This window comes from Microbulbifer mangrovi (assembly GCF_002009015.1).
Classification (GTDB): Bacteria; Pseudomonadota; Gammaproteobacteria; order Pseudomonadales; family Cellvibrionaceae; genus Microbulbifer; species Microbulbifer mangrovi.
In genome coordinates this window covers 1-51762 of the sequence record NZ_LZDE01000334.1, presented here as the reverse complement: position 1 = coordinate 51762, position 51762 = coordinate 1, and the positions used below count along the sequence as shown (strand labels likewise).

Genomic DNA, 51762 nt, shown 5'->3' with positions numbered 1-51762 from the left:
CTCGTCGGACATCAAGAGAGCGGTAGCCTTTTTTAGTATCTCTTTCTCCCGCTCGAGGCGATTAATGCGGGCTTCAAGCTCCTGGATCTTTTGCTGCTCTGGGGTGAGAGCTTTGCTGGCCGGCGTCACACCACCACGTTCAGCCTCTAGTTGGTTCACCCAGCGGCGGATGGCAGTTGTGCCGACGTCCAAAGACCGGGCGGCATCTGATATCGAATACCCCTGGTCAATGACCAAGCTAGCGGCCTCAAGCTTGAACTCGGGAGAGAAGGATCGCCGTTGTCTACTCATTGAACACCTCTGAATCAGGCGGCAACCTTACCACCTAAGTTGGTGTCCGGGATTAGTAGACCACTACATACTGAACTACCAGCAGTTCGACAAAAATGCTTTCCTCGGGGCTGTACCGTTGTAGTGCGAGAGGAACCGACGCCAGGCAAGGCTCAGCGTTTTGTGGCGGGTTTTCAAGTGCGAGCTTTCGATGAGGAAAATTGGCCTGCGATCAATGAGTGGGTGGTGAAGACTTTGCAGCAGCTGATTGACGCAGCGGACCCTGGGCTACGGAAGCTCAATATCGTGCTTTCGCCGGAATAGCAGGGCACACTTTTTCTTGATCACTATAAAAAAATAATGAGGAAAAATGCGAGTGGATGCCGCAATAGAGACTGGCTGGGTCAAAACCCCGCAGCCGATTGGTGGATTGGATCATCTTGATGTATAGGCCCTTGTATCAAGATATATGGGCACTTACTACCAGGGGGCACCAATGTTTCCGATAGGGCTCGGTACTACAGCCCTATCCTTGGGTCTTTATAGCGTTTCATCGGCGCAGCTGGTGCAACGTCGAGGAGTGGATGCCCAGGTTAAGTCGGGCTGAGTGTTTATTCACCTTGATCGCGAACCATCATGGAATTATTGGGTCAGGTCAATATTTGGTCGGCTAGTTCTTCTAAAGAGGTGAGGGGTTTTGGGTTTCAGGTCACTGGACTTCTGTGCATGGAGTAGTTTATTGATCGTTGCTAGAGCCAGCGATTAAATGTGGTGTATTGCTGTGCCTGATCAATTTCACTCGTAACACTTGGGGGAGCGAATCGACTCTCCGCCCCAGTGTTCAACCTCATGCTACGCAGGGATCTCTTCCTCCGCGTTTGGCTCAGTATTCACATTCATACCGTGCTGTCGGGCAAAAGTACGCAGAGCCTGAAATTGCAAGTTTTCCACTGACTTGGGCGCGGCACCAGCGATTGCCGTCAGGCACCCCCCAAGCTCTAACGGTGCCCTATCGGTCTGGTCGGTGATGCGGGCTAGCAGCTGCAGGGCTTCTTCAGGGAAGCGTCCGCATAGCCCGGATTCCTGCAGGTGCATTACCACGCGGTCAGAATGACGGAAGGGCATCAGCCATTCCTGTAGCATTGCCATGGCCGCCGGGAACTGTTCACCGGCGGTGATCGCCAGCTCGGCCAGTTCCTCGGCTAGGCCGGTGGTTATCCTCGCCTGTTCCTTGGGCCACAGGGCCTGCCAGAAGGGTACGATTTTTTCTCGCCAGTAGGCCGGTTGGCGCTCCCCGGCACCCTGCAGCGCCTGGGTGAGTGTATCTGCTGCGCGACATAGTCCTTCATCGGGCAGTGCGGCGATGGCTTCCCGCATTTCGTCGCTGGTGAAGGTGTCAGCAGGGTCCAGCGCCGCGATGGTGAGCACGCTCGCATACTGGCGTGCGTAGTCGCCGAGCGCTTGATAGTGGCGGGCTGTTTCCAGGAAGGACCGCTTGTAGGCGCCGAGCAGGGGGCGGTACAGTCGGGCGCTCCAGAGATAGGCCTGCCACAAGCCGGCGGCCTCGGTGGCATCCCGCTGCCAGTCGAGCAGGGGTAGCAAGAAATTCTCCGCCCACTCCCGGTCGATACGAAAAAGCGCGATTTGGTGCGCCGATAGCAATAAGCGGGCGTGCCGAAAATCAGGTCGGCCCAGGTCACACAGGGCGGTGAAAAGTTGCCGCAGTGCATCCAGTAAGCCCTGGTTGTCTCCAGGCTTGCTAGCAAACAGGTAGTCCAGCAGTGCCTGGGTAACATGGCCGGAGGGGTGGTTGATGGCCCGGGTAACCGGCTCCTCGGTGGCAACCCCGTCTTCTAGCTGTGCTGCCACTTCCAGCAGACGCTCGCACAGTGGCAAAAGCTCTTCGTCTTGGTTGCCAATATGCCCCGCAATACTCCTCAGCCACCAGGTCAGGCTGTGGGCAATGTCTACCAGTAGGTTCTCTGGCATTGCCTGCAGTAGCTCGGCCAGGCTTTCCCAGGATGCGGTGGCAAATTGCTTATCGCTCCAGGCCTGCAATGCTTCGCGCCAGTAGCGTGCCGGCCAGATTCCTTCGCTGGCCAGCGAGCGCAGGGCATCGCTGCACAGGTCTAACTGTGTTCCACAGATTTCCTGCCAGTCATTATCGCCGGTGTGCTGCTCGCGCAGCCAGCCAGCCAGCTCTGGCATTGTGCGGGGCGCCGATTTGGCGTCTTGGTGGCCGCCCCAATCACCGCTGTCGGTCCCGTAGGACCAGATCATAAATTCGTCACTTTCATCGCTGGCGAGCTGCCATTGCTCGTGCGAGAGCTGCAACGCCGATAGCTCCTCGCGGGCATCCGAACCGAGCGTGCAGCCGGACGCGTGGAGTTTGGTCAGGCGCAGCCAAATTGCGCGCTCCACTAGTTGCTGGTGCTCCTCGTCGCCTTCGTCCTGCTGAACGTTCCATGCCGGCCCAGCCAGAATGGCATGCTCCAGTTTGCCTTGCTGCTCGGGGGGCAGGTTGGCTCCTTGCAAGACCAGCAGGCGCATGACCTCGCGTCGGCAGTTATCGGCCCAGAGCCATCTGTGATCACAGTCGAGTAGCCAGTCGACCCACTTGCCATTGGGGGCGATCTGCTCTTGGCTGGCGGCAAACAGCGCGAGCCGGTGGAAGATGGGGTGGGGCTGTGAACGCCAGCCGTATGTGGCGGTGCGCGCGCGCTCCGGATTTTGTTCCAGCACAGCCAGCCAGGCATCCCGTAGCAGCTGGATCAGCACAACCCAGTCATTATCTTCCCGCTCCCGCTCCCGGTTCTGTTCGTGGGGGCTGATAGAGGGGAGACGCCAGTAGCTGCTGTCGTGGTCGAGGGTATCGGGGTTCAGTTCGCCGCGCAGTGCTAGCGCGTCGCTAAGTAGCTGCTCAGCATCGTAGAGCAGGCCGGGAAGCAGCGTTTGCCAGTATGCCGATGTGCGCATCTCGCGCAATGTATGTTGTGCGTGGCTGGAGGAGACCTCCACTTTCCATTTCGTCAAATCTGTCAGTCCCTCCGGCCGGGCCTCAGTGCCGTAACGGTATTGCGTGGGCAGGGTGGCTTTTGGGGTCAGCAGGGTTCGGAGTTCCTGCCGCAGCGCAATTGATGGGCCGTCGCGCGACAGCCGCCGTTTCCAGAGGTAGAGATCCGAACTGCTCCGGGGTGACTTGATCGCGCCAGAGAGTAGCAGTCGCCAAAGGGTACGAAGGCTGGGGCTGGGAATTGCATTGGGGGCTTCTTTCCGGGTGCGCTGAAGCTCATCCAGCTTGTCCGGCATTTCAAGTGCTGCGACTTTGTCGAGCTGGTGTTCGATCTGCCAGGCGAAGTCGGTATGGAGTTGCGCGCCGTTCTTTACAAGCCACAGCAGCAGTTCCGGATCGCCGAGGTGGCGAGCCAGCCAGCGGCTCAGCTGAACCATGACCTTGTCATGGCGGACACGGTCAACACCATGACTTACGAGACGCATCCAGGGAGCATGGTCGAAGGGACTTGGACGTAGGGTGAGGCTGAAGGTGTCTTGGAGTGTACTGCCCGCGGCGATGGCGACACCGTAGCGTGGTAGATCTTCGAGCTGAAACTTGGGGGCTGCGAAGTCATACAGCCACTCCAGTGGGGGCACGGGGGTGTGCTCTGCAAACCGCCGCGCCGGCTCGCCAGACCTGTGAGAGATGGCCCAGAGCACGCGGCCGACATAGTCGTCCTGCCGGGTGCTGGGCATGGGTCTTGTCACCGCGTAGCGGGTCACGATTGCCTCGCGGCCGGCGATGCCCGTTCGGTAGGTCTCGGCCCAGGCTCGCAGGGTACCGTGCAGCTTTGAGTGCGACTGGTCGCCCGGTGGCTTTTCGTAAAGAATGGGCTGTACGCCTTTCTTCCGCCATTCGTCCTCTTGCTCGGTTTCTTCACCCGGCTTGCATTCACCAAACGCATAGGCTTTTTGCGTCTGGTTGCCCTGGCGGCGGTCTGCCGCGATGGCATCCATCATGTAGCGCAGGATTGGATCCCCGATACGGTACCCCACGAAGCACACAATATAGTTGCGCAGCAGTTCGCTCACGAAGCGGGCCGCCCAGCGTTCGACCAGATAGGCGAGCCCGAAGTCGCCGCTGGTCAGGACCAGGCGGTTGAGCGCTGCAGGGGCGGGTGAATCGGGCAGTAACCCGTGCAGGTAGGCGACCCCGTCCCAGTGGCTCTGTTTTGGTACGGGTAGCTGGGGGGCGGGGTATTCCCCCGCCTTGAGCTTGGCGCCCATGGCAGCGCGGATAAACATACGGTCGTAGTTGGTGGTGACGAGTCGCATGCGGCCCTTGGGGTCACGTCCTAGCTCTAGAAGGGCGCGATGAGTCTTGTATATGCCTGCCTTGGGCTTGAATTGCAGTGCGTCGTAGAGCTTGGGGCGTAAGAAAGCGTTCTGCCCTGGAAGGCGTTCTTCCAATTGGTCCAGCGCCGCGTCGTATTGTTCCGCGTCAATGAGCTCTTGTTCCTGCCGGCTCGGCCTTGTACCGCAGTGCCGGTAGAGGTCCTTAACCAGCCCGCCGAAGTCGGGCAGTGTCGGCCGGGATATGCCGGCACCGCAAAAGAACACCACGCGGCCTTCCTCGTGGGCCTCTATCAATGTATCCGGGATGTCGGGGCCGTCGGTAATGAGCTGCATGGCTGTGTTGGGTTGTCTGCTGGTCTCTGCCCGGACAAGAGCGGTGGTTGAACGATTCCCCGGGGGTGGCGTGAATGCGGGTGCAATACCTTGAACAGCCGAGTTTACTTGTGGAGGTGGACGCTTAAAAGTGAAATTTCGAGCCCCAGTGCCAGTCCGGGTATTAGAACGGTTTTTTAACAGTCATCTCGCATCAGAAAAGTGGCAGGCAAGGCCAGCGGGTTATTCACGCCTAAATTGAGTGATGTACCCATCCTGTGGATATAGGTTCGTCGTGCTGTATTGGTTTAGAGGAAGATTGTTGGTTTTTGTTGGTTTGAATTCGAGATTCGCAAGATTGGAAAATAAAGCCGTACATCCGGATCCGATGGTGATATATATAGATGCCCAAAATTTGTAGTTGTAGTTTTAGCTAGCCAGTAAAAACAGCCCCGAATATCGGGGCTGTCTCCTGGGGTGGGTTCAACCATTGGGGCTCACTGGTCTGGAAAATGTTACTGAGTGTTCATTTTCCAGGTCAGTAATTTTGCTAGGAAAGCTGCCGATATGAGTGTGGCGCAACGTTGGTCGGTGCCAAGTCATGCTTGCCGTCACAATCGTCAATGGGCCTCCAGCCTAATGCATAGAGAGCGCAATAGCTGTTCCGGTTATAAAACTGCCAATCGCGACTGGCGACAATCAAGCGTGCGCTGAGCAATTGCTTAAGGGCATTGGAAATTGTTCCTTTGCTGGCGAAGCCTCGGTGGCGGAGTTGGCTATATGGTGCGCTGATATCACCATTATTGATGCCGTTATAGCGCCGCACCAACTCCAGAAGCATCGCGCGAGCAGAGTAGTTGAGCCCAACATAGCCAGGGTAGTCGAGCACCGAGTGGGGAATAAGGCAAAAGCGCCCCGATTCCTGGCGATTTTTTACCTTTCTTCGATCACGCTGCATGGTCTAGCCTCCGTAAGTAGCGGCGATTTAACAGTTGTTCTCGAGCGAGCTTGCGGCCAATTGGACTCAGCCAATATCTCACTACGCGCGTTTTGCTCCCTCCGGGAGGATCAATGGTTTCTACTCGTGCTTTTACTGGGATGGCGAGGTAATCGCGGGCCCACTTAATGGCGTCGCGCAGGCGGGCGTCTCCAGTGACCTGCTCTGCCTCTAGGCGGTTGAGGCTGTGGCCAGCGGCGAGGTATAGGAGTACCAGTTCCGCATGGGTGAGTTTTTTGGGCAAATAGATGCTCACTTGGTCTCCTCCCGGTGTTCTTGGAAATTCTCGGTAAGGGTTTCTTGTAGTTGGCGGATGTAGCCTGCCCGCCAAACCGACGTCTTCGGGCCAAGCTTGATGGGACGCTCAACTTTTCCAAGCGCTACCCAAAGCCACCAGGTACTGAGCCCGATACCCAGATGTTGGGCGCACTCTCTGGCACGACAAAATGCGTCAGGATCTTGTGGAAGTGGTCTCTGATGAGGGAATGTAGCCATAGTTCTATCTCATTTAGCTTAATAGAGCGCAGACAAATCTATGGAAACCCGGCAGAGCAAAAACCCGGAAGAATTTTTAAATTTTCCCGGGTACAAAATTTGTACAGCTCAAGTCTGTATGGGCCGTGGCATAAGAGTGGTGGCGCTAGCGGGAAATCGAGGCGATAAAGCCCGCAGATAGCGCGAGGTTGGCTCTCGGTTTAAGTGTCTCGTCGATAAAACGCTGATGACGCGACTCCTCCAGTCGAGGTTCGGGAAATAGAACTCTCGCGAGCTGAGGGGAGGGGATGCGGGTGTGGTTGATCTTTGACCAGTGCAGCAGGTCAATATACTGGAGCACGCGATATTGATGTAATTTGGCCAGTGCTGCTTCAGATGCCGCCTGGTCGGGGCTTTGGGTTTCCTTCAGCATCCGCCAACGAGGCAACATTTGCTTTATTTGATTCAGGATGACTGTATCTGTCGCGCATAGGTCTATGGTGAGGCGAAGGCTTTGATCTTGTAGAAGTTCATCAAGGGCTCGGTACTCGTCTTCGGAGCTGGATTGTTGACCGTTGAGCTCTAGAGTGGCCATTAGCTCTGCCCACCAGGTCGGTATGACCGGTCCCATGTTGGGTGATTCACCATCGGCAGCTCTGAAGAACTCGGATTGTGCCGCCAAAGTCTTCGAGACGGTTTCAGGGGGCTGTAAATGAGGGGCACATCCCTTGGGAATCATTGCCTCTAAAGTGTCTTTGGGGAATATGGGGGTGTTACCATTAAATGCGAGTGCGCGATCAACTCTGTGGCGCAGTAGCAATTGGTCACTCCATTGTTGCGGAGTGAGATGTTTCGTCGCAGTGTAGTTATGCAGTTCAAACCATGCGGGGATCGTCACTGTTGTTTTTGTATAATGCATGTGGTCGAGTTGTGGTTAAGGTTGCGTTGGGAATTGGAGGGTGATGATGTTTCCCCTTAGCGTTTGCGCTCGAAGCTCATCAAGGTAGTCTGCCCACCTTTGCATCATTTCAGCTCGTTGGTGCAGATGTTTGGTTCGGTTGTAAGCGCGTCCATTGACGTCGCGTACTTGGTGCGCAAGCTGGTGTTCAATCCAGTCGACAGGAAACCCCAAAACTTCATCCAGGATTGTCCTGCCCATGGCCCTAAATCCATGCGGGGTCATTTGTTCCTTTTCATACCCGAGGCTGAGCAGGGCAACTCGGATAGCGTTCTCGCTCATAGGCCGTTTGGCGCCTCGATTGCTAGGGAAGACATATCCACTACGGTGCGCAGTGTATGGCTCGACCTGTCGCAGGATGCGGATAGCCTGCTGGCACAGTGGCACCATGTGGGGTTGCCGCATTTTCATCTTCTCTGCGGGGATTTCCCAAACAGCGTTGGCCCAGTCAATTTCACTCCATTCCATATGTCTGAGTTCACCCGGTCTGCAAAGAAAGAGGGGAGAGAGTTTGAGGGCGGCTTGCACTACCCGGGTGCCCTGGTAGTTGTGGATCCCTAACATCAGCGGTCCGACTTCTCGCGGATCGGTGATTGCGGCACGATGCTGGGTCTCCGGGGTCTTCAGCGCCCCGCGCAAATCTACTGTCGGGTCTCGCTCGGTACGGGCTGTGGCCACCGCATAGCGAAAGACACGACTGGCAAGCTGCTTGGTCCGGTGGGCTGTTTCAAGTAGCCCGGCTCGTTCGATGGGCCGTAAGGCATCTAGAACTTGGGCGGCGCTGATCGCACTAATGGGGGAGGAACCCAGTGACGGGAAGAGGCGTTTCTCCAGTAGAGTTTTGGCCCGCTGCTTTCCCCTGCCTTCTTTATTAGAGAATTCTTTGGTAACCCACTCGAGAGCAACGTGTTCGAAGCTATTGGCAGCGGCTATCTTTCGAGCAAGTTTCTCCGCCTTCTTCACCGCCGCCGGGTCGCGGCCTTCGGCTAGCTGACTTTGCGCCTCTAGATGGAGCTGTCTTGCCCGCTTGAGTGTAAGTGCGGGGTACTTTCCGATGGCGAGGGTCTTTCCTTTCTCCATATAGCGGTAATTGAACCGCCAGAGCTTTGAACCCGTGGGATTCACCAGAAGGTATAGGCCGCCTTGATCGGCTAACTTGTAGGGTTTTTCCTGTGCCTTGGCTTGCTTGATCTTGGTGTCACTTAACATGCTTGCCACATCTCCCATTGAGGGTATCAATCGGAGGGGGTCAGCAGAATACCCTCAAAGATACCCGAAAATACCCTTCGACGAGGGTAGAGAAGTTTGGATGAACTGGGACGATCATAGCGCGTCCAGCCCTGCAGTCCGCAGGAGCTGGTTGGATTGTACTGGATGGGGATAGATAGGAATGTGGTACCAGAGGCCGGACTCGAACCGGCACACCCGTTAAGGCGGGGGATTTTGAATCCCCTGTGTCTACCAATTTCACCACTCTGGCAGTTTCTCGAGCGAAGTTCGAACTAGGCTCGGAAAGGACGATGATTATAGCGATGGGCCAGTTGCGGTCAACCGGATTTGGCTGCGGGAGTGCTTTCCGTTAGGATTCGCGACCAATCAATAACCACCTAGACTGAATTCATGCAACGCCAGGATTTTTATTTCGATCTGCCGGAATCTTTGATCGCCAAGGCGCCAACCGAGGAGCGCCGGGGTAGTCGTCTTTTGTGCCTCAATGGTGAGACCGGTGAGCTGGCTCACCGCCGCTTTAGCGATCTCCTCGATCTGGTGGAACCCGGTGATCTGCTGGTATTCAACGACACCCGGGTGATTCCGGCGCGACTGTTTGCGCGTAAGGCCAGCGGGGGGCGGCTGGAGATCCTGATAGAGCGGGTGCTGGACGAGTATCGTGCCCTGGCACATATCCGTTCGAGCAAGTCGCCCAAGCCCGGCAGTGAAATTCTGCTGGAAGATGGCACCGTCCTGAAGATGGTAGATCGTCACGATGCGCTGTTTGAGCTGGAATTTCCGGAGGAAGGCGCGCTGTCAGTACTGGAACGTCTGGGTCACATGCCACTGCCGCCCTATATAGACCGTGCCGATACGGAATCTGACAAAGAGCGCTACCAGACGGTTTACAGTCGTAACGCCGGAGCGGTAGCTGCGCCCACCGCCGGACTACATTTCGACGACGAAATGATCGAATCGCTGCGGCGCAAGGGGGCGGATACGGCATTTGTTACCCTGCATGTGGGCGCCGGTACCTTCCAACCGGTACGTGTTGACGATATCCACACCCACAAGATGCATACCGAGATTCTGGACGTGCCGGAAGCGGTATGTGCGGCGGTTGCTGCGTGCAAAGCTCGCGGCGGACGGGTAATCGCGGTGGGCACAACCAGTGTTCGCGCGCTGGAGAGTGCGGCCGCATCTGGTGAACTGAAGCCGACTCAGGGCGAGACGGACATCTTTATTTACCCGGGGTACAGGTTCCGGGTGGTGGATCGCCTGATCACCAATTTCCATTTGCCGGAGTCAACACTACTGATGTTGGTGAGTGCCTTCGCAGGATATCGAAACACCATGAACGCTTACGCGGCAGCGGTAGAAAATGAGTACCGCTTTTTCAGCTATGGCGACGCGATGCTGATTGAGCGTAACGACGTGGTAGACCCCGCGGAAGTGGGCCAAAAGTAATATTTCGGCCTGAATTCAGCACTGAGACAACGACACAGATTTAGCGACAGATTGCGAGGAGAACGTCTTGAGCCGCGAGTGTTTTATGAAATTTGAAGTGGACACCACAGATGGAAAGGCCCGTCGTGGGCGGCTGCATTTCCCTCGCGGCGTGGTCGAGACTCCGGCGTTTATGCCGGTAGGCACCTACGGCACCGTAAAAGGTATGCTGCCGCGGGATGTGGAAGAGATCGGTGCACATATTATTCTCGGCAATACCTTTCACCTGATGTTGCGCCCCGGTACCGAGGTCATCAAGGAACACGGAGACCTGCACGATTTCATGCAGTGGCAGGGGCCGATCCTTACCGACTCTGGCGGTTTCCAGGTGTTTAGTCTCGGCAAGATGCGCAAGATCAGCGAAGAGGGGGTTTCCTTCAAATCGCCGGTGGACGGCAGCCCGGTATTCGTGGGGCCGGAAGAGTCCATGCAGGTGCAAAAGGACCTGGGTTCCGACGTAGTGATGATCTTTGACGAGTGCACACCTTATCCGGCGACGCCGGACGAGGCGCGTAAGTCCATGGAGTTGTCCCTGCGCTGGGCGAAGCGATCCAAAGACGCACACGGGGACAATCCTTCCGCGCTGTTCGGTATTGTACAGGGGGGGATGTATCCGGAGTTGCGGGATGTGTCTCTGGCCGGGCTGACCGAAATCGGGTTTGACGGCTACGCCATCGGCGGACTGTCCGTGGGGGAGCCCAAGGAAGAAATGATCAAGGTTTTGGATCATCTCGCCTACAAGATGCCCGAGGATAAGCCGCGCTACCTGATGGGGGTCGGCAAGCCTGAGGATCTGGTGGAGGGCGTTCGCCGCGGTGTGGATATGTTCGACTGCGTTATGCCCACCAGGAATGCGCGCAATGGCCACCTGTTTACCTTTGCCGGTGTCGTGAAGATTCGCAATGCCAAGCACCGTCACGATACCGGGCCACTTGAGGACGGGTGCGATTGCTACACCTGTGAAAACTTCTCCCGCAGCTATCTCCATCATTTGGACAAATGTGGAGAAATCCTTGGCTCCCAGCTCAATACCATCCACAACCTTCGCCATTACCAGCGGCTGATGCAGCGTCTGCGGGACGCCATCGCTGCAGGTGCGCTGGAGGAGTATGTGGCCTCGTTTTATGAGGGTTTGGGGCGAGAGGTACCGCCACTGGGGTGAGTGGCGGGGTGCTGATTTGTGCCACCTGCCTATCCCCGTATAATCAGCTCCCTATTTAGATTCGGGCGCCCGGTGGTTGTAATCACTGGCGCGCGTCCGCATATCGTGAGTTATCGAAAAAAATGTGCCCGTTGAACGGGCCACTCCAACAATGAGACCAGCATGAATCGCTTCCCCCTCTGGAAATATCTACTGATCCTGATCATTACCGGGTTGGGGCTGTTGTACGCAGCGCCGAATCTGTATCCCCCCGACCCTGCTGTACAGATATCCGGCCAATCCAGTGCGCTGCAAATTGATCAAAATGTGCTCAATGATGTGCAGGAAGCGCTGGACGAAGCGGGCATCGCCTATTTTGGTGGTGAGGTTCAGGACAAGTCGGTTCTGATTCGCCTGAAGTCCATCGAGGAGCAGTTGCCGGCCAAGCGTGCTATCCAGGAATCACTCGGTCACAGCGAATACGTAGTGGCTCTCAACCTGGCACCAACCACGCCTGAGTGGTTGCAAAGTATGGGTGCGAGCCCGATGAAGCTCGGCCTCGACCTCGCCGGTGGTGTGCACTTCCTGATGGAAGTGGATACCAACTCCATCGTCAAAACCAACATGGAAGGCTATGTCTCCGACGTCAAATCCAAGCTGCGTGGGGCCAAGGCGCGCTATCGCAGTGTAGATCTGGAAAACGACCGGGAAATCATTGCCAAATTTCGCTCGGAAGATCTGCGCGATCTGGGAATGCGCACCCTGCGTAAAGAGTTCCCGACTCTGCAGCTGACCGAAGCCGGTGGCGGCAGCAATCTGGAGATCCGTGCGACGCTCTCCGAGCAGGAGATCAAGCAGCTGGAAGACTACGCGGTAACCCAGAACCTCACCACCCTGAGAAACCGGGTGAATGAGCTGGGCGTGGCCGAGCCGATTGTCCAGCGTCAGGGACGCAACCGCATCGTGGTGGAGCTGCCCGGTGTACAGGATACTGCGGAAGCGAAGCGTATCATCGGTAAGACCGCCAACCTCGAATACCGTATGGAAGCCAAGTCCGATGCGCTGGTAACCAGTAAAGAATACTTCGAATACCGCGATGAGCAGGAGCGTGCCGCATACGGCGGTGCCTGGCTCGAGCGCAAGATCATCATCTCTGGTGAGCGGGTGACCGATGCGCGCGTTGGTTACGACGAGAGCGGTTTCCCGCAGGTGAACATCACCCTGGATTCCCGCGGTGGTGAAATGATGCACCGCGCGACCTGGAAGAATGTCGGCCGCCGTATGGGTACCCTGTTCGTAGAAAGCCGTTTCACCCCAGAAAAGCAGGTCGATGCAGAGGGCAATGAGGTTATTGTCCAGAAGCGTACGGACGATAAGAAAATCATCAGTCTGGCGACGGTACAGAGCCCGCTGGGACGTCAGTTCCGCACCACTGGCCTGGGCAGCCCGGCAGAAGCACAGGAACTAGCGCTGCTGCTGCGCTCCGGTGCCCTGGCCGCGCCGATGTATTTTGTCGAAGAGCGGGTTATTGGTCCGTCTCTGGGTGCAGACAACATTGACGTCGGTGTGACCTCGGTACAGATCGGCCTGCTGGCAGTCGTCATTTGTATGCTGCTGTTTTACCGGGTGTTTGGCCTTGCGGCCAACATCGCATTGGCCACCAACCTGGTTTTGCTGGTGGCGGTGATGTCTATTCTGGGCGCGACGCTGACCCTGCCGGGGATTGCCGGTATGGTGTTGACCATCGGTATGGCGGTGGATGCCAACGTGTTGATCTTCTCCCGTATCCGCGAGGAGTTGCGCAACGGGTTACCCCCCCAGTCGGCCATCAACGCCGGTTTCGACAACGCGTATAGCGCGATCGTGGATGCCAACATCACCACATTGATTGTGGCTGTGATCCTGTATGCCATCGGCTCCGGTCCGGTTCAGGGCTTCGCGGTGACACTGTCTATCGGCATTCTCACCTCCATGTTCAGTGCCATCATGGGTACTCGGGCGTTGATCAATTTGTTCTACGGCGGCCGCCGTGTTCAGAAACTGTGGATTTAAGGGGACGGTGATGAGCAATACCAAAGAAGAGAACGGCAAGATCACCGAATATATGGGCAAGCGCGTGTACGACTTCATGCGCTGGCGCAAACTTGCCGCGGCGATCTCGCTGCTGCTGGTGGTTGCCTCCATTGTGGCCCTGGCCACCAATGGCTTGAAGCTGGGCCTGGATTTTACTGGCGGTACCCAGATTGAGGTGGGTTACGAAAATGCGCCCAAGATTGAAGATGTCCGCAACCAGTTAACCGACGCCGGATTTGAAGGCGCCGCGGTGGTGCGGTTCGGCTCCGATAGTGAACTGCTGATCAAGCTGCCGCCGGAAGTCGCCGAGCAGCAGGCCCAGCAAAATGCGCGGGATGCAGATGCGACCAATTCCATCGGTGACAAGGTCGTCGGCGCCCTGCGTCAGCATACAGACGGCAAAATAGAACTGCGTCGTGTGGAAATGGTCGGCCCGCAGATCGGTGAAGAACTGCGTGATGATGGTGGCCTCGGCATGCTGTTCGCGCTTGCGGTGGTCATGGCTTACGTGGCGTTGCGCTTCCAGTACAAATTCGCCGTTGGTGCGGTAGTGGCCCTGATTCACGATGTGATCATCGTACTCGGCTTTTTTGCGATTCTTCGCCTGGACTTTGACCTCACCGTTCTGGCTGCGGTACTGGCGGTGATCGGTTACTCGATCAACGACACCATCGTGGTATATGACCGCGTGCGGGAGAATTTCCGCAAGGTGCGGCAGGCCGAGCCTGCGGAGGTGATCAACATCTCCATGAGCCAGACCCTGAGCCGGACGTTCATGACCTCCTTCACCACCTTGCTGGTGCTGTGGGCACTGCAGTTCTTCGGCGGGGAGCTGATCCACAACTTCTCACTGGCGCTGATCGTGGGTGTGATCATTGGTACCTTCTCTTCCGTGTACGTGGCAGCCAACATCCTGATGGCCATGAACACCACCAAGGAAGACCTGATGCCACCGGTGAAAGAGGGTGCGGAGCTGGACGAAATGCCCTGAGGCGAGAGTTCTTCAGGCACAAAAAAGGCGGGTTCTACCCGCCTTTTTTGTGCCTGCCGATTCAGAGAGCGGCGCCAAGTATGTTGCGCCAGTGCTGCCACGGGAGATTTACCGAATGGCTGGTGCTTCGGCGGGCGAAGAAGACTCTCAGGCGCGGGGTTTTTTACCCAGGGTGATGTGCTTGGGGCCGGAGGTGTTGGTCTGGCCGCTGACGCCTTTGGGTACCTGTTCGATCTTGCCGCCACTGGCGAGGAAGGCCTGAACCTGGGATTCGATAGCTTCGCGTGACTCGGTTGAAACCGTTTCCTTGCCGCGCTTGCTTGCGCTGGATGCTTTTTTAGCCACAGTTCTGTCCACTTTTATGTATGAACGGTAGATATTACCGCAATTTGTGCAAAAAATCACCCATTAACCCGCTGGTGGCCCTGATGGCCCCGACAGTGCCCTGCCGGGGAGCGAGCGAAACCGCGAAAAAGCGTGAAAATTCAAGCTGTTATCGACGTTATCAAGGGCGTGAGGCGCTGTCGCTGAGTGCCTTCCCGCCAGTGCGGTCGACGCGTTTGTTGTGTTTGATGAAGTACTGGCCCAGGTATTTGGCGTAGTTGATCCCGGTGCTGTTGATATAGCTACCACTGGCACCGTTGCCACCGGACCAGGAGTGATCCACACCATTCATCCACAGCATGGAGACTCTTCCGCCTTGCCAGAGGATCTCCTTAGCGTTGCTGTCTCCTTGTGAATAGGTGTTGCTTGCGGGCGCCTCCGCTACACCGTACACGCCCGCCATACCTTCCGCGTTCTGGGTGTTGTAGCAATCGTCGACGATGGTGTCGTCGGTACCGTGGGCAATGGAGGCGATCTGGGTTTCAAAGTGGCTGGAATGGCTGCCTGCATAGGTGTTGCAGCGGCTGACCACATCTGCGGCCTCACAATTGCGGATAGCGCCGCTGGCGCTGGTGCCGATACTCGGTCCGGCGCTGATCCCCATGCCGGCGAATACGTCTGGAGCGATACACGCCGTGGTATTGGCAAATACCGCGCCGGAGGAGAGCCCGGCGATGTAAACCTGGGCCGGGTCGATGTTGCGTTCACTGTCCCGGCTCATGGCATTTGCGAGATCAACCAGGTTTTTGTAGTCCCCGGCAGAGCGGGACCTGTCGCCTTCCCAGTATGACCAGCAGCCGTATCCGGCCTTGTTCATGGCATCGGGCACTGCGACGACCATGCCGTATTCTTCCGCAGCGCTTTCCAGATTGGCAGTCAGATAGGTATCGATGGACTGGGTACAGCCGTGCAGTACCACCAGCAGGGACTTGCCGTCGCCAATCGGCGAGACACTGTCCGGGGTATAGATATGTACCTTGTTGAAGCCGCCGATAGTGACATTTTGTTGCCAGCTGCCCGCGTGGGACATGCTGGCACCGAGAGACAGGCAGGCAGCCCCCGCTAACCCGAGACTGGCGCCCAGGAGTTTGCGCAGTTTTATCTTGTTCATCGCTCTCACCGTTATTCTTGTCGGAACTGGCCCCAGCCTAGCGGGGCGGAAATATGGTGGGTATGCGACCTAGGTAGTAGGAAGCCGTGGCGAGGTGTTTGGGGAAAAGTTTACCGGTGGAGGTTGCCGGGAGGCCCGACGCGATTGTCGGGCGTAGCGTTCAGCTCGTGGAAGATTCACTGTCCGCAGAGACATCGCCATCCTCGGCGGTCGGGGCGCTCAGGGGCCAGCCGCCCATGTCCCGCCAGCGGTTAACGATGCCGCAGAACAGCTCTGCGGTCTTTTCCGCATCGTATTCTGCGGAGTGCGCGCTGTTGTTGTCGAACTCGACACCGGCAGTCTGGCAGGCTTTGGCCAGCACAGTCTGGCCGTAGGCGAGGCCCGCCAGGGTTGCGGTGTCCATGCAGGAGAAGGGGTGGAAGGGGTTGCGCTTCAGTCCGCAGCGTTCCACTGCGGCATTGATAAAGCCGAGGTCGAAATGGGCGTTATGCGCCACCATGATCGCGCGGGTGCAGCTGTGGGCCTTGATTGCGCGCCGGATCTTGCGGAACAGTTCTGGCAAAGCAATCTCTTCGGGCCAGGCATCGCGATCCGGTGATTCGAGATCGACACCGATGAAATCCAGGGCAGATTGCTCGATATTCGCGCCCTCAAAGGGCTCGATATGGAAGCTGTGGGTTTCTTCGGCAAACAGGGTTCCCTCATCGTCCATGTTGAGGATGACGGCCGACACCTCCAGAAGGGCATCCGTGCGGGCGTTGAAGCCCGCTGTCTCGAGATCCAGGACCACGGGGAGAAAGCCGCGGAATCGCTGCGCCAGAGGACTTTTGGGGCCGGTGGGGGCTTCTGCTGGGGTCACTGAAAATCCTGGTGTCTGGGTATCTATTGGGTATCGGTGGCTGCTTCGTGAGCGGTAATCGAGGCTTTTCTGTGGCGCCGTCAGGCGAGACGCCAGTTCAAGGTCTCGCCCGCGGCCAGCGGGATCAGCGATTCAGAGCCCATCTGCAAGCCCGAAGGCAGGGTCCATGGTTCCCGCACCAGGGTGATGGTATCCGAGTTGCGCGGCAGACCGTAAAAGTCCGGGCCAAACTCGCTGGCAAACGCTTCCAGGCGATCCAGCTTGCCCGCCTGCTCAAAGGCTTCGGCGTAGAGCTCGATGGCACTGAACGCGGTATAACAACCGGCGCAGCCACAGGCGGTTTCCTTCTTGCCCTGCGCGTGCGGTGCGGAATCGGTGCCGAGGAAAAACTTCGGGCTGCCACTGGTTGCGGCTTCGATCAGGGCATTCTGATGGTAGCCGCGTTTCAGAATTGGCAGGCAGTAATAGTGGGGGCGGATGCCTCCCACCAGCATATGGTTGCGATTGTACAGCAGATGGTGCGCGGTAATGGTGGCTGCCACGCCGTCGCGAGCCTGGGCCACAAATTCTGCCGCATTGGCCGTTGTGATGTGCTCAAGCACGATCTTGAGGTTCGGGAAGTCATCAACCACCGGGCCGAGGATGGTATCGATAAACACCTGTTCCCGGTCAAAAATATCGATATCCGCAGTTGTCACTTCTCCGTGCAGCAGCAGTTTCATACCGCAGGACTGCATGGCTTCCAGCGCCGGATAGATATTGGCGATATCGGTAACCCCGGAATCGGAGTTGGTGGTGGCGCCCGCCGGATAAAGCTTGGCGGCGACAACGCCGGCGGCGTGGGCTTGCTGCACCACTTCCGGAGTCGTGTTGTCCGTCAGGTAGATCACCATCAGCGGGGTAAAGTTGCCGCCCTCGGGGATGGCTGCCTCGATACGCTTCCGGTAGGCGAGCGCGCCATCGGCGTCGGTTACCGGTGGTACCAGGTTGGGCATGATGATGGCGCGCCGAAACTGCTTCGCGGCGTCGCCAACCGTGCGCTCGAGCGCGGCGCCGTCGCGTAAATGAATGTGCCAGTCGTCAGGTGCGCGCAGGGTAATTTGCTGCTTGGAGTCCACCGAATATCTCCTCCCGGATTGATCGCGGCGCCGATGCTACCCGAAGCGCCAAAAAATTGCGAAAACTGCGGTGAATGCCTCATCCATCACCAGATTGAATATAAAGTAATCAGGGGCTGCTGTTTGCTTTATAGGCAAATACCGGACTGGCCGTCTGGTGCTGGTCGTGGACGTTTCTAGGCGCTACAATCGCGCCCCGAAAAAAGCGGCCTATCCGCAGTTCCTGGGCACACATCCAACAATAAATTTCCCCAGACCAAGACTTTTCACAGGTGCTCGGCGTCCAGTGTGGCAATCGTGTACCTGTTGTGACGGTATAGCCCGTGTGTGCGGGCCCACTATACAGAGGATAGTAATGAGCAAGATCGATAAGGTGGTATTGGCGTATTCCGGCGGACTCGATACTTCGGTGATCGTGCGCTGGCTCCAGGATACCTACGGCTGCGAGGTCGTTACCTTTACCGCCGACATCGGTCAGGGTGAAGAAGTGGAACCGGCACGCGCCAAGGCGGAAGCCCTGGGCGTCAAGGAAATCTATATCGACGATCTGCGCGAAGAATTCGTGCGTGATTTTGTTTTCCCCATGTTCCGCGCCAACACCATCTACGAAGGCGAGTACCTGCTCGGTACCTCTATTGCTCGCCCGCTGATTGCCAAGCGCCTGATCGAGATCGCCAACGAGACTGGCGCGGATGCCATTTCCCACGGTGCTACCGGTAAAGGGAACGACCAGGTGCGCTTTGAGCTGGGCGCCTATGCGCTGAAGCCGGGTATCCAGGTGATTGCCCCCTGGCGCGAGTGGGACCTGAACTCCCGTGAAAAGCTGATGGAGTATTGCGAACAGCACAAGATCCCGGTGGACTTTTCCAACAAGAAGAAAAAGTCCCCTTACTCCATGGACGCCAACCTGCTGCACATCTCCTACGAGGGCGGCGTGCTGGAAGAGCCCTGGGCCGAGGCCGAGGAAGATATGTGGCGCTGGAGCGTCAGCCCGGAAGCGGCGCCGGATCAGCCTACTTACATCACCCTGCAGTACGAAAACGGCGACCCGGTTGCCATCGATGGCGAGCGTTTGAGCCCCGCCACCTTGCTGGAGAAACTCAACAAGCTGGGCGGCGCCAATGGTATTGGCCGTCTGGATATCGTTGAGAACCGCTATGTGGGCATGAAGTCTCGCGGTTGCTACGAAACTCCCGGCGGCACCATCCTGCTTAAAGCGCACCGTGCGATCGAATCCATCACGCTGGATCGCGAAGTCGCGCACCTGAAAGATGAGCTGATGCCGCGCTACGCGAAACTGATTTACAACGGCTACTGGTGGTCCCCCGAACGCGAAATGCTGCAGGCGGCGATTGATCAGTCCCAGTCTGTGGTAAATGGAGAAGTTCGCCTGAAGTTGTACAAGGGCAGTGTGACCGCCGTTGGTCGCCGCTCTGAAGACAGTCTGTTTGATGAGCGCATCGCCACCTTTGAAGACGATGCCGGCGCCTACGACCAGAAAGATGCCGAAGGCTTCATCAAACTGAACGCCCTGCGCCTGCGAATTGCCGCGGGTAAAGGTCGAGACTTGATCTAAATCAGTCGGAAACGGCGATTGAAGCGTTTAAATCGTCGTTTCTGTACCCGCCCGGTCTACCGTGAAGGGTATAGCCGCTATTTTGCTGGCGGACCCCTCGCGCTTGACGGAAACGAATCTTAAAAAGCAACGGAAGTTACACAATGAGCACAACGGTGGCAGAGGCCGGCAAGTTGCCGGACTATGACTACAACATCGTGCGCCAGTTCACCATCATGTCGGTGGTCTGGGGTATCGTTGGTATGGGCGTCGGCGTTCTCATCGCCGCACAGCTGGCATGGCCGGCGCTGAATGACCTTTGGCAGCCCTTCACGCACTTCGGTCGCCTGCGACCCCTGCACACCAACGCGGTGATTTTCGCGTTTGGAGGCAGTGTGCTGTTTGCGACTTCCTACTATGTCGTGCAGCGCACCTGTCAGACGCGCCTCTGGGGCGGTTGGTTGATCCCGTTTACTTTCTGGGGATGGCAGGTCGTTATTGTTGGCGCCGCGATTACCCTGCCAATGGGTCTTACCTCCGCGAAAGAATATGCAGAGCTGGAATGGCCGCTGGATATCCTGATCGCGCTGGTGTGGGTGGCCTATGCGATTGTGTTCTTTGGCACCATCGTCAAGCGTCGCACCTCCCACATCTATGTAGCTAACTGGTTCTTTGGTGCATACATCATCACCATTGCCGCGCTGCATATCGTCAACAACCTGGAGGTGCCGGTCAGTGCATGGAAGTCATACTCCCTGTTCGCCGGTACCACCGATGCAATGATCCAGTGGTGGTACGGCCACAACGCGGTAGGCTTCTTCCTGACGGCAGCTTTCCTCGGCATCATGTACTACTTCGTGCCCAAGCAGGCTGGTCGCCCGGTATATTCCTACCAGCTGTCCATCGTGCACTTCTGGGCATTGATCTCCATCTATGTATGGGCCGGTGGTCACCACCTGCATTACTCCGCACTGCCTGACTGGACCCAGAGCCTGGCGATGATCATGTCCGTGATCCTGCTGGCGCCTTCCTGGGGCGGCATGATCAACGGCATCATGACCCTGTCCGGTGCCTGGCACAAACTGCGCACCGACCCGACCCTGCGATTCCTGGTGGTCTCCCTGTCCTTCTATGGTATGTCCACCTTCGAAGGCCCGATGATGTCCATCAAGACCGTAAACGCGCTGTCGCACAACACCGACTGGACTGTTGGACACGTGCACTCGGGCGCCCTCGGCTGGGTGGCAATGATCTCCATCGGTGCGCTGTACCACCTGGTACCGGTATTGTGGAATCGCAAGGAAATGTTCAGCGTGAAGCTGATCAATGCACACTTCTGGCTGGCTACCGTAGGTACTGTGCTGTACATCGCCGCCATGTGGGTGAACGGTATTACCCAGGGCCTGATGTGGCGCGCATTTAACGCCGACGGCACCCTGACCTACAGTTTTGTGGAAAGCGTGATTGCCAGTCACCCGGGCTACATCGTTCGCTGGTTGGGCGGCGCCTTCTTCCTGACAGGCATGTTCCTGATGGCTTACAACGTATTCCGCACCATCACCGATGCGCCGCGGGAAGGCGAAGTGCGTCACGACGAAAACCTGCCGGTTGCGAAGAACGTTTAAGGGGAATCGATCGTGAAGAATCATGACATCGTAGAAAAGAACATCGGTCTGATGATGGTGCTGATCGTTGTGGCGATCAGCTTCGGCGCCCTGGTGGAAATTGTTCCCCAGTTCTTTACCACCAATAACCACGAACCCATCGCCGGCCTCAAGCCACTGGGCCCGGTTGAACTGGAAGGCCGCGATATTTATATCCGCGAAGGCTGCCACGTTTGCCACACCCAGATGGTCCGTCCGCTGCGCGCTGAGGTTGAGCGTTACGGCCATTACTCCATGGCACAGGAACACGTCTACGAGCACCCGTTCCTGTGGGGCTCCAAGCGCACCGGGCCTGATCTGGCGCGTGTAGGTGGCCGTTACTCTGACGAATGGCACCGTGCGCACCTGTACGATCCGCGCAATGTAGTGCCCGAGTCGATCATGCCGTCCTATCCGTGGCTGTTCGACAACGTCATCACTGGTGAACACACTGCAGCCAAGATGCGCGCCATGCGCGTCGCGGGCGTGCCTTACACCGATGAAGATATCGCGAATGCCAGCAAGCCGTTTGTTGGTGGTCGGGTTACCGAAATCGATGCACTGGTAGCTTACCTGCAGCAGCTGGGTACCCTGGTGCAACAGAAGCGCTAAGCGAGGTCATCGGTGGATATCGATATTCTGCGGCAGATAGGCGTCGTACTGGGTTCGCTGGCATTTCTCGGGATTTGCTGGTGGGCCTTTTCCCCGAAGCGCAAAAAGCGCTTTGAAGAAGACGCCAAATTACCGTTTGCTGACGAGCAAGAAACTTCTGACAAGGCCGCTCGCAAGAGCGAAACCAGTACCGGTGAAGATGCCGGTGAGAAACAGGAACAGGGGCAGGACAAATGAGTACATTTTGGAGTGTTTGGGTAATTGTGCTCACCCTCGCCAATCTAGGATTGGTAACTTGGGTTCTTTTCGCTAACCGCAAAGTGGCGGTGGACGATCAGGACGATCCGGAAAACCGCACCACGGGCCATATTTACGATGGCATTGAAGAGTACGATAACCCGCTGCCGAAATGGTGGTTCCTGTTGTTCGTTCTCACGCTGGTGTTCTCTGCCATTTATCTGGTTATTTACCCGGGTATGGGCAACTTCAAGGGAATTGGTGGCTGGACTTCCGTGGGCGCGCTGAAAGCCGATCAGGCCAAGGCGCAGGCGGAATTCAAGGAAACTTTCGGCCAGTACGTGGATATGCCGATCGAGAAGATTGCCGAAAGCCGCGAAGCGCTCAAAATGGGTGCGCGGATCTTCGCCAACAACTGCTCTGTGTGTCACGGCGCTGACGGCGGCGGTAACTACGGCTTCCCGAACCTGACAGACAGCGACTGGCTGTACGGCGGTACTCCGGAGAAAATCCTGGAGACCCTGCACAACGGTCGTCAGGGCATGATGCCTGCCCAGGGCCCGATCATCGGTGAAGACGGTGTGAAAAACGCCGCTGAATACGTGCTGGCCATGAATGGTCTCGAGCACGACGCTGCGATGGCGGAGCAGGGCAAGCAGGTATTCGGTACCGTGTGCATGGCCTGTCACGGCGTAGATGGCAAGGGCAATATGGCGCTGGGTGCACCGAACCTGACCGATGACATCTGGCTCTACGGTGGTAGCCGCGAAGAGATCCAGCACACCATTCGCGGTGGCCGCAGTAATCATATGCCGGCCCAGAAAGACAAACTGCGTGAAGACAAGATTCGTCTGGTCGCAGCCTATGTCTACAGTCTGTCTCGCCAGGAAGACGTTCAGCAGTAAATCAGCGGACGTTTAAACGCTGAATCAAGGAAAGGGCGGTGGCATCGCGCCGCCGCCCAGATCGCTGGAAGGGCACGCAGGGAAGAAAAACAAGCCTCATTGCATGTCGTAAGTCATTGCAGTCGTGACCCGATCCAGTCTTTTTCGGGAAGAGAGGTTTTGTGAGCGATAGAATACCCACCCGCGAAGAGCAGGAAGGTGATGGCGAAGTCCGCTATCGCATGCTCTACGAATCCGACGACAAAGTTTATATCCGTCACATCCGTGGCGTTTATACCCGTATTCGTAAGTACACCGGCCTGCCGCTGTTGTTGGCCTTCTTCTTTATCCCCTGGCTCAATATCGATGGGCACCAGGCGGTTCATTTCGATCTTCCCGCGCGCCAGTTCCATATTCTCTGGATGACATTCGGTCCCCAGGACGGATTCCTGCTTGGCTGGTTGCTGATCATCGCGGCCTTTGCTCTGTTTGCGGTGACTACCTGGCTCGGCCGGGTGTGGTGCGGTTTCACCTGTCCGCAAACCGTGTGGACCCTGATGTTTATCTGGGCTGAGCGGGTCTGCGAGGGTGACCGCAGCAAGCGCATGAAGCTGGATGCTGCTCCCTGGGGAGTGGAAAAGGTGCTGCGCAAAGGCGGCACACACACTATCTGGCTGCTGATTTCCCTGGCCACGGCCCTTGCCTTTGTTGGGTACTTTTACGGGATCCGCGACCTGGTGGTGGATCTCGCGACCTTCAAGGCCCATCCCCAGGGCGCTTTCTGGGTGGCATTTTTTACTTTCGCCACCTATATGAATGCGGGCTTTCTGCGCGAACAGGTGTGCAAGTACATGTGCCCCTACGCGCGTTTCCAGTCGGTCATGTATGACAAGGACACCCTCGCGGTGTACTACGATGCACGGCGCGGCGAGGCGCGTGGGCCGCGCAAGAAGAATATCGATTACAAGGCCCAGGGTATGGGCGATTGCATCGACTGCTACTGGTGTGTCCAGGTGTGCCCGGTGGATATCGATATCCGCGATGGCATGCAGTACGAGTGCATCAACTGCGGTCTGTGTGTTGATGCCTGCAACAGCGTCATGGACAAAATGGAGTATCCGCGGGGCCTGATTCGCTTCACTTCCGAAGACGAGCTGGAAACCGGCAAAACGCAGTTCGCGCGGCCACGTCTGTTCGGTTACGCGCTGATTTTGCTGTTGATGTTTGGTCTATTCGCCTATGCGGTGATGACGCGTTCACCGGTATCCGCCGAGGTACTGCGAGACCGCGGTGCGCGGATGTACCGGGTTTCCCAAGGCATGGTGCAGAATGTCTATACGGTCAAGATCAACAATATGGACCAGAAGCCGCACCAGTTCTCGATCAGCATCGAGGGTAAACCCGGGTATGATTACTCGCTGCGTATGCAGCGGGGCATGCAGATCAAGCCCGGCGAGATATACTCCGTGCCCATCCGGGTGAGTGTGCCCAAGGCACAGCTTGAGGAAACCAAGCACGATATCGTGATCGTGATCCGGGCGAAGGACGCCCCGGAGCTGGAGGATCGCCACAAAACGGTATTTATCGGTCCCAAGTAGCGGCACCCTTGTCCCGATTTGAATCGGGGCGTCCCGTGCCCGTAGCCCGTGTTACACGGGCTTTTATCTATCAATGGTTGAGTAATTAGTGTCACACAAAGCGGATAAACAAACGCCGGCTCCCTGGTACCGCGAGCCCTGGTTCTGGATGGTGATGGCGCCACTGATTCTGGTTGTGGTGGTCTCGTTTACCATGGTGTCCATCGCCGTGCGCCACGGCGATGACGTGGTGAGCGATACCTATTACAAAGACAGCCGCATGTATCACTTCAGCGCAGAGCAGGATCAACGGGCCAGGGAATTGAACCTGGCGGGTATGTTGTTGTTCTCCCCCGAAGACAAGACGGTAGCCCTGGATCTTCGCGGCCAGGTCGATTTTCCGGAAAAACTGTTACTGACCCTGAGTCACCCGGTAGAGGCAGATCTGGATACGCATATCGTGCTCGAGCAGATATCTATCGGTCGCTATCGGGGCAAGGTCGATGCACCCCTGCAACACCGCTGGTATCTGCAGGTTATGCCAGAGCTGGACCCGGAGCAGTTCCGCGATGCCCAGTGGCGCCTGAAAGGCGAAATCAATTTTGACATCGGCAATGGAGTGCCCCTGAAGCCCGTCGAGCCGTGAGCCCATGACCGATCCGCTCGCTCCCGCATCCACCGCTTCTTCCTGCGATTCTCCCAAACATCCGCTGGATTGTTACCACTGTGGCCTGCCGGTTGCCGAAGGCAGCCAATATGCAGTGCTGATCGACGGTGCGCGCCAGCCCATGTGTTGCCCCGGTTGCGAGGCGGTGGCGGGGGCCATCGTGGCCGGTGGTCTCGATAATTTCTATCGTTTCCGGGAACAGAGCAGTGAGCGCCCGGAAGGCGCGCCACAACAAGCGCGCTGGAGTGCCTATGACCTGCCGGAAGTGCAGGGTGAATTTGTCCGCGCATTCGACGACGCCAAATCCTCAACTTCTTCGCCAGAAACCCTGCGGGTAGCCAGCCTGCTTGTTAGCGGGATCACCTGTGCCGCCTGTGTGTGGCTGATCGAGAAGCACCTTTTGCGATTGCCGGGCATTGAGCGCGTCTCGGTCAACGCCAGTACCCATCGTGCCCAGGTGGTGTTCGATCCACAGCAGATCGCCGTTAGCGAGCTGTTCTCCTCACTGGCAGCCATCGGCTATCGTCCGGCACCTGCCACGGCGGCCAACAGCGAGCGCCTGATCCAGCAAGAGCGCCGCGCCGCAATGCGTCGGCTCGGGGTTGCTGGCCTCGGCACCATGCAGGTAATGATGTTCGCCATCGCCCTGTATTTTGGGGGCAGCAAGGGGATCGATAGTCAGTTCGAGCAGTTTTTCCGCTGGGTCTCTCTGGTCGTGGCTACGCCGGTGGTGTGTTACGCCGCGCAACCGTTCTTCGCCGCCGCCTGGCGGGCACTGCGCACCGGTCAGCTGGTCATGGATGTTCCCGTATCCCTCGCCATTGGCCTGGCCTATGGCGCCAGTGTCTATGCAACCGTGTTCGAGACCGGTGAGGTCTACTTTGAATCGGTTTCCATGTTCACCTTCTTCCTGCTACTGGGGCGCTCGGTGGAAATGCGCGCGCGGCATCGGGCCGGGCTGGCCAGTGGCGGGCTTGCGCAATTGCTGCCGCTGGCAGCCATGCGTCTGGACGATTCCGGCACCTCCGAATCGGTGCCGGTGACCGCGCTGGCTGCCGGTGACAGGATACTGCTGCGCCCGGGCGACACTATTCCGGTGGACGGTGTTGTGCTCGAGGGCGAAAGCGGGGTGGACGAGTCGGTGCTTACTGGCGAATCGGCCCTGCAGCAGAAACAGATCGGCAGTCAGGTCTTTGCAGGCAGTGTAAATGGCGACTCCTCGCTCACGGTGCGGGTCAGCGCGGCCGGCAGCAGTACCCGCTTGTCCGCCATCGAGAAGCTGGTGGAGCAGGCGCAGTTGGACAAACCCACCCAGGTAGCGTTGGCGGATCGGCTTGCAGGCCGGTTTATAGCCGCAGTGCTGTGTATCGCGGTGGCCGCATTTGTCTTCTGGTGGCAGCAGGCTCCGGAGCGCGCCTTCTGGGTGGCGCTTTCGGTGCTGGTTGTGACCTGTCCCTGCGCGCTGTCCCTGGCCACGCCCGCGGCGCTGGCCGCTGCCACCCTGCGCTTGCAACAACTCGGCCTGCTGGTAGCCAAGGGACATGTACTGGAAACCCTGCCGCGGCTGACCCGGGTGATTTTCGATAAGACCGGAACCCTTACCGAAGGCGAGCCGCGACTGCGCGCCATCCTACCGCTGCGCGCGGGCGTGGCAGAGAGTGAGATCCGGGATATCGCTGCGGCACTGGAAAGCCACAACAATCATCCCCTGGCGCGGGCTTTCCGGGCCTGGTTTGGCAATCGCCCGGTGCGGGAGTTGCGGTCGGTCACTGGTCGCGGGGTGTCGGGTATCTGTGGAGAAACCGCCTACCGCCTGGGACGACCGGATTTCGTGTGCGAGCTGGTGAAGGATCCCCCCCCGTCGCTGCAAGTGCCTGCCGAGCCCGGGCAGTGGTTGTTGCTGGGAGATGCCGAGGGCGCCTTGGCCTGGCTGTGCCTGGGGGATGCGGTGCGACCGAGTGCGGTTGAATCGGTCACTGCGCTGCGCGCCCAGGGCCTGGCTACGGAACTATTGAGTGGTGACCAGTCGGCAGAAGTGCCGCGCCTGGCGGAAGCCACTGGAATCGCGGATTTCCGCGGCGGCGCGTCGCCGGAACAGAAGCTGGCGCATCTGCGCAGCCTGCAGTCAGAGGGGCAGCGGCTGCTGATGGTAGGGGACGGTATCAACGATGTCCCCGTGCTGTCGGGGGCGGATGTCTCTGTGGCCATGATGTCGGCGGCAGATCTCGCGCAGTCCCGTGCCGATGCAATCCTGCTGCAGGGAGACCTGCGCGCCTTGCCCCGTGCCTTTGAATTGGCGCGCAAGTGTCGCACAATTATTCGCCAGAACCTGACCTGGGCAATTCTTTACAATGCCCTGGCGCTGCCGCTCGCTTTTCTCGGTCTGGTACCGCCCTGGGCGGCAGCCATCGGCATGTCGCTGAGTTCGCTACTGGTGGTGGTCAACGCCCTGCGTCTGTCGCGCTGGCAGCCGGCCGGCTAGGTAGTGCAGCCGGCGCGCCTGTTGATCGGGGCGCGCCGTTCGCCGAATTTATCCGAAGTGTTTTTTCCGAGGTAACACGTGGACAGTATTTTTCTACTGGTACCCATTGTCATTTTGTTCGTCGCCGGTGCGGTGAAGCTGTTCTTCTGGGCGGTTAACAGCGGGCAGTACGACGACCTGGAGACAGAGGGGCGCCGCATACTTTTTGATGACGATGCGCCGCGTCCGTCCCCACAACAGAGCCAGAGTAATAGGCCTGGTGAATCCGCGGCGGACACAGCTGCCGGTGCGAATAGCAAGGGCGGAAATCCATAATGCTGGACTGGGGTACGCTTGCCGCGGCACTGGCGATTGGTTTTTTTGGCAGTAGTCACTGCGTTGGTATGTGCGGCGGGATTTCCGGCGCGCTGGGACTGGCTGTGCCCGGGCAAAAGCCCGCATGGCCTCGCTTGATCGGCTACTCCACAGGGCGTGTGGCCAGTTACACCCTGATGGGGCTGCTGGTGGGGGTGCTGGGGGCCTATCTGGCTACGGACATCGCCCGCGGTCTGGCGCCGCTGCGAATAGTGGCTGGACTAATGTTGATCGCGATGGCGCTGTATCTGGCGGACTGGTGGCGTGGCCTGGTATGGCTGGAACGGGGTGGGGCGGTCCTTTGGCGCGCGGTGCAGCCGCTTTCACGCCGATTGTTGCCGGTCAACTCCACGCCGCAGGCAATTGCACTGGGTGCACTCTGGGGGTGGTTGCCCTGCGGCCTGGTCTACAGCGCGCTGGCATTTGCCCTGGCGCAAGGCAGCGGTGAACAGGCGGCCCTGGCGATGCTGGCCTTCGGTCTCGGTACGGTACCGGCGGTGCTGGCGACCGGTGCCGCCGCGGCTCGCCTGCGTAAATTGGTGCAGAAACCCGGCGTGCGCCTGGGGATGGCGCTGTTGGTACTGGTGTTCGGTCTGTGGACCCTGTGGGGTGCGGGCGGACACGGCGCCCACGGCGCCCACGGGGCTCACGCTACGCACAGTGCGCACAATGCTCACGATACTGAAAGCTCGCACGGTGCGCATGGCGCTGGCACGCACCAGATGGCGGGAGATTCAGAAACTGGGCAACCCGCAGATCAAGCCCAGCATATACACGGTGACAGCGGGGTCGATCACTCGCGCCACGGGGTTCACCCGGGGCCGAATGCCGAAGATGAACCGTCACAGGAGCAGACAGGGGATTCCGCCGCGCAGGAAGATCACTCCGGCGCGGTGCAAGCCGGCGCCTATCACAGCCATCACCAGCACGGCGTTGACTCGGATGTCGAGTCGGTTCACTCCCATCCCGAGACGGGGCAGGAAACTGGCGCCGCAACTGACGACTGACTCCCGCTGGTGAGTAATGTGCGCCAATGTCCCGTGGAAGCTGCGCGAGGATAGGGGTAAACTGGCGCAATTCTGACCTCTGGTCTGACCACTTTGGTTGTGATCGAGTGGCGGCCGGCAAGTCGCGATGTACCAGTTGGACTCAGTATGAAAAAAATAAAAAATAAATCCGCCGGTGCCAGCCGCCGTTCTGGCCCAGATAGCCGCGTGAAGCGATCGTCCGCCGCGCCTGTAGAGACGCCCAGCTGCCCGACAGCGCCCACCAGTATCTGGATCAACCTGTGTGCGCTGGCGATTTCCCTGGCAGCCGTGGTTTGGCTGCGGGAGTACGGCCAGCACCTCGCAGTAAAAACCCAATCCCTGGTTGTGGTTGCCGTCGCCCTGGCGTTGCCGATCATCTTGCTCGAGTGGCTGTTTCTCAAACCCTATCGCAACCCGTCCGCCGGGCTCGATTTCAATCGCAAGAATCACAGCCTGAGCCGCACCGCGATAAAGTTGCTCGGCTTTTATCTGGCGGTGGGGTCGGTGGCGTTCGTGTACTGGCTGTTCCCGGAATACCACGGGTCCTTCTACGACAACTATTTTTCGGTGGTGCGTGCAGTGCTGCCCTGGTGGATGTTGCTGGCGGTGCCTTATTTTTACCTGCTGGACGGCGCCATGCGCGATCCCAAAGACAGTTATTGGCAGTTGGGCAGCTGGGTCCTGGGACGTCGCAAGGGCGTTTCCGGAAAGGTGGTTGGCCAGCTGTACCTGGGTTGGCTGGTGAAGCTGTTCTTCCTGCCGCTAATGTTTGTCTACATGGGCAATAACCTGAACACGCTGCTGAATTTTGATTTCGCACGCTTGTTTGGCAGTTTCAAGGCGGTGTTTGATTTCACCTTCAATTTCCTGTTTTACATCGATCTGCTGTTCGTTACCGTCGGGTATGTGTGTACCCTGCGTCTGTTCGACTCCCATATCCGCACCGCCGAGCCCAGTTTCCTCGGTTGGGGGGTGGCACTTATCGGCTACCAGCCGTTCTGGAGCCTGTTCTCCGGCACCTACCTGAAATACGACGATGCGCCCGCCTGGGGCTACTGGTTCTGGGATACGCCGGTGGCCTACAGTGTCTGGGGCAGCGTAATCCTGTTGCTGATTGCCATTTATGTGTGGGCAAGCATCCCTTTCGGTATCCGTTTTTCCAACCTTACCCACCGAGGGATTCTCACCAACGGTCCCTACCGCTTTACCAAGCACCCGGCCTATATCAGCAAGAACATCTCCTGGTGGATGATCTCCATGCCGTTCATGGTCAGTGCCAGCGCACCCGAAGCCTTGCGCCACTCACTGCTGTTGTTGACGGTGAACTTTATCTACTTCATGCGTGCGCGCACCGAAGAGCGGCACTTGTCCTGGGATCCCACCTACGTCGCATACGCGCGCTATATCGAGCAGCGGGGCACCTTTGCATTCCTGGGGCGCTGGTTTCCTGTGCTGCGCTTCGGTCACGGCCGCCTGTTTAACCGCGGTGAAGACTCTGCGCCCGCCGAGCCGCTCGTCTCCGGGATCCCGGCATCACAAGCGAATGCGACCGGCACCGCCGGCGCCTGAAGATCTGTAGATCACGTGTAGGAGTAGTGTGATGGGGTGGGGAGTGGCGAGTTCGAATCTGGCGGCGACGAAGCTGCGGCAGTGGTGGCAGTTCCCCCTCGCTGATCTGCGCGGGCCGAGCGGTTTTTGGGGAACACTGGTAGAGCGGATTCCCGTGGGAGCCAAGCGTATCGATGGTCGCTGGTGGATCTATGCGGGACTCTATCTGCTGATCGCGGTGGGTATCTGGCTGCGGGTGGAGCACGTATTCACCCATAACCCCATGGACCATATCTGGAGTGATCCCCAGCGTCATTGGGAGCAGGGCACCCAGACCCTGCGAAGCGATCCCATGACGCTTACAGACCCGGTGATGTACCAGGTCTACGTGGGTATCCTTGGCAAGCTGACTCTCGGTGAACCCTTCCTTGTCGCTCTCTATACGGCACTGCTCGCCTGCCTGACGCCGTGGATCTGGTACCGGTTCGCGCGGGAGCTGATGCCCGGGCGCCTGCAGGCTACGGCGGTATGGGCGCTGTTGTCCCTGTTGCCCTCGTGGATCGCCATTTACGGCTATTTCATGCAGGAGACGTTGCTGCTGCCACTGCTGGGGGCATCGCTGTATGCCAGCTGGCGCTGTCGACGCAAGCAAACCCTGGGGAGTTTCCTGCTGATGGTGGCGCTGTGGACCTGCGCCGGGCTCACCCGCGGCATAGCCATTCCCCTGGCGGCGGTGGTCACCACCTGGTTGTGGCTGTTACAGCCGCGCAAACTGGCCAAGGCGGGCTATAGTCTCGCGTTACTGGCGCTGTTGATGGGACCGCTGGCGTATCGCAGCTACGCGGCGATGCATATGATTTCCCCCCACGGTATCGGCCAGCTGGTGGCGCTATACCTGCGCTCCGGCAAACGCGAGATCCACGTGCATTACAGCCGCGAAGGCGCGCAGTGGAATTACTGGTTCGGCTCTCCTTCTACCGGTGAAAAGCCACTGGCTCCGCTCAGCGACTGGACCACCAGCCGCGACGGCCAGGTCCACGCACGGATCCATATTGAAAACGGCGCTGACGATTGGGCGACGGCGTTGGCACGCTATCCGGTGACACTGGATCGCTACCTTTCCCTGACCAAGGAAAACCTGATCTACCTGTTCTTCGGCTCATCCTGGCCGGACAACAATCGCCAGCGAACTCTGGAGAAGATCAATCACCACAGCCGCTGGCTGTGGGCGCCGCTGACCCTGTTGCTGTTGATCGGTACCATATTGTGCTGGCGTCGCCTGCACGGTGCGCGACTGTTTGCGGTGCTGCTGGGCACCTGGATCGTGGTGCAGGGACTGTTGCCGATTGCGGTCAATGAAGGACGCTATCGCAAACCGGCAGAGGGTATGTTGCTGGTGCAGGCGTTACTGGTAGCTGGTGTCCTGCGACGACGAACGTCCCGCAAAAGTACAGAGGCAGAAGAAATATCTGAAGAGCGAGAGGCCAGCCCGGGAGTTGTCACTGCCGCTGGGCTGCACGCGGATCCGACGTCACCCGAACGGGAGGGCGGGCCACTCGAGCAGCCTCAGCGGGAAGCCGATGATGCGCCCGCATGAGCAATCACGGGATCAATCGTCGTCCGACAGGGAGAAGCCAGGCTGGTCGCTCGCTGCTGCCAAGCTGATTTCACGCGCGGGACGCTTTGCACTGGTGGGGGGGATTGCCACTGCTTTCCAGTACGGCCTGCTGGTGGCCATGATTGAAGTGCTGGGCATGTTTGCGGTGCTGGCCTCCGCACTGTCATTTTGCTGTTCTGCGCTTGCCAATTACCTGCTCAATTACTATCTGACGTTTCAGGGAGGAGTGCGACATCGCCGCGCCTTGCCGAGGTTTGCACTGGTGGCGGCGCTCGGGCTTGTCATCAATACCCTGTGTTTTTCCCTGGTACTGGCTGTGGCCCCTTACTTGTTGGCCCAGGTTGTCGCCACCCTGGTCACGTTGGTGGTTAACTTTCTCCTGCATCATTTTTGGATATACCGGGAGCCCGAATGGAATCTATGACCGAACAGCCTGCGCCGACACTGGCGATCGTTGTCCCCTGCTATAACGAAGAAGAGGTGCTTTCGGATACCACGGTCGAGCTGCTGGCTACGCTTGCGGAACTCGAAAGTAGCGGCCGCATCGCTGCCGGTTCGAAGATCTACTATGTGGATGACGGCAGTTGCGATGGCACCTGGCCAATCCTGCAAACGCTGGCCGGCGAAGACGCGCGCATTGTGGCAGTGGCGCTGTCGCGCAATCGCGGTCACCAGAATGCGCTGTATGCGGGGCTCTCGCAGACCAGTGAAGACATGGTTGTCAGTATCGATGCGGACCTGCAGGATGGCCCGGAACACATTGCGTCCATGATCGATGCTTTCCTGGAGGGCAGCGAAGTGGTGTTCGGTGTTCGCAAGGAGCGCGCATCGGATACCTGGTTCAAACGGATGACCGCGGAAGGCTATTACCGGTTGATGCAGGGCCTGGGGGTGGATCTGGTATTCAATCATGCGGACTTCCGGCTGATGTCGCGGCGGGCTGTGGACACTCTGTTGCAGTATCCGGAAACCAATCTGTTCCTGCGCGGTATGGTGCGTGAACTGGGATTCCGTTCCTCCACGATTTCCTACGCGCGCCGCCCGCGCCTCGCCGGGGAAAGCAAATACCCACTGCGCCGGATGCTGTCCCTGGCCTGGAAGGGCGTCACCGCCTTTTCTATTGCCCCGCTGCGGGCGATTACCCTGCTGGGGCTGATTTCCGGCGGTATTGCCCTGGGCCTGATTGTGTGGGTACTGATCGTGAAGCTGGTGTCGAACAGTGTGGTGCCGGGCTGGGCGTCGATCATGGTGCCAGTACTGTTTATCGGCAGTGTCCAGTTACTGTGCCTCGGGGTAATTGGCGAGTATCTCGGCAAAATTTACGAGGAGGTCAAGCGCCGACCCCGATTCCACCTGCGCGAAGTGGTTGGGCGCGAGAGCGTTTTGCCGCAAGCAGATGTGGGGCGGGTCGTGTATGCGGAGCGCGCTGCCAGTGTGGCAGCGCAGCATGTGGAACAGGAGCAGTGCGCAAACAGGTCGGCAGTGAGTGAGCGACCCGAGGACTGATCACTCGGCAGTTCTACTCTGAAAGCAGGCGCAATGACAGGTCCACAGCGCGCAGGTGCTTGGTCAGGCTGCCGCTGGAAATATAATCCACCGCCAGTCCGGAGAGTTGCTTGAGGCGCTCCTCATTGACGCTGCCGGAAATTTCGATCTTGGCGCGCCCCTGGGCCAGGTTCAGCGCTTCTGCCGTCATCGCATCGGTAAATTCGTCCAGCATAATCACGTCAGCGCCGGCATCCAGGGCCTGTTTAAGCTCATCGATACTTTCCACTTCGATTTCCACCAGCGCGCCGGGCTTGATCTGGTGCGCCTGGGTCACCGCGCTGGCGATGCCGCCGGCCGCCGCAATATGGTTTTCCTTGATCAGGAAAGCATCGTAGAGGCCGATACGGTGATTTTCACAGCCGCCGCAGAGTACCGCATATTTCTGCGCGCTGCGCAGGCCGGGAATGGTTTTGCGGGTATCGAGAACTTTGATGTCGGAACCTTCCGCCAGGGCCGCATAGGCGGCTGCGGTCGTTGCGGTACCGGACAGGGTCTGCACGAAATTGAGCGCACAGCGTTCACCGGTAAGAATGGTGCGCGCGTTGCCATCCAGCTCAAACAGTGTGCTGTCGGCGGTAACCCGATCACCATCCTGCACGTGCCATGTCACCCGAAGCGCCGGGTCAAGCTGGCGAAATACCTCATCCACCCAGGCTTTCCCGCAGAACACGCAGTCCTCACGGGTGATCACGCGGGCCCTGGCCTGGCGTTCCGCCGGTATCAGCTGGGCGGTGATATCACCATCGCCAATGTCCTCCGCCAGCGCGTCGCGGACGGAGCGCTCGATATCCTGCTGCAGGTTGGGGATGGCGACAGTCGCTGGTGTCATGATGGAACCTCGGTGGTGGGATGACATCCGGAATTGGAGCGGTATTGCTGGGTTGCGAATACTAGCAAAATGTAGCTTGCTGTCAGTAAGGATGTGGCAATCCCCAGTCGGTAACCTGTATCAGGGTGCGAGTGTACCTGGCGCAGGATCGGCCTGAGGAGGTGTGGAGCCGGTACCGAGTTGTCTGGTTGGCGGTGATTGGATGTGGCGCTGTGATGATCGTCGCAAAACGATCTGCGCCAATCACGATACGGTTGTGCTATTGGTTTGCGTGTCCGTAGAATCTACTGTCGACCAGAATAGGTCACTGCGTATCCACTGTCCCGCGACAGAAGGGACGCCCGTTTAGCGGGAGCGCAGTAACACGAATAAACCAGGTTCGCAGGGCGCTTCCCAGAGCTCCCTGTGGTTGCATCACCCGGCAGTCCTGTGATCGAGGTCCGCCGGCCGAGGCTATATGGCAATGAAAGACTCCAACAATGTGGTATCCATGCAGGGTGTTTATCGGGAGCGGGGAATGAAGCGTACTCCCAAGCTACCGGCACCGGTGACCGCAGTGAAGGAAAAAGCCCAGGCGCTGCTCACAGAACAGTCCAAGCGCGTATTTGCCAAGGTGGACGATTCCCTGTTTGCCATGGCTGAGAAAGCCCACGGGCAGGACGAGCAGGATGGGTTGTTTCAGGCTCTGCGCTTGTTGCGGGTCGAACGCCGCAGGGTGGTGGAGCGCTTTGTCGAAAATATAGCGGAGTCATTCCAGGTTCGCGAAGTATCTGCAGACGATTCGGACGACCCCTATTCTGCAGATAACCTGTCACTGGTACACAACGATGACCTGGAGCAACTGGTGGCAGTGGACACCATGGTTGCCAGTGCCAAGCGGGATTTTGCCGAGCCGCTGACCGAAATTTCCCTGCGCCTGAATACCCTTCTGTCCGTGAAGGTCTACGATAAAAATAATCCGATTGGTCCCGATGCAATCTGTGATGCCTTTGTCGAGGCCTGCCGTCCGCTGGAACTGCATGTTCGGGCGCGCCTGACGCTGCTGAAAAAGTTCGAACAGCTGGTAATGGAGCAGCTCGGACAGCTGTACGAGCAGTGCAATGACGTATTTGTCGAACACGGTGTATTGCCCTCACTGAAACAGCAGCGGCGTGCTGCGCGTCAGCAGCGCGCGGCTCAGCGCCAGCCGGGCACGCGACCAGCAGCGGGACAAACTGCTGCGCGAGATACCGGCTACGCCGATGCGGGCAGCTATTCGCCATCGGCTGCTTCCGCAGGCAGCCACGGATTGCTGCCGCTAAACTCCGGCGTTGCCCCGATGGGGGCTCAGGACCTGCTTTCGCACCTGGGTGCCTTGCAGGGCCACCTGCCAGAAAGCTACGACGAGAGCGGTATTCAGCTGCTTAACGTCAACAACCTCTTGCAGCAGCGTCTCGTGGATGCACGTCAGTCTGCGTCGCTGGCGAAGATGGACAGCGACATCATCAAGCTGGTTGAAATGCTGTTCTCTTTTATTATCGAGGATCGCAACCTCGCGGAACCAATCAAGACCCAGCTTGGGCGCCTGCAATTGCCGTTGCTGAAAGTGGCCATCGCAGACAGGTCCTTCTTCAGCAAAGGCGGGCACCCCGCGCGCAAACTGCTGAACGAACTCGCTGACGCCACAACCGGGTGGCAGGCGAAGGATAACTACGAATCCGATCCGCTGTTCAAGAAGGTTGGCGAAGTGGTGGCGCGTGTCCTCGCTGAGTTTGACCAGGACATCAATATATTTTCCGAGCTGTTGGACTCCTTCCAGCAGTTCATCCTGCGCGAGCGCAAGCGGGCCGAGAAGCTGGAGCGGCGAATCGTCGACGAGGCCGATGGCAAGGCGAAATCCCAGGCGGCCAGGGCACGCGTGGCTGCGGTCATGGACGCATTGATGGCCGAGCGCGATCTGCCGCCGGTGGTGGTGGAATGGCTGGAAAAGGTCTGGTCCAACATGCTGTTCCTCACCTGTATCAAAGAGGGCACTGACAGCGAAAGCTGGAGTCGCGATGTGCGCACCGCGAGGGATCTGGTTTGGAGCGTGCATGCGCCCATGCCCGATAGCCGCAAGCAGTTGCTGGGTCTATTGCCCGCTCTGCAGGAGCGATTGAAGGCGGGTGTCGAAGCGGTATCCCTCAACTCGTTTGACGCGCGACGCATGTTTACCGACCTCAAGCAGGTGTACCGGGAGCGTTTTGCGCTGGCCCAGTCCATTGCTGAAGAGCGCAGCCGTATAGCGCGCGATGAGGTGCTGGAAGAGGCTCGCCGTACGCAAGAGGTTGAAGCGACCTCTGCCACGGTAGAGGCTACTAGCTCTGAAGAGGAGATGGGTACTCCGTCCATCAATGAGCAGGAAGCGACGGTTGCTGAGTTGCCACAAATGGAAGAGCTGGAACAGGCAGTGGCGGAAGCAGAGCTTGTATCCGAGCCGAGAGGCGATGTGGACGCCCTGCCAGAGAACGACTCTCACTGGCAACAGACGTTCCGACTGGCGCAAGGGAGCTGGTTTGAGCTGAAACGAGAGGGTGAGGAGCAGTTCCGCTGCCGTCTTGCCGCGGTGATTAAAGACATCGACCAGTTTATTTTCGTCAATCGCAACGGTGCCAAAGTCGCCGAGTTTACCCGTATCGAATTGGCGCACGCCTTGCGCAATGCGCAACTGATGCCGCTGGATGACGGCATGCTGTTTGAGCGCGCCCTGCAGTCGGTAATCGGTACCGTGCGTAAGTCGCGTGGAGAAATGAGCTAAGAAGCGCAGGTCCCATTTACTCGGTAGTGGGTGAGCGCGTCTCCGATCGCGCAAGTCGCCAGAATCATGTAATGACAATGTAATATCGTTGCCTTTCGGAGAGGCGATTGGCGGCAAAGCCTGCCTGTTGTTTCTCCGCTTCTAATCCCTCCCTGATGCTCTCCTGACTTACCATTAAATTCCTTCTTTATATAAAGAAAATCGCGAAAATTGGTCCTTTTGGGCACTTGCGTGTCACTTCTCTTTGCGGGATATTGAGTACTAGTTCCACTTTTTCTGAGCGGTCTATCCGGGCGGTGCCCGAGTTACTGTCGCGCGCCCCTCATTCTGACTGATGTAACCGTAAACTGTATTGCGTTCGGGAATGCCGGCTTCACATGTGCCGCGTATTCCCCGAAGTGATTCGTTACAGGGTTCGCGCGATGTATGGAGTGACCTTCGCAATCTCTATTCTCTGAGCCGATGCCAGGAGGGCAACAGAGGTGAGCATGGACGATATGGATCGAAATAATAACGAATTGTTTGTCATAACCGGCGGTGCCCAGGGTAACGGCCAGCGCGTGAGCAAGCCGCGTGGCAGTGCGCGCGCGGGCTCCCGAGAGAAACTCTCGAAAACAGTGACTTCCTTAAAGCAAAAGGCCATTCAGTGGCTACAGGCGAAATCTGACGATGTGTTCGCCCAGGTCGACGACTCCCTGTTTGCCATGGCGGAAAAGGCCCATCTGCAGGACGAGCAGGACAAACTGTTCCAGGCGATTCGCAATCTGCGGGTAGGGCTCGGCGACCTGATCGACGGCTTCTGTGACGGCATTGAAGAGCGGTTTCACTCCCCGTGTAATGATCGTCTGGAAGATGAGGTCGGGCTGGATTCTGGCGCCTCCCTGAAAAATCTCTCATTGGTCAATGACGACGAGCTTGAAAAGCAGGTCGCCATCCGCAGTATGGTTTCCAACGTCAAACGCGACCACGCCGAATCCATCGCGGCCTTGTCTCTGCGTATGGATACCCTGCTTCCCGGAAAAGTTTACGACGAGAGCCTCCCGCTTGGGCCCTCGGCAGTGTGTGTCGCCTTTGCCGATGCGCTTGATGATGTTGAGCTGTGCCTGCGTGCACGCATGACCGTGCTCAAAAAGTTTGAGCTGAACCTGGTTAATCACCTGGGCGAGCTGTACGACGCCTGTAATCGCCTGTTGATCGAGCAGGGGGTACTTCCCACAATCGAGGATCCGCTGCGCCGTCAGCAGAACCGTGCGGGAGCCCAGGCTCCAGTCCCTTCTCCTGCCTCCGGTCCCGCCTCCCAAGGTGCTGCGCCGACGCAGGATCCTCACTCCGCTGCCGGTATTCCGGCTGCGCCTGCGGGACAGGCGGGCAGTATGCAGTTTGCCGGCGGTGGCGTGCCCGGGGCTTCCTCTGCTGCCGGATTTGGCCAGGTTGCGCCGCCCAGCGGCGGCCAGTGGGCTGGCGGTGAGTGGGGCAGTGGTGGCGCTGGCATCACCGGCCCAGGGCTCGCGCCCGTGGGTTCCGGTGCTGCGCCAATGGCGACCCCTACGCTGTTGCAGCATCTCGGGCAGTTCCAGATGGCGCTGCCAGAGTACTCGGCTGGTCCTGGACAGCTGATCAATGTGACGCAATTGCTCGAGCAGCAATTGGTGGCTGCCAAGCAGAGCGCCTCCCTGCATGAACTGGATAGCGAAGTTATCCGTCTGGTGGATATGCTGTTTTCCTTCATGCTGGAGGACCGCAATCTGGCGGAGCCCATCAAAGCTCTGCTGATTCGTCTGCAGCTGCCGATGCTCAAGCTCGCCGTCGCCGACAAGGCTTTCTTCAGCAAGGGCGGCCATCCTGCAAGACGTCTGTTGAATGAAATGGCAGATGCGGCAATTGGCTGGCAACCCCCGGAGCACTACGAAGAAGACCCGCTGTACCGTGAGGTCTCCTCTATTGTTGAGGATGTGTTGGCGGAGTACGACCGGGATGAACAGGTCTTTTTGCGTCTGCTGGAGTCATTCAGGGAATACTCTGCACGGGAGCGCAAACGCGCTGCGGTGATGGAGCGTCGCACCATCGACGAGGCCCAGGGCGCCGCGCGTGTGGAAGCAGCCAAGGCGCGGGTTGCCGCGGTGTTTGATACGCTGACTGCGGAGCGCAATCTGCCCAAGATCGTATATCAGTGGTTGAACCGGGTCTGGAGTAGCGTGCTGTTCCGTACCTGCCTCAAGGACGGCACAGACAGTGGTTTGTGGCGCCAGCATGTGCTCACTGCGCGGGACCTCATCTGGAGTGTTGTCGCCCCAATGCCGGAAAGCAGCGTCAAAATGCGCCGCTTGTTACCGGACCTCAAAAAGCGCCTGGAAGAAGGGGCTCAGTCCCTTTCCCTGAGCGCCGGTGATCGCCAGCGGCTTATTGGCGGTCTGGATGTGCTGTACAGCGAGCGTCAAAAACTCGGTGAAAGGGTTGAGTCCGAGCGCGAACGCCGTACCCGCGAGCGTCTGGTACAGGAATTGCGGCGCGAGGCCGACAGTGTGCTGTCCATCCCGGAGACCGAAGCGGTGGCTGCGGCGCAAACGGATGATGTCAGCGATGCCGCTGCCGAGCCTTTCGTCGACGAAACTCGCGATCTCCCGCCCACCCAGCCGGCACTTCCGCAAGTGGAGGAAATCCAGCAGGTGGTTACCCGGGCGAGCGTCGCGAAGCCGGTTCCGTTGCAGCCCATCGCCCAGGACGACGACCACTGGCAACAGACTTACCATCTGAAAGACAGCTGGTTCTTGCTGCGGGATACGAACAAGCTTCCGGTGCGCTGTCGCCTGGCGGCCATCATCAGTGATCTGGACCAGTTTATGTTCGTGAACCGTCGCGGCACCAAGGTGGGTGTTTACTCACGCCTGGAGCTGGCCCATGCACTGCGCAACGAAGAATTGCTGCCGCTGGAACAGGGACCGTTGTTCGAGCGGGCTCTGCAGTATGTGGTTGGTCACTGCGGAGAGAGCAAAATCGCCATCAGCGTTTGATGTTACTAACCGGCAGCTGGCGCGGTTGTGGAAACTGGAGTGAAAAACCCGGGATTGTCCCGGGTTTTTGCATATATATTGCACGCTTTGCCGTATTAGCGCCTGAATCCTCAGAATTGGCCACATCTATTGGCAGTTACTTCGTTGCTTCCATAAAATAACCCTCTGCTCAATTACAGCGGAGTCTTGTTTGTGAAATATCAGGTCCAGTCAGGGTGGCTGTCCGGTGTGCGCCGGGTACCCAGTCCGCATTGCAACAGTCGTCCCGACAATGCGGAAGTGGATCTTCTGGTTATTCACAGCATCAGCCTGCCGCCAGGCGAGTACGGCGGTGCCTACATCGATGAGTTCTTCCTCGGGCATCTGGACATGGATGCCCATCCCTACTTTTCCGAAATCGCCACCCTGCAGGTTTCTGCTCATTTTTTGATCGACCGCAATGGTCGCGTTACCCAGTATGTACCACTCAACGAGCGGGCCTGGCACGCGGGGCAGTCCGAATTTTGCGGGCGCGACAACTGTAACGATTTCTCTATCGGTATCGAACTTGAAGGGCTCGATACCGATACCTACACCGCTGCGCAGTATGAATCCCTGGCAGAGGTATCCGCGGCAATCATGGAAGCGTATCCCGCGATTGATAAGTCGCGGATAACCGGGCACTCGGATATTGCTCCGGGCAGGAAGCTGGATCCGGGGCCCGGGTTCGACTGGCAGCGGTATTTTGACAAGCTGGACCAGCAGGGCGGTCGTACCCGCGAAGCTTGAGTCCGGTTACCAAGGCGTTGTTCGGCGCGCTATGCGACAATGCCATTACATAACTAATTGAACATGTGGGGGCGCTATGGCGCTTTTGGTTGTGCTTTTGGCATTGGGCCTGGTGCAGGTATGGGGCTCGGGTGGACCGCTGCACCGTGATGGTTGGTTTTACCGGTGGCAGGATTTTGTTTATCGCAGTGGTCTGGTGCGGGAAAGGCAGGGCATCGGCTTCGGGCTGGTGGTGTTGATTCCGGTACTGGGTGCTGCTGTGCTTCTGGCGCTGGCGGAATCGATCTTTGGCTGGCTGGGAGTATTGCTGGTCAGTGTGCCGGTACTTCTGTACAGCTTTGGCCGCGGAAATTTTAACGAGGCGCTGTCGGCGTATCTGCGTGCCTGGTACCAGGGTGACCTCGAGGCGGCCAGGGCGGCGGCAGAGCCGCTGCTGGATGTGGCGGACATGGAGCGTGCGCAACAGGTGTCCGATGCGCAGGAACTCCACCAGCTGGTGTTCAGGGCCGCAGCCTATCGCGCTTTTGAGCGACTGTTTGCCGTGCTGTTCTGGTTCCTGCTGCTGGGGATTCCGGGAGCGATGCTGTACCGGCTCAGTCATTTGGCGCGCGAGAGGCTGGCCAGGCACGGTCTGGCGCAAGAGGAATCACTTACCGCCGCGGCCGATGCAGATCGGTTTCTCGCTGCGCGCTGGCTGTGGCTGATCGAGTGGCTGCCGGTTCGGGCGATGGGCTTTACGCTTGCGATCGTGGGGAACTTTGCCGGCTGTTACCGCGCATGGCGCGATCACCTGACCTGTAAACAGACTGCCACCGAGGATGTGCTCGAGTACTACCTTGAGGGCGCTCTCGGCGGCATCGACAGCAGTGAATGCAGTGCCGGTGTGGCCGTGAGCGAAGGGCAGCGCCTGTGCGGTGCGGAGATAGAGGGCATGCAGGCCCTGCTGTCGCGAGCCCTGCTGATGTGGATCACATTGATGGCGCTGTACGGATTGTTCAGCAACTAAGCTTTCTACTGATCCTTTCGAATCAAATACTTGCGCGAGAGAGTGCGTGTCAGACGTCATCCCAGACAATATCGATCTGCCTAGCGCAGCTGATGTATTCACCGCGGCCGAACGCATTGCGGGCCACATCCATCGAACACCGCTGTTGAGCTCGTCCGGGCTCAACGCGCTGCTCGGTACCGAGTTGTTTTTCAAGTGCGAACACCTGCAGAAAGTCGGCGCCTTCAAGGCGCGCGGTGCGGCGAATGCCGTACTGCAACTGCCTGTGGATACCGCGATGGTGGCAACCCATTCATCCGGCAATCATGGTGCGGCGCTGGCTTGGGCGGCCGCATTGCGCGGAATCGCCTGTCGGGTAGTCATGCCAGAAAATGCTCCCGAAGCAAAAAAAGCGGCGGTTGCCGCCTATGGTGCAGAGATCGTTCTGTGTGAGGCGACCCTGGCGGCGCGGGAATCTACGCTCGCTGCGCTGGTAGAGCAGACCGGGGCGCATGTGGTTCCGCCATTTGACGACGCGCGGATTATTGCCGGGCAGGGGACCGTCGCACAGGAAATCGTTGGGCAGTGCCGCGAACAAGGCTTTACCCCGGACATGATCGTTGCTCCGGTGGGCGGTGGCGGCTTGCTCGCAGGCACTGGCCTTGCGGCATCGGCACTAGCCCCCGAGATCAAGGTATTGGGAGCGGAGCCCTGCGGTGCGGATGATGCACAGCGCTCTTTCCGCAGCGGCGTGCGGGTGACTGAACAGGTGCCCGACACCATAGCGGACGGCCTGCGCACCACTTTGGGTTTGCGCAATTTTGCGCTGATTCGCCGCCACGTAAATGATGTGGCTACTGCATCCGAGCCGGCGATTCGCGAGGCGCTTGGCCTGCTGTGGAACCGCACCAAACAATTTGTAGAACCCTCGGCGGCGGTGGGGCTGGCCACAGTTCTGGAACACCGGGCACGTTTTCGCAACAAGCGGGCGGTGATCGTGCTCACCGGCGGCAATATGGATATCTCTGTGGTGGCCGGAATGATCGCGGATAGCGGTCAATAATCCGGACCCGGAGGAGGGGTGCCGGTGGAATTCGGTGCCCGCGGGGAGGAATACAGGAGGATTGAGGATGGAGTGGATCAACGCTCGTAGAGAAGCGCTGTTGGCCCGGGTCAGCGGCGGGCTGGAACGGACTGCTACACTGTTGGCAACTCGGGTGACGGGGATTTCCGTACCGCTTTTGATCCGTCTGTGTGTCGCGGCGCTTGCTCTGTCCACTGGCCAGGTGGCGCGCGCGGATTCCCTGCAGCTGGCGTCCTCCACACTCGCTGATGGAGAGCGCATGCCGCCAGCACAGTTGTACTACGATTTTGGCTGCAGTGGCGAGAATATTTCCCCGGAATTGCACTGGCAGGGGGCTCCAGAGGGTACCCGCAGTTATGCTCTGGTCATGTACGATCCGGACGCACCGACCGGCAGCGGCTGGTGGCACTGGGTGGTTTTCAATATCCCTGCATCCGTGCATGCAATACCGGAAGGTGCCGGTGATCCCAAGGCAGGCTTGATACCCGAAGCGATACAAAGTCGCACCGATTTTGGCAGTCCAGGTTATGGTGGTGCCTGCCCGCCGGAGGGGCATGGCGACCATAGATACCAGTTCCGCCTGTACGCCCTCAAAGTGGATCAGCTGCCGCTTGATTCGGATGCACCGGCAGCGATGGTGGCCTATCACATTAACGCCAACAAGCTGGCGGAAGCCCAGCTGGAAGTGAAATTTGGCCGCTGACGCCTGGTGCATCAGGGAGCGGCGTTAAGGCAAGCAAAATAAGGAAGCACAGCCTGCCCATGCAAAAGCAAAAAATGACTTGGGGAGAAGCGCTCAAGGTTTACTCGCGGCCCAAAGTGGTTGCGATGTTTTTCTTTGGGATATCTGCGGGGCTACCGCTGCTGCTGGTCTTCTCCACCCTGACCGCCTGGCTGCGGGATTACGGTATCAGTCGCACTACTATCGGGTTTACCGCCTGGATTGGTATCACGTTTTCCATCAAGTTTATCTGGGCGCCGATTATCGACTCCCTGCGTATCCCCGTCCTGACCAACCTGATGGGGAAAAGGCGTAGCTGGATCCTTGTGTCGCAGATTGGCGTCGCGTTCGGCCTGTTCTCCATGAGCCAGATCAATCCCCAGCTGGCGCTGCCCGCGGTATTTGGCTTTGGCATACTGGTGGCTTTCTGTTCTGCATCTCAGGACGTGGTTATCGACGCTTATCGGATTGAAGCCGTGGACAAGGAATACCAGGGCGCGATGGCGGCGATGTATGTATTCGGATACCGGGTAGCATTGCTCATTGCGGGTGCCGGCGCCCTGTTTATCGCTGAATATGCCAGTTGGAGTATTGCTTATATTTCCATGGCGGCGTTGATGGGGGTGGGTATTCTCACCACGCTCATGGTGTCAGAGCCCGACCATCAAAAGGTACGGGCGCAGGGGGAGGAATTCCAGCACGCGTGGGTCGATCGGGTTCTCGGCAGCGGCAAGCACGGCAAAATTAGCGAGTGGTTTGTGCGCGCGGTCGCCTGTCCATTTATCGATTTCTTTGAGCGGAATGGCAAGTTTGCCCTGGTACTGCTGTTGTTTATCGGTATTTACCGGGTCAGTGATATCGCCATGGGCGTCATGGCGAATCCGTTCTATCTGGATCTCGGGTTCAGTAAGGATGATATCGCGCAGATCGGCAAGCTGTTCGGGTTCGTGTGTACCATGATTGGGGCTTTCCTCGGCGGGGCAATGGTGGTGCGTTTTGGTATTCTGCGCCCATTGATACTGGGTGCGGTAATGGTCGCGGCGACTAACCTGCTGTTCGCCCACCTGGCAACCCTGGGACCGGACAAAACCTGGCTGGCGATTGTTATCAGCGCGGACAATATCAGCGCCGGAATATCCAACTCGGTGTTTATCGCTTTTCTTTCCAGTCTGGTGAATCAATCCTACACCGCCACCCAGTACGCATTGTTTAGCTCCCTGATGACCCTGCCGGGGAAATTCATCAGCGGGTTTTCCGGTATTGTGGTGGATGCGGAAGGCTATGAATCCTTCTTTATCCTGGTGGCGATTCTCGGCATCCCGGCGGTATTGCTGGCCATCTATATCTGGTACCGGAATCGGGACCAGGAGGCCGCGGAGACCAAGGAGGCTGCGCCCGGGTGACCGGGGCAGTTACTTGAGTTGGCAGATTGGGGAATGTCGCGCCTTTCCTCGTCGGCTCTCTTAATCGGATTCCGCAGTTGGCTATAGCTCGCCTGGTTTTGGCCAGGCGTAGTGCTTGAGGTCAATCTTCCCTTTTACCGGCGTAATTCCCTCATTGCGTAACCGCTCCAGCTGACGCTGTGCCGAGGGGCCGGGCAGGGAGATCCGCCCCTGCGCATTGATCACCCGGTGCCAGGGAAGCTGCGTATCCCTCGGCAGCTTGCGCAGAGTTTGTCCCACCAGTCGCGCCGCGCGCGGAAACCCGGCCAGTTCCGCCAGGGTGCCGTAGGTGACTACCCGTCCTGAAGGCACCTGTGCGAGTACAAGGCAGATCCGACTTGTGGCATCATGACTTCCTATATCTTTATTACCTGATTTGTTCGATCCTGGATCGGAACTAATCGTGTTGATTGATTTCTTAGTCAATTCTCAGTCATAACTCCAAGCTATCGAAAAGGTTGTTTCGTGCTTTCTGCTGTACCCAGAACTTCTTTCCAGATTCTACCCCGTTTAAGCGCTCTGCCCAGGCTGCTCTCCGGCCTGGTTTCGGCGGCGCTCGTGGGGTTTGCATCTCACGCCAGTGCCGGTGTGCTCAGCCTCGCCAATGGCGATCGCATCTACGGCGAACTGGTGGTTGTGGAGCGCGACCATGTGGTTTGGAAGTCTGAAACCTTCGGTGATATTACCGTAGCCAAGGAGAAAATCCTTTCTCTGGAGACCGATAAAGACCTGAAGATTGCCGGTCGCGACGAGCCTTGTGTGCTCGCAGGGCACCGCCGTGAACAGTGGGAGCTTTACTGTGATGAGGGCTCTGGCTGGGTAATGGACTTCCCGGCGATTGATCGCGCCGAGCCGTACATCAACTTTGTCGGTAACCCGATTATCTTCCGCGGAAACGTGGCAGCTTCCGGTGTATTCGAAGAGGGCAACCGTCAGCGTGAAGACTGGGATATCAACGCTAACTTTGATATCCGCAACGGCGACTTTCACCATCTGGTCGGCACCCAGTATCAGAACCAGAACAGTACAGAAGTCGACGATCTGGAAAAGTATCGATTCAATTACGACCTCCGCTGGATCTTTGCCGAAAAGTGGTTCGCCGCGGGCAACAGTGCGTTTCTGCATGAAGAGGCGCGTAACCTGGACCTGAGCACCACGGTCGGTCTCGGTCTCGGTTATCTGTTTTTTGACACGGACAAATCCGCACTGTCGATCCAGGGCGGTGTGAGTAGCCTGAAAGAAGAATATATCGATCCCAGCCTGAACCCGGATCCCAGCAAGCGCTATGGAGCGGGACGAGCTGCATGGGACTTCCGTTACAAGTTCGATATGGGCCCGGAAGTGTATTACAACCAGGAATTACTGCAGTCTCTGGACCGCAGCGAGGATTACCAGAGCAACGCAGAAATCGGTGTGCGTACGCCCTTGGTAAAAGGCATCCTGATGGAAGTGAAATATGCCTGGCAGTACGACAATACGCCGTCTCTGGATAGCGAGAAAGAAGATACCAAAATGACCGTCGGCGTAGGCTATTCCTGGTGAGGGAAAGCGTCGATCGAAGACATTCGTAGAATAAATAGTTTGAGGTTCCCATGCAGGTTACTAACAGCATTATTGCCATTACCGGCGCCGGCCAGGGGCTGGGTCGCGCGATGGCCGAGTATCTCGCCGGGCGCGGCGCACGTCTGGCACTGATCGATGTCAATCAGGAGCGGCTCGACGAGAGCGTTGCAGCGTGCAGTGCACAAGGCGCTGAGGCGCGTAGCTATGTAATCGACGTCGCCACCGAAGATGCGGTAGATCAGGGATTTGCCGAGATCGCCAAGGATTTTGGTGGCCTGGATGTACTGGTGAACAACGCGGGTATCATGCGCGATGGCATGCTGTTGAAGGTCAAAGACGGCAAAGTGGCAGAGCGTATGTCCCTGGCTCAGTGGCAGTCCGTCATCGACGTCAACCTGACCGGTGTATTTCTGTGTACCCGTGCGGCGGCGGGAATCATGGCGGAACGCGGAGAAGGTGGCGTGATCGTCAATATCTCCAGCGTATCTCGCGCTGGAAACATGGGGCAGACCAACTACTCCGCCTCAAAAGCCGGTGTGGCCACCATGACCGTCACCTGGGCGCGTGAACTGGCACGTTACGGCGTGCGTGTTGCCGCTATCGCACCAGGATTTATCGGTACCGAGATGGTGGCGCAGATGCGACCAGAGATTCTTGAAGGTTTGGTGAAGCAGGTTCCACTGCGCCGGATCGGCGAACCGGACGAAATTGCCAGTACGGTCTCCTTTATCATTGAAAACGACTATCTCACCGGGCGGGTACTGGAAATCGACGGTGGCGCCCGCATGTAAGCCTGCCGGACAATGACGACTGTTGTCTGAAAACCGGCCAACAGGGCGCGTTGTCGGGCCCGCTGATCTTGTTTCATGCCCGGAACTTTCTGGGCCACAGGAGTCGCCCCTATGCGCCCTCTATTGCTACTTTTTATCGTCATGCCGATCCTCGAAATGTGGGTCCTTATCAGTGTGGGCGGGTGGATAGGTGCTTTGCCCACCATCGCGCTGGTACTGCTGACGGCAATGATCGGACTGGCGCTGCTGAGAAGGCAGGGCATCTCCACCGTGATGCGCGCCCAGCAAAAGATGCAGGCCGGAGAGATGCCGGCAAGGGAGATGGCAGAGGGTATTTTCCTGGCGGTTGGCGGTGCGCTGCTATTGACCCCGGGCTTTATTACCGATGCCGTTGGCTTTGCCTGCCTGATCCCTGGCGTGCGCCAGCTCATTATCGGAAAACTCTTGGGTCACATTGTGGTGGTGCGGGGAACTGGCTACTCAGCGGGGCCTTACCACAGACCCGACCAGGGACCGTCTAATCAGGGACACTCCCAACACGGGCATTCCCCCGACGTGATCGAAGGTGATTACGAGCGTGAGGACAAGAATAAACCGGGCAAAGGTGGCTAAATATTAATCGGCTTTGCCGGGTAACCCCGCCCAGTTCTTCAAATCTCCAAATTTCCTACAGTTTTTTCTCCCGCCGCTGTTGAAATTCCCCGGTATCCCCCCCAGATAGGCTGCACCCCAAGTTTTTCCTGACCCGGTTACCCCGGGCAGGGCAGGCGGAGGACCCGCAGAGCGGGCCCGAGCCACTTGTAATTGCAACCTAAACGACTCATTGGAGAGCCAATCCATGAAAATTCGTCCTTTACACGATCGCGTTGTAGTACGCCGTAAGGAAGAAGAAGAGAAAACTGCTGGTGGCATCGTGCTGCCGGGTGCAGCGAAAGAAAAGCCGAATCAGGGCGAAGTGGTTGCCGTTGGCGAAGGCAAATTGCTGGATAACGGTGATGTGCGCGCACTGTCCGTAAAAGTTGGTGACACCGTGGTGTTCGGCCGTTATGCCGACAGCAACACCCTCAAGGTGGACGGCGAAGAGCTGATCATCATGAGCGAAGGCGACATCTACGGCGTACTGGAAGGCTGAGGCCCCAGTACTTTTCCCGACAAGACGCAACCACGAGCAGAATTGAGGAAATAAGATCATGGCAGCAAAAGACGTAAAATTTGGTGACGACGCTCGCCAGAAAATGCTGAACGGCGTAAACATCCTGGCTGACGCAGTAAAAACCACCCTGGGCCCGAAAGGCCGTAACGTGGTTCTGGACAAGGCTTTCGGCGCTCCGACCGTGACCAAAGACGGTGTATCCGTAGCCAAAGAAATCGAGCTGAAAGACAAGTTCGAAAACATGGGCGCCCAGATGGTGAAAGAGGTTGCCTCCAAGGCTTCCGACACCGCGGGTGACGGCACCACCACCGCTACCGTACTGGCCCAGGCCATCGTAACTGAAGGCCTCAAGTCCGTAGCCGCTGGCTTCAACCCGATGGACCTGAAGCGTGGTATCGACAAAGCCGTTGCTGCAGCAGTTGATCACATCGCAGGTCTGGCCACTCCGTGCACCGACAGCAAGTCCATTGCCCAGGTAGGCACCATCTCTGCCAACAGCGACGAAAACGTCGGCACCATCATCGCGGAAGCGATGGACAAGGTGGGCAAAGAAGGCGTGATCACCGTTGAAGAAGGTCAGTCTCTGGAAAACGAACTGGACGTTGTAGAAGGCATGCAGTTCGACCGCGGTTACCTGTCTCCGTACTTCGTAACCAATCAGGAAAACATGACTGCCGAGCTGGACAGCCCGTTCATCCTGCTGGTTGACAAGAAAATCTCCAACATCCGCGACCTGCTGCCCCTGCTGGAGCAGGTAGCCAAGGCTTCCAAGCCGCTGCTGATCATCGCTGAAGACGTAGAAGGCGAAGCACTGGCGACTCTGGTAGTCAACAGCATGCGCGGTATCGTAAAAGTAGCTGCGGTTAAAGCACCGGGCTTCGGCGACCGTCGTAAGGCCATGCTGCAGGACATCGCGATCCTGACCGGTGGCACCGTGATTTCTGAAGAAGTTGGTCTGGAGCTGGAAGCCACCACTCTGGAGCACCTGGGTACCGCCAAGCGTGTAACCCTGTCCAAAGAAAACACCGTCATCGTTGATGGCGCTGGCGACGCTGCTGACATTGAAGCCCGTGTTAAGCAGATCCGTGCACAGATCGAAGAATCTTCTTCCGATTACGACAAAGAGAAGCTGCAAGAGCGCGTAGCCAAACTGGCTGGCGGTGTTGCCGTGATCAAGGTTGGCGCTGCCACCGAAGTCGAAATGAAAGAGAAGAAAGCCCGCGTTGAAGACGCCCTGCACGCTACCCGCGCTGCAGTGGAAGAGGGCGTAGTACCTGGCGGTGGTACCGCTCTGGTTCGCGCTACCCAGGCGATCTCCGTAACCGGTGACAACGAAGACCAGAACCACGGTATTGCCGCTGCACTGCGTGCGATGGAAATGCCGCTGCGTCAGATCGTAACCAACGCTGGTGACGAAGCTTCCGTAGTCGTAGACAAGGTGAAGCAGGGCGAAGGCAACTTCGGCTACAACGCCGGTACCGGCGTGTATGGCGATATGCTGGAAATGGGTATCCTGGACCCGGCCAAGGTAACCCGCTCTGCACTGCAGGCCGCAGCTTCCATCGCTGGCCTGATGATCACCACCGAAGCCATGGTTGCAGAAATCCCGGAAGACAAGCCGGCTGCACCTGACATGGGTGGCATGGGCGGAATGGGTGGCATGGGCGGCATGATGTAAGCCGGCCTACCAGCCAAACCTCAAAAAAACCCCGCTTCGGCGGGGTTTTTTTATGGCTGCAGATTCTCCGGTAACAATCGGTGATGTTGAAAGTGGATGGTTAGCTGGCTATCAGGTACAGGGGCGAAGGCTCTCTCACATCGTTACCTGGATTAAGGCTGTCCATGGGGCTCAATACCCCCTTGCTTCCCCTGTTCACCACATGGGTATAGATTTCTGTGATGCTAATATCCGAATGCCCTAACAGCTCTTGGATAGTGCGTAAATCGTAGCCCGATTCCAAGAGGTGCGTCGCAAAGCTATGACGAAAAGCATGTGCGCGTGCCGGCTTATGGATACCCGCGGCTTTTACCGCTTGCCGGATCTGCTTGGTCAGCGCGGTAGGGTGCAGGTGGTGACGTCGAACCACACCTGTGCGAGGGCAGGGACCGACGCGTGAAGCCGGAAATATGTACTGCCAGCCCAGTTCCTTCGCTGTATTTGGAGACTTTCGTGCAAGTGCATCAGGCAGAAAGACCTCCCCCATTCCATCTACAATATCTTGCTCATGAAGAATTCGCACGCGTTCGATTTGCCGGCGTAGGTCGGGGATAAGTCCCTGTGGCAAGATCGTGGTTCGATCTTTGTTGCCCTTGCCTGAACGCACATAAATATTATTACTGCCGAAATCAATATCCTTCACACGAAGTGACAGCAACTCTGCGGAGCGAAGTCCTGCACCATAGAGCAACTCTACACGCAAACGCGAGGGTCCAGACAGATGCGAAAGAATGGCCCCGATTTCAGCTCGACTGTAAACCACTGGCAATCGTCGCGGCCGTTTCGCCTGGGAGAATGAAAGTCCTTCTAGCGGCTTGTCCAAAAAACGGGAATATAGATAAACCAAAGCATTGAGCACAATCCGTTGTGTTCCCACAGAGCAGTCACGCTCCTCTGACAGGTGAGTTAGGTAATGCTCGACCTCTGGCACGCCCATCTCATCGGGATGCCGCTTTTTATGAAAGACAATGAATCGCTTAATCCACTGGATGTATGTTCGCTCTGTTGTATACGCCAGGCCCTCATTTCTCATATGTAATCTGAGGGCATCTAGAAAGCGAACGGGGCGTGCAGGAACCCTTTGCCTGATGTTATCCATAGCGAACTCAAGTTAACTGGTTTTATATACAGTATTCGTCCGATAGCTATCCGTCAATGTCGGATTCAGAAGCCTGTGGCTTGTGTGCAGGGAATGCGATAGTCTAAGTTACTGATTTTAAAGGGCTCCATTACAGATAAGTGAGCCAAACGAAAAAGAAAAACAAAAGCCATAGGCTTCTTTATTCAGGCTTTTACGTTTAGTAAAGAGTTTTAACTTCATGATTTTACTAAACTTTTCCGTTTTTCGTTGATTTGTCCGCCAGTGAACACAAGCTTGGTGGAAAGAAGCCTTTGGCTTATGAATAAAACTGTTAT

General features: G+C 57.9%; 43 protein-coding genes and 1 tRNA gene. 30 read left to right on the top strand and 14 right to left on the bottom strand.

Annotated elements, in window-relative coordinates; genetic code table 11:
• From B4U49_RS14450 to B4U49_RS14420, 6 genes are all read right to left on the bottom strand, one after another.
• The coding region (locus B4U49_RS14450) for a transposase (protein WP_143735678.1) at positions 1-291 on the bottom strand (291 nt) is incomplete at its 3' end.
• Between the two features lie 831 nt (positions 292-1122).
• Complete coding sequence (gene dsr1, locus B4U49_RS14445; RefSeq protein ID WP_078085309.1) at positions 1123-4953, bottom strand: anti-phage defense-associated sirtuin Dsr1; 3831 nt, start codon at positions 4951-4953, stop codon at positions 1123-1125.
• A 529-nt stretch (positions 4954-5482) separates the two neighbouring features.
• Positions 5483-5890 (bottom strand): hypothetical protein, encoded by a 408-nt coding sequence (locus B4U49_RS14440; protein ID WP_078085308.1) that lies wholly within the window; start codon positions 5888-5890, stop codon positions 5483-5485.
• 679 nt (positions 5891-6569) lie between these two features.
• Positions 6570-7322 (bottom strand): DUF6387 family protein, encoded by a 753-nt coding sequence (locus B4U49_RS14430; protein WP_078085306.1) that lies wholly within the window; start codon positions 7320-7322, stop codon positions 6570-6572.
• A 15-nt stretch (positions 7323-7337) separates the two neighbouring features.
• A complete protein-coding gene (locus B4U49_RS14425) occupies positions 7338-8570 on the bottom strand; it encodes a tyrosine-type recombinase/integrase (protein ID WP_078085305.1) in 1233 nt (410 codons plus the stop codon).
• A gap of 184 nt (positions 8571-8754) precedes the next feature.
• A tRNA-Leu gene (locus B4U49_RS14420) sits at positions 8755-8841 on the bottom strand.
• A 140-nt stretch (positions 8842-8981) separates the two neighbouring features.
• Between B4U49_RS14420 and queA the strand changes: the two genes are divergently transcribed.
• The 4 genes from queA to secF all read left to right on the top strand — a co-directional run bounded on the left by queA (position 8982) and on the right by secF (position 14281).
• Entirely contained in the window at positions 8982-10037 is a 1056-nt protein-coding gene (gene queA, locus B4U49_RS14415; RefSeq protein WP_078085304.1) for a tRNA preQ1(34) S-adenosylmethionine ribosyltransferase-isomerase QueA, read from the top strand.
• A gap of 85 nt (positions 10038-10122) precedes the next feature.
• A complete protein-coding gene (tgt, locus tag B4U49_RS14410) occupies positions 10123-11238 on the top strand; it encodes a tRNA guanosine(34) transglycosylase Tgt (protein ID WP_193432852.1) in 1116 nt (371 codons plus the stop codon).
• Between the two features lie 162 nt (positions 11239-11400).
• Positions 11401-13269, top strand: coding sequence for a protein translocase subunit SecD (gene secD, locus B4U49_RS14405; RefSeq protein WP_078085302.1), 1869 nt, complete (start codon positions 11401-11403; stop codon positions 13267-13269).
• 10 nt (positions 13270-13279) lie between these two features.
• Positions 13280-14281 (top strand): protein translocase subunit SecF, encoded by a 1002-nt coding sequence (secF, locus tag B4U49_RS14400; protein WP_078085301.1) that lies wholly within the window; start codon positions 13280-13282, stop codon positions 14279-14281.
• A 147-nt stretch (positions 14282-14428) separates the two neighbouring features.
• Here the strand turns inward: secF and B4U49_RS14395 are convergent, their stop codons facing one another.
• The 4 genes from B4U49_RS14395 to pyrC form a co-directional block, all read right to left on the bottom strand.
• The gene (locus B4U49_RS14395; RefSeq protein ID WP_078085300.1) at positions 14429-14626 is read right to left on the bottom strand and encodes a hypothetical protein; all 198 of its coding nucleotides are present in this window, start codon (positions 14624-14626) and stop codon (positions 14429-14431) included.
• 160 nt (positions 14627-14786) lie between these two features.
• A complete protein-coding gene (locus B4U49_RS14390; RefSeq protein ID WP_078085299.1) occupies positions 14787-15776 on the bottom strand; it encodes an extracellular catalytic domain type 1 short-chain-length polyhydroxyalkanoate depolymerase in 990 nt (329 codons plus the stop codon).
• 160 nt (positions 15777-15936) lie between these two features.
• Positions 15937-16635: a ribonuclease T gene (rnt, locus tag B4U49_RS14385; protein ID WP_078085298.1), complete on the bottom strand. Its 699-nt coding sequence runs from the start codon at positions 16633-16635 to the stop codon at positions 15937-15939.
• Between the two features lie 80 nt (positions 16636-16715).
• Entirely contained in the window at positions 16716-17753 is a 1038-nt protein-coding gene (gene pyrC, locus B4U49_RS14380; protein WP_078085297.1) for a dihydroorotase, read from the bottom strand.
• Between the two features lie 355 nt (positions 17754-18108).
• On the opposite strand from pyrC, the gene B4U49_RS14375 reads away from it, so the two are divergent.
• The 14 genes from B4U49_RS14375 to B4U49_RS14310 all read left to right on the top strand — a co-directional run bounded on the left by B4U49_RS14375 (position 18109) and on the right by B4U49_RS14310 (position 33464).
• Complete coding sequence (locus B4U49_RS14375; RefSeq protein ID WP_078085296.1) at positions 18109-19329, top strand: argininosuccinate synthase; 1221 nt, start codon at positions 18109-18111, stop codon at positions 19327-19329.
• Positions 19330-19472: 143 nt separating this feature from the next.
• Positions 19473-20933 carry a cytochrome-c oxidase, cbb3-type subunit I gene (ccoN, locus tag B4U49_RS14370; RefSeq protein WP_078085295.1) on the top strand — a complete coding sequence of 487 codons (1461 nt, stop codon included), beginning with the start codon at positions 19473-19475 and terminating at the stop codon, positions 20931-20933.
• Between the two features lie 12 nt (positions 20934-20945).
• The gene (ccoO, locus tag B4U49_RS14365) at positions 20946-21563 is read left to right on the top strand and encodes a cytochrome-c oxidase, cbb3-type subunit II (RefSeq protein WP_078085294.1); all 618 of its coding nucleotides are present in this window, start codon (positions 20946-20948) and stop codon (positions 21561-21563) included.
• A gap of 12 nt (positions 21564-21575) precedes the next feature.
• Positions 21576-21800: a cbb3-type cytochrome oxidase subunit 3 gene (locus B4U49_RS14360; protein WP_078085293.1), complete on the top strand. Its 225-nt coding sequence runs from the start codon at positions 21576-21578 to the stop codon at positions 21798-21800.
• Positions 21797-22705, top strand: coding sequence for a cytochrome-c oxidase, cbb3-type subunit III (ccoP, locus tag B4U49_RS14355; protein ID WP_193432851.1), 909 nt, complete (start codon positions 21797-21799; stop codon positions 22703-22705). Before B4U49_RS14360 ends, ccoP begins: the two co-directional genes overlap by 4 nt.
• 161 nt (positions 22706-22866) lie before the next feature.
• Positions 22867-24282: a cytochrome c oxidase accessory protein CcoG gene (ccoG, locus tag B4U49_RS14350; protein ID WP_078085292.1), complete on the top strand. Its 1416-nt coding sequence runs from the start codon at positions 22867-22869 to the stop codon at positions 24280-24282.
• Positions 24283-24370: 88 nt separating this feature from the next.
• On the top strand, positions 24371-24907 hold the full coding sequence (locus B4U49_RS14345; RefSeq protein WP_239692649.1) for a FixH family protein: 537 nt from the start codon (positions 24371-24373) through the stop codon (positions 24905-24907).
• Positions 24908-24911: 4 nt separating this feature from the next.
• On the top strand, positions 24912-27410 hold the full coding sequence (locus B4U49_RS14340) for a heavy metal translocating P-type ATPase (RefSeq protein ID WP_078085290.1): 2499 nt from the start codon (positions 24912-24914) through the stop codon (positions 27408-27410).
• Between the two features lie 78 nt (positions 27411-27488).
• On the top strand, positions 27489-27725 hold the full coding sequence (gene ccoS / locus B4U49_RS14335; protein ID WP_078085289.1) for a cbb3-type cytochrome oxidase assembly protein CcoS: 237 nt from the start codon (positions 27489-27491) through the stop codon (positions 27723-27725).
• Positions 27725-28771, top strand: coding sequence for a sulfite exporter TauE/SafE family protein (locus B4U49_RS14330; RefSeq protein WP_239692648.1), 1047 nt, complete (start codon positions 27725-27727; stop codon positions 28769-28771). Before ccoS ends, B4U49_RS14330 begins: the two co-directional genes overlap by 1 nt.
• Before the next feature lie 147 nt (positions 28772-28918).
• The gene (locus B4U49_RS14325) at positions 28919-30361 is read left to right on the top strand and encodes an isoprenylcysteine carboxylmethyltransferase family protein (RefSeq protein ID WP_239692647.1); all 1443 of its coding nucleotides are present in this window, start codon (positions 28919-28921) and stop codon (positions 30359-30361) included.
• Between the two features lie 43 nt (positions 30362-30404).
• Positions 30405-31937 (top strand): ArnT family glycosyltransferase, encoded by a 1533-nt coding sequence (locus B4U49_RS14320; RefSeq protein ID WP_239692646.1) that lies wholly within the window; start codon positions 30405-30407, stop codon positions 31935-31937.
• A complete protein-coding gene (locus B4U49_RS14315) occupies positions 31921-32382 on the top strand; it encodes a GtrA family protein (RefSeq protein ID WP_078085288.1) in 462 nt (153 codons plus the stop codon). The genes B4U49_RS14320 and B4U49_RS14315 overlap by 17 nt, the downstream gene beginning before the upstream one ends.
• Positions 32370-33464, top strand: coding sequence for a glycosyltransferase family 2 protein (locus B4U49_RS14310; protein WP_239692645.1), 1095 nt, complete (start codon positions 32370-32372; stop codon positions 33462-33464). Before B4U49_RS14315 ends, B4U49_RS14310 begins: the two co-directional genes overlap by 13 nt.
• Positions 33465-33477: 13 nt before the next feature.
• On the opposite strand, the gene nadC is transcribed toward B4U49_RS14310, so the two are convergent.
• A complete protein-coding gene (gene nadC, locus B4U49_RS14305) occupies positions 33478-34335 on the bottom strand; it encodes a carboxylating nicotinate-nucleotide diphosphorylase (RefSeq protein WP_143735677.1) in 858 nt (285 codons plus the stop codon).
• Between the two features lie 463 nt (positions 34336-34798).
• On the opposite strand from nadC, the gene B4U49_RS14300 reads away from it, so the two are divergent.
• From B4U49_RS14300 to B4U49_RS14270, 7 genes are all read left to right on the top strand, one after another.
• Positions 34799-37111, top strand: coding sequence for a DUF1631 domain-containing protein (locus B4U49_RS14300; RefSeq protein ID WP_078085312.1), 2313 nt, complete (start codon positions 34799-34801; stop codon positions 37109-37111).
• Positions 37112-37599: 488 nt separating this feature from the next.
• Positions 37600-40122 carry a DUF1631 domain-containing protein gene (locus tag B4U49_RS14295; RefSeq protein ID WP_078085287.1) on the top strand — a complete coding sequence of 841 codons (2523 nt, stop codon included), beginning with the start codon at positions 37600-37602 and terminating at the stop codon, positions 40120-40122.
• Positions 40123-40314: 192 nt separating this feature from the next.
• The gene (ampD, locus tag B4U49_RS14290) at positions 40315-40890 is read left to right on the top strand and encodes a 1,6-anhydro-N-acetylmuramyl-L-alanine amidase AmpD (protein ID WP_078085286.1); all 576 of its coding nucleotides are present in this window, start codon (positions 40315-40317) and stop codon (positions 40888-40890) included.
• Between the two features lie 76 nt (positions 40891-40966).
• Complete coding sequence (gene ampE, locus B4U49_RS14285) at positions 40967-41896, top strand: regulatory signaling modulator protein AmpE (RefSeq protein ID WP_078085285.1); 930 nt, start codon at positions 40967-40969, stop codon at positions 41894-41896.
• Between the two features lie 46 nt (positions 41897-41942).
• Positions 41943-42938, top strand: coding sequence for a threonine ammonia-lyase (locus B4U49_RS14280; RefSeq protein WP_204903053.1), 996 nt, complete (start codon positions 41943-41945; stop codon positions 42936-42938).
• 67 nt (positions 42939-43005) lie between these two features.
• Positions 43006-43662 (top strand): YbhB/YbcL family Raf kinase inhibitor-like protein, encoded by a 657-nt coding sequence (locus B4U49_RS14275; RefSeq protein WP_078085284.1) that lies wholly within the window; start codon positions 43006-43008, stop codon positions 43660-43662.
• A 59-nt stretch (positions 43663-43721) separates the two neighbouring features.
• Positions 43722-45083, top strand: coding sequence for an AmpG family muropeptide MFS transporter (locus tag B4U49_RS14270; RefSeq protein ID WP_078085283.1), 1362 nt, complete (start codon positions 43722-43724; stop codon positions 45081-45083).
• An 81-nt stretch (positions 45084-45164) separates the two neighbouring features.
• Here the strand turns inward: B4U49_RS14270 and B4U49_RS14265 are convergent, their stop codons facing one another.
• Positions 45165-45455, bottom strand: a complete 291-nt coding sequence (locus tag B4U49_RS14265) for an MGMT family protein (protein WP_338036835.1) — start codon at positions 45453-45455, stop codon at positions 45165-45167.
• 225 nt (positions 45456-45680) lie between these two features.
• Between B4U49_RS14265 and B4U49_RS14260 the strand changes: the two genes are divergently transcribed.
• From B4U49_RS14260 to groL, 5 genes are all read left to right on the top strand, one after another.
• Entirely contained in the window at positions 45681-46664 is a 984-nt protein-coding gene (locus B4U49_RS14260; protein WP_239692643.1) for a DUF481 domain-containing protein, read from the top strand.
• Between the two features lie 50 nt (positions 46665-46714).
• Positions 46715-47476 (top strand): SDR family oxidoreductase, encoded by a 762-nt coding sequence (locus tag B4U49_RS14255; protein WP_078085281.1) that lies wholly within the window; start codon positions 46715-46717, stop codon positions 47474-47476.
• A 111-nt stretch (positions 47477-47587) separates the two neighbouring features.
• On the top strand, positions 47588-48088 hold the full coding sequence (locus B4U49_RS14250) for an FxsA family protein (RefSeq protein ID WP_078085280.1): 501 nt from the start codon (positions 47588-47590) through the stop codon (positions 48086-48088).
• 226 nt (positions 48089-48314) lie between these two features.
• On the top strand, positions 48315-48608 hold the full coding sequence (locus B4U49_RS14245; RefSeq protein ID WP_078085279.1) for a co-chaperone GroES: 294 nt from the start codon (positions 48315-48317) through the stop codon (positions 48606-48608).
• Between the two features lie 58 nt (positions 48609-48666).
• Positions 48667-50307 carry a chaperonin GroEL gene (gene groL, locus B4U49_RS14240; protein WP_078085278.1) on the top strand — a complete coding sequence of 547 codons (1641 nt, stop codon included), beginning with the start codon at positions 48667-48669 and terminating at the stop codon, positions 50305-50307.
• A 100-nt stretch (positions 50308-50407) separates the two neighbouring features.
• Here the strand turns inward: groL and B4U49_RS14235 are convergent, their stop codons facing one another.
• Together B4U49_RS14235 and B4U49_RS19285 are read right to left on the bottom strand one after the other, a co-directional pair.
• Positions 50408-51445, bottom strand: a complete 1038-nt coding sequence (locus B4U49_RS14235) for an integron integrase (protein ID WP_078085277.1) — start codon at positions 51443-51445, stop codon at positions 50408-50410.
• Between the two features lie 117 nt (positions 51446-51562).
• Positions 51563-51762 (bottom strand): hypothetical protein (locus tag B4U49_RS19285; RefSeq protein ID WP_204903052.1); only part of this gene is annotated, 200 nt, incomplete at its 5' end.

Bases quoted from the DNA above. Each gene is read 5' to 3' on its own strand.
- B4U49_RS14245 (WP_078085279.1), top strand. From the start codon at position 48,315: ATGAAAATTCGTCCTTTACACGATCGCGTTGTAGTACGCCGTAAGGAA.
- B4U49_RS14275 (WP_078085284.1), top strand. From the start codon at position 43,006: ATGGAGTGGATCAACGCTCGTAGAGAAGCGCTGTTGGCCCGGGTCAGC.
- secD (WP_078085302.1), top strand. From the start codon at position 11,401: ATGAATCGCTTCCCCCTCTGGAAATATCTACTGATCCTGATCATTACC.
- B4U49_RS14430 (WP_078085306.1), bottom strand. From the start codon at position 7,322: ATGCATTATACAAAAACAACAGTGACGATCCCCGCATGGTTTGAACTG.
- B4U49_RS14375 (WP_078085296.1), top strand. From the start codon at position 18,109: ATGAGCAAGATCGATAAGGTGGTATTGGCGTATTCCGGCGGACTCGAT.
- B4U49_RS14300 (WP_078085312.1), top strand. From the start codon at position 34,799: ATGAAAGACTCCAACAATGTGGTATCCATGCAGGGTGTTTATCGGGAG.
- B4U49_RS14235 (WP_078085277.1), bottom strand. From the start codon at position 51,445: ATGGATAACATCAGGCAAAGGGTTCCTGCACGCCCCGTTCGCTTTCTA.
- ccoN (WP_078085295.1), top strand. From the start codon at position 19,473: ATGAGCACAACGGTGGCAGAGGCCGGCAAGTTGCCGGACTATGACTAC.
- B4U49_RS14390 (WP_078085299.1), bottom strand. From the start codon at position 15,776: ATGAACAAGATAAAACTGCGCAAACTCCTGGGCGCCAGTCTCGGGTTA.
- B4U49_RS14330 (WP_239692648.1), top strand. From the start codon at position 27,725: ATGCTGGACTGGGGTACGCTTGCCGCGGCACTGGCGATTGGTTTTTTT.
- B4U49_RS14295 (WP_078085287.1), top strand. From the start codon at position 37,600: ATGGACGATATGGATCGAAATAATAACGAATTGTTTGTCATAACCGGC.
- secF (WP_078085301.1), top strand. From the start codon at position 13,280: ATGAGCAATACCAAAGAAGAGAACGGCAAGATCACCGAATATATGGGC.
- B4U49_RS14310 (WP_239692645.1), top strand. From the start codon at position 32,370: ATGGAATCTATGACCGAACAGCCTGCGCCGACACTGGCGATCGTTGTC.
- dsr1 (WP_078085309.1), bottom strand. From the start codon at position 4,953: ATGCAGCTCATTACCGACGGCCCCGACATCCCGGATACATTGATAGAG.
- B4U49_RS14250 (WP_078085280.1), top strand. From the start codon at position 47,588: ATGCGCCCTCTATTGCTACTTTTTATCGTCATGCCGATCCTCGAAATG.
- queA (WP_078085304.1), top strand. From the start codon at position 8,982: ATGCAACGCCAGGATTTTTATTTCGATCTGCCGGAATCTTTGATCGCC.
- tgt (WP_193432852.1), top strand. From the start codon at position 10,123: ATGAAATTTGAAGTGGACACCACAGATGGAAAGGCCCGTCGTGGGCGG.
- B4U49_RS14440 (WP_078085308.1), bottom strand. From the start codon at position 5,890: ATGCAGCGTGATCGAAGAAAGGTAAAAAATCGCCAGGAATCGGGGCGC.
- B4U49_RS14425 (WP_078085305.1), bottom strand. From the start codon at position 8,570: ATGTTAAGTGACACCAAGATCAAGCAAGCCAAGGCACAGGAAAAACCC.
- B4U49_RS14340 (WP_078085290.1), top strand. From the start codon at position 24,912: ATGACCGATCCGCTCGCTCCCGCATCCACCGCTTCTTCCTGCGATTCT.
- ccoP (WP_193432851.1), top strand. From the start codon at position 21,797: ATGAGTACATTTTGGAGTGTTTGGGTAATTGTGCTCACCCTCGCCAAT.
- groL (WP_078085278.1), top strand. From the start codon at position 48,667: ATGGCAGCAAAAGACGTAAAATTTGGTGACGACGCTCGCCAGAAAATG.
- B4U49_RS14270 (WP_078085283.1), top strand. From the start codon at position 43,722: ATGCAAAAGCAAAAAATGACTTGGGGAGAAGCGCTCAAGGTTTACTCG.
- B4U49_RS14315 (WP_078085288.1), top strand. From the start codon at position 31,921: ATGATGCGCCCGCATGAGCAATCACGGGATCAATCGTCGTCCGACAGG.
- B4U49_RS14325 (WP_239692647.1), top strand. From the start codon at position 28,919: ATGAAAAAAATAAAAAATAAATCCGCCGGTGCCAGCCGCCGTTCTGGC.
- nadC (WP_143735677.1), bottom strand. From the start codon at position 34,335: ATGACACCAGCGACTGTCGCCATCCCCAACCTGCAGCAGGATATCGAG.
- ampE (WP_078085285.1), top strand. From the start codon at position 40,967: ATGGCGCTTTTGGTTGTGCTTTTGGCATTGGGCCTGGTGCAGGTATGG.
- B4U49_RS14255 (WP_078085281.1), top strand. From the start codon at position 46,715: ATGCAGGTTACTAACAGCATTATTGCCATTACCGGCGCCGGCCAGGGG.